The organism is Desulfovibrio sp. SGI.133, from assembly GCF_050313955.1.
Classification (GTDB): Bacteria; Desulfobacterota; Desulfovibrionia; order Desulfovibrionales; family Desulfovibrionaceae; genus Desulfovibrio.
In genome coordinates, this window is the sequence record NZ_JBNPMK010000001.1 from 112,681 (window position 1) to 169,909 (window position 57,229).

Consider the following 57,229-nt stretch of genomic DNA (forward strand, 5'->3'; position numbering starts at 1 on the left):
ACTCGCTGCTGTTCGGCAGTGGTCATGTCCAGCTCATGCTTGAGCTGTTCGACGACCTGATCCAGCATCGTCTTTTGTTCCTGCAGACGGGGAAGATTGCTCTCCAGCATCTGGCAGGCCTTTTCGAGCTTGTCTGCTGTGGAGATCCGCTGATAGAGCTCCCGAAGGAATTCGTCCATCCTGCCCTGCTGTTCCCGCACGAACGTGACGGCATTTTCCGGAGATTCCCGCAGCAGGGAAGGCAACCCGGCCTTCTCTGCCAGCTGGGCAAGATAATTCTGCGCTTCCTGGAGCTTGTCCTGAAGCGACCGGGCATCCTCCATTCCAACGAGCAGACTTTGTTCCAGGCCCGTCAGCCGTTCCCGCAAGGCGGCACACTGCTGATCCGTCACCGTGAAGCGGCGGCGAACATCTTCCACCTGTTGCCAGTTGTCGGAAGCCGGCAGGCCCTGCAGGAGGTAGGGATGTTCCAGAGAGCCGCACAGAGGGCAGGCATGCCCTTCCTCAAGAGAAGCACGATGCTGTTCCAGGCTGGCGATACGCAGGGCCAGCATGCGTTCACGTTCCAGGCTCGCCAGCGAGATCTCCAAGGCATCCCGCAAAGCTTGCTGTTGTTCCAGAAGAGCCTTGCTTTGCTGGTGCTGTTCCTGCCACTGCTGCAACTTCTGCCGCCAGCGCCGCACCTCGGTATGGTACAAGAAAACATCCTTCAGGGATTTTTCAACAGCCTGTAACAGCAGGATCTTTTTCTGGATACCGTTGTATTCCTCCTGCCACTGGAGCAGGGAGCGGCCCTCCAGAAGTTTTTCTTTTTCTTCAAGCAATTGCTGCCGCCGGCTCTCTAGCTGCGTCAGTTCGGCAGCGGCGACTTCCTGACGCCGGAGACGTTCTGCCAGCCGGGTTTTCCCATTCTCCAGCTGCTGGCTGATCTGTTGCAGGGCCATATTCCGTTGCTGCTGCTTCTGCTCAAGATCATGCACCCGCTGGATACCGGCCTCGATGCCGCTCAGCTGCTCTACCAGCCCGGCATCTGCCGCATGGCTCCCCAGCCAGTTTTCCACGGCGGCCTGCTGCCGGAGGAGGGCGTCGAGAGCCTGCCGCCGACTGTCGCGACGGGCCTTCAAGGAGGCAAGGGCCTGCTCCTGCTGGCGCACTTCCAGCAGAACGCGGCGCACTTCCTTTTCCGAGCTTTCCAGCTGGATGTCGAGGGCCCGGACCTGATGCAGCAACGGTGTCTGGCGGGTCTGCTCCGCTTTGGCCTGTTCAAGCTGACGGGCGTACTCCTCCTGCTTGTGCCGGGCTTCCTGCAATTTTTCCTGCAAACGGGGCAGCTCCGTAGCGTGGTTCTGCCGCTGCTCTGTCAGCAGATTTTGCTGGTGACGCAACTGCAGCAAGGCAGAATAGCTGCCTTCCAGTCGGGCAGCCCGCTGGGCCTGTTCCAGCCGAAAAGCCTGAGAACGGAATGCCTGTTCCTGGAGGGACAATTTTTCTTCTTCCGCTTCTACCTGGGCCAGTTGGCTCCGGGCCGTATCGAGGCCTTGCAACCACTGCAAGGCTTGTTGCAGCAGCTGCACCTGGTTCCTGGACTGGCGGCCCTGCTCTTCCAGCTGGGACAGCTTCTGCCGCAGGGCCTGCTCTTCGTCCGCAGGCAGCAGAGGCTTGCCGGCCAGTTCCTTGCGCATGTCCTCCAGCAGGAGCTTTTCTTGCCGGTGCCGTTCATGCACCAACATGGAGATACGGCTGTACTTTTCCGTGCCGGTGATGCTTTCAAGAATGGGCGCCCGGCTGTCGGCCGAAGCATCTAAAAAGGCCGAAAAACCGCCCTGCGCCAGCATCATGGAACGGGTGAAACGGTCGAAGTCCAGGCCGGTGATCTCGGTGACCACTTTGGCCATATCCCTTTTCTGGGCACAGATGATCTGGCCGCTGTCCGCATCCGCGATCTCGTGCCGCGCCGCCTGGAGCCTGCCTTCCGGGGATTTCCGGGCCCGCCGCTGGCTCCAGTGGCAACGGTAACGACGCCCGGAGGCGATCTGGAAGACCACCTCCGCCATGCATTCCCCGGTCTGGCGGGACATGATCTCGTTCTCGTTGTCGCTCAGGGTCTTGAGCCGCGGCGTCCGTCCGTACAGGGCCAGACAGATGGCGTCCAGGATGGTCGTTTTGCCGGCACCCGTGGGGCCGGTGATGGCAAAGATACCGGCGGAGACGAAATCCGGCCTGGTGAGGTCTATCTCCCAGATGCCGGTCAGGGAATTGAGGTTTTGGAAACGTATATTCTGGATACGCATGGCGGCCCCTATTCGGCGTTACTGTCGGTTTCGTGCATGGCGGTGAGAATCTCGCCGTACAGGCGCATGAGCAAGTCGGCCTGGGCGCCTTCTATCTTTCGGGCTGCAAGGCAGCGCGAAAAAACTTCCGTCTCGCTCAGCTCTTCAAGGTTCCTGCCCGTATCGTCCAGGCTGGGCTGGCTGTCCAGCAGACGTGCATTGCGGATCTTCAGGACGCGCAGCCCGCTCCCGGCAACAGCCGTCTCTACCTGTTGGCGTAGGCTGCCCTCAAGATCATCGCCGGTATAGACCACTTCCAGCCAGGCGGAACTGCCACTGTTCCGCAGTACTGCCAGGCGGTCAAGTATCTCGCCCATGGAGCCGCTCACGCGTTCCAGCTTTTGAAATTCCGGCACAGGCAGCAGCTCTACACGGGCCGAGCGCCCGGTAAAATCTACCAGGCAAACGCTTTTGGGCTGCGAGGCTTCACCAAAGCCCATGGGCAGGGGCGAGCCGCTGTAGCGCATATGCTCCATGCCTCCGACCCGTTGCGGCACATGCAGATGGCCCAGAGCCAGATAATCGATGCACGGCGGGAAGATGGACGCCGGGACATGCGCCAGCGAGCCCACATAGAGGTCACGCACGCCATCGCCATCAACAGTCTGGCCTCCGGCAGTGAACAAATGGCCCATACAGAGCAGGGGGACGTCAGGTGCCAGACGGTCCCGCAGCGCCGCCGCCTCTTCCAGAACCTGCGCGTAGTGCCGGCGGATGGCTTCCTGCATCTTGCTTTCCTTGTCGCCGCTGCTCTCCCCTTCTTCCACCAGGCGCATGTCGGCATCGCGCAGGAAAGGAACGGCACAGACGATGAGCGCGACCTTGCCCTGGGCATCGCGCAGGACTTTGATCTCTTCCGCGGGATCTTCGGGCAGGTTGCCTACCACATGGACATCCAGCACCTGCAGGATTTCGCGCGAAGCCCCCAGCATGGAGGGCGAATCATGGTTGCCGGCAGTGATGACCACATGTCGGCAGGAGGAAAGATAGACCTGCCGCAAAAAATCATAATACAGGCGCTGGGCCCTGTTGCTGGGCGTGCCGCTATCGAAGATGTCCCCGGAAACGACCAGGACATCCACTTCTTTTTCCTGCAAAGTACGGGCAAGCCAGTCCAGGAAAGCCGAAAATTCCTCGTAGCGTTTCTGGCCGAAAAGCGAGCGGCCAAGATGCCAGTCCGATGTATGAAGTACGCGCATGAGATGAAGGCCGGTTTGATGCCGGATACGGCAGTGGAGAAAAAATGACCGCCATGCGGCGGGTCTTTTTCAGTTATAAGGCCGAAAAAAAGGCCTGTGAAGGCCCGGTAATGAAGAAAAAACATAAAAGAAACGCCCTGCTTGCGCAGGGCGTCCTTGTTAGTAAGCGCTGATGTATTCGTCCAGGCTGCCGGCGGAACAGTTCCGGCTCACCCAGAAAGCGGATGCCCAGACCATAAGGGCCGTTGCCTGGGTGTCGTCCAGACTTTTGAGCTTGCTTTCCAGGCTGGAGCGGCTGGCGCCATGCCGGGTGTGCAGGTTGTTCAGCTCACAGGCATCACTGACCCGCAACAGCAGATAGGACAAACGTGTGTGGTCAGGCAGCAGGCGCGTATCTTTATGTGCTTCCACGATGGTCTTCAGTTCGCCTGCGGTGAACATCTGCTTGATGTTGGCCATGGCGCGGAAAAACGTATCCACGGCCCAGGGCAGGATGAATTCAGCTCCGGCGCTCTTGGTACGAAAGTAATCCTTGAGCCAGCGTTCCTGCTCGTCGTTGATGCGTGCTGCTACCTGTGGCATGGGGCCCCCGTAGGCGTCTGCGACGCCATTTTCCTGCGTGATTTGTGCAAAGCCTACCGCAGGGCCCGTCAAAATTCAAGATATTTTCTAGAAAATGTCTTGCATTCCGTACAGACGTCCCGGCTGCTGTCCGCACAGCCAGGCAGCGGCCCGCAGGGCCCCCTGGGCGAAGGTCTCACGCGAATGGGCCTGATGGGTCACTTCGATGCGTTCGCCGGGGCCCATGAAGTAGACCGTGTGCACACCGACCACATCGCCGCCGCGAATGGCCTGGATGCCGATCTGCGCCTTGGGGCGCTCACCGATGATGCCGTCACGGGCGGAACAGCGGACATCGTCCAGATTCCAGCCCCGGGCTTCGGCCAGGCATTCGCCCAGACGCAGGGCCGTACCGCTGGGGGAGTCCTTTTTACGGTTATGGTGCAGCTCCACCATCTCGATATCGTACTTTTCACCAAGGGCGCGGGTCAGTTCGGGCAGGACCTTGAGCAGCACGTTGACGCCGATGCTCATATTGGGCGCCCAGAACATGCGGCAGCTTTCGGCCAGCTTCGCCAGTTCCTGCTTTTGTTCATTGGTGAAGCCGGTGGTACCGATCACATGCGCGGCACCGAACTTGGCCACACTGCGGGCCGTGGCCAGACTGACCTCGGGAGCGGTGAAATCGACGACGACAGCTTTGCCGTCCAGACCTTGCAGCAGCTCTTCCACATTCTGGCTCACCGGGCACGACAGCGCGGCCAGACCGGCAGCAAATTCGCTGCGTTCCACCACGCCCGCGAGCGTGAAGGCGGGGTCTTCCTGCACCAGCGTGCAGATGGTCCGGCCCATACGGCCATTGGCACCCATGACGATGATCGGCGTGCTCATTGCTTCACCTGTCCTGTTCTGTTGAAAGTTATGCGTCCATCCTGTCAGCGAGCAGATCCAAGAAGGCTGCTTCATCAAGGACGGTGATCCCCAGGCTTTGGGCTTTTTCCAGTTTGCTGCCCGGATTTTCGCCCACCACAAGGATATCCAGTTTTTTGCTCACACTGCCCAGCACCACGGCGCCGGCCGCCTCAGCCAGCTGTTTGGCCTTGCCCCGCGCCATGGAAAGGGTACCGGTGAAGAGGATGTTCTTCCCCTGCAAGGGACCGCCCACCCCGGCTGCCTCGGCAGGCTCTGCCGCAGCCACGGGCCACAGACCTGCCTCACGCAATCCGGCCAGCATATGCTGGTTGGCCGGGCTTTCAAAAAAGCTGCGGATGGAGCTGGCCACCTCGGGCCCCACATCCGGCAGCTCCAGCAGGCGCTGGGTATCGGCAGCCGCCAGGGCATCCATATCGTGAAAATGCGCCGCCAGCATGCGGGCGGTCTGCTCGCCCACATGGCGGATGCCCAGGGCACTGATGAGGCGGGCCAGCGTGGCATTGTGGCGGGCATCATCAAAAGCGTCTACGATCTTGCGGGCCAGCACGTCGCCCATACGGTCGAAGGGCAGCAGATCCTGCACGGTGAGCCGGAACAGCTGTTCCGGGCTGGTGACATGCCCGCTGCTGACCAGCTGCTCTATCCATTTCTGTCCCACGCCCTGCACATCCAGACCAGCCTTGGACACGAAGTGACAGATGGAGCGCAAGCGCACCGCCGGACAGGAGATATTGCCGCAACGCCAGGCCGCTTCACCGGGTTCACGGTGGGCCGGCTCGCCGCAGACGGGGCAGATATGCGGGAATTCGAACGGCCTTGCCCCCGAGGGGCGTTCCTCCAGCACCGGGCCCACCACTTCGGGGATGACATCGCCTGCCCGCTGCACGATGACCGTATCCCCTACCCGCACGTCCTTGGCCAGAATCTCGTCTTCATTATGCAAAGTGGCGCGGGTGACCATGACTCCGCCCACGGCCACCGGCTCCAGCTGAGCCACAGGGGTCAGGACACCGGTACGCCCCACCTGGATCTCGATACCGGTCAGACGGGTATGCACCTGCATGGCCGGGAATTTGAAAGCGATGGCGAAACGCGGCGCGCGGGCCGTGAAGCCCAGGGCCTCCTGCGCTTCCAGATCGTCCTGCTTGGCCACGGCACCGTCGATCTCCATGGGAAAATCCGCCCTGCCCTGACGCACGCTTTCCACATAGGCTTCCACAGCGGCCGGATCGGCGCAGAGTTTGCCGTCGGGCGGCGTCAAAAAACCGTAGTCACGCAGCCGGGTCGCCAGTTCGTGCTGGAAATGACAGGGGGCCGCCTGTCCCCAGCGGGCCTCGCCCAGGCTGTAGGCCAAAAAGCGCAGGGGCATCTGCTGGGTGTTGGCGACATCCAGCTGGCGTAGGGCACCGGCAGCGGCATTGCGCGGATTGGCCAAGAGCTTTTGGCCCAGGGATTCCCGGCGCTCGTTGATGGCGGCAAAATCCTTTTTGTAGATGACCACCTCGCCGCGCACTTCCAGCCGTTCCGGGAAGGGACCGGCCCCGCGCAGCCGCAGGGGGACCGTACGGATGGTGCGTACGGCCTCGGTGACCACTTCGCCCTCTTCCCCGTCGCCGCGGGTCAGCGCCTGTTGCAGGACGCCATCCTCATAGATGATCTCCAGGGCAAGACCATCCAGCTTGGGGTCACACCAGAAGGCCAGCGGCGCTTCGGGCAAGGCGCGCTGCATGCGGGCCACGAATTCCTGCCATTCCTCAGCGGAAAAGACGTTGTCCAGACCGTACATGCGCTGACGGTGGCGCTGTTTGGGCAAACCGCCCAGCAAACCGCCTCCCACGCGCAGCGTGGGCGAATGGGGACTGCGCCATTGCGGGTGGTCTTCCTCCAGTACCTTCAGCTCCCGAAACAGGGCATCGTACTGGTCGTCGCTGATGACCGGCTTGTCCAGCGTATGATACAGGTAATTGTGGTGCTCCAGGATGGTCGTCAGCCAGGCCATCCGCTCCTGGGGTCTGTCCTTTGGCGGTTCGGGCAGGCTCAAAGGATCCACAGGCGCCGGGGTTGCGGCTGCGGCAGAAGGCGCGACGATTTTCTCCGCAGCCTTTTTCTCGGCCCGCTTTTGGGGGGCGGGCGCGGCAGGGGCACCGAAAAGGGAAAGCTGTTCTGGACTCATGATCACTCCGGCAGGGCGATAAGGCGTTCACGCAGGGCCCGGATGCGGTCCCGCAGGGCGGCGGCACGCTCGAATTCCAGTTCCCGGGCCGCCTCGCGCATCTCTTTTTCCAGACGCTGGACCAGCGCCGCGGTATCTTCGGCAGTCAGGGGCACGGCATCGTCCTGACGGGACGCACGTCCCCTACCCTTGCCCCGGGATGAAGAACTGGTATCCACATACAGGGCATCCAGCGGAGATTCAAGACTTTTTCGGGTACTCCGCGGCGTGATGCCGTGCTCCGTGTTATAGGCCGTCTGCTTGGCCCGGCGCCGTTCGGTCTCGTCCATGGCAGCACGCATGGAGGCCGTGACCGTATCGGCATACAGGATGACATGCCCGTGGACGTTGCGCGCCGCACGGCCAAAGGTCTGGATGAGCGATCCGGTGGAACGCAGGAAGCCTTCCTTGTCGGCATCGAGGATGCACACCAGCGAGACCTCGGGGATGTCCAGACCTTCGCGCAGCAGGTTGATACCCACCAGCACGTCGAACTCCCCTTGCCGCAGGGCCCTGATGATCTGCAAACGCTCCAGGGTGTCGATATCCGAATGCAGATAGCGGGCATTGACGCCCATATTGCAGCAATACTCGGTCAGGTCCTCGGCCATGCGCTTGGTAAGGGTGGTCACCAGCACCCGCTCCCCGCGCCGGATGCGTTCCCGGCATTCTCCCAGCAGGTCTTCCATCTGTCCCTTGGTGGGACGCACCTCCACTTCCGGATCCACCAGCCCCGTGGGCCGGATGATCTGCTCGGAAATGATGCCTTGGGACTGGTCCATCTCGTATTTGCCCGGTGTGGCCGAAACGTAGACCACCTGATGCAGCAGGGAGCGGAACTCGTCGAACTGCAGGGGACGGTTGTCCAGGGCCGAGGGCAGGCGGAAGCCGTAGTCCACAAGGGTCTGCTTGCGCGAGCGGTCGCCCTTGAACATGCCGCCCACCTGCGGCACGGTGATGTGGGACTCGTCCACGAACAGGATAAAATCCTCGGGGAAATAGTTGAGCAGGCAGGAAGGCGGTTCCCCGGCCTTGCGGCCGTCCAGATGGCGGGAATAATTCTCGATGCCGTTGCAGTAGCCCAGCTCTTCGATCATTTCCAGATCAAGCTGGGTCCGCTGCTCCAGACGCTGCGCCTCCACCAGTCGCCCGCTGGCCTTGAAGGCCGTCAGCCGTTCCAGCAGTTCCTGCCGGATGTCGGCCGTGGTCCGCTTAAGGTTGTCCTGGGCGGAAACGAAGTGGCTGGCCGGATAGATGACGGTCTTGCCCACTTCCGCCAGCACGTCCCCGGTCAGCGGATCCACTTCGCGCATGGAGTCGATGTCGTCTCCAAAAAATTCGATGCGCAAGGCCCGCTCGTGATGATAGGCGGGGATGATCTCCAAAACGTCCCCGCGCACACGGAAGGTCCCGCGATGGAAGTCATAGTCGTTACGCTCGTACTGAACTTCCACCAGGCGGGTGATGAGGGCATCCATGGACATATGCTGCCCCACTTCCACGGGAATGATCATACGGGCGTAGAATTCGGGCGAGCCCAGGCCGTAGATGCAGGAGACCGAAGCCACGATGATCACGTCGCGCCGGGTCAGCAGGGCATGGGTCGCGGCATGACGCAATTTGTCGATATTGTCGTTGATGGACGAATCTTTCTCGATGTAGGTGTCCGAGGCGGGCACATAGGCTTCCGGCTGGTAGTAGTCGTAATAACTGACGAAATACTCCACAGCGTTCTGCGGGAAAAATTCGCGGAACTCGTTGTAGAGCTGGGCGGCCAGCGTCTTGTTGGGGGCCAGCACCAGCGCCGGGCGTCCGCAGCGGGCAATGACATTGGCCATGGTGAAGGTCTTGCCGGAGCCGGTCACGCCCAGCAGGATCTGTTCCGGCACACCGGCTTCCAGATTGGCCACCAGGGAATCGATGGCCTCCGGCTGGTCACCTGTAGGGACATAGGCGCTATGGAGCTTGAAAGGAGACTGGTTCATCATCGCTCGTCAGGAAGCCAGCCCAGGGCAGCATCATAGCGGAAAGCCATCCGCCACGGCTGCCACGGCAGCTGGGAGACAGGTTCAGGATCAGGAACGGGCACAGCCTGCCGCAGGAGCGCCAGGAATTCCTTGCGGGGGATGTCCCGCGCGCCCATGGCCAGCATGTGGGGCGTGGCCTGCTGGCAATCCAGCAGGAGGAAATCCCGCTCACGCAGGAACGCCACCAGGCCCGCAAGGGCCGCCCGCGAGGCTTCGGGGCAGCGGTGGAACATGGATTCCCCAAAAAAGGCCCGCCCCAGGGCCACACCGTACAGTCCCCCCAGCAGCTCCCCATCCCGCCAGGCTTCTACGGAATGGGCATAGCCCAGGGCATGCAGGCGCTCATAGGCCGCTATCATCTCGGGCAGTATCCATGTCCCTTCACTGTCGCGGCGGGGCGCCGCGCAGGCCCGGATGACGCGGGAAAAGGCCGTATCCATCCGCAGTTCGAACGGACGGTTGCGCAAGGCCCGGGCACTGCGGCGCGGCAGATGAAAGTCCTCCAGCGGCAGCACGCAGCGGGGATCAGGGCACCACCACAGCAGGGGCATGTCCTCACCGTACCAGGGAAAGATGCCCCGACTGTAGGCTGCCAGCAGACGTGCCGGCAGCAGATCGCCACCGGCACACAATATCCCTTCCGCGGTACAGCATCCCGGCGTGGGGAACTGCGCCGCATACAGGGCTATCTGCTTACGCATCGTTGCGGCCGTCATCCCCCTCCTCCGCTTCCGCGCCCTGTGCAGGGGCCGCGTCAGGGAACTGGAGTACGAGTTCATTGTCCTTGACCCCCAGGCGGACGAGACCGCCGTGGCGCAGACGGCCAAAGAGCAGCTCACCGGCCAGGGCGTCTTCCACCCGGCTGCGCAGCAAACGCCGCAGCGGACGCGCGCCCATGGCGGGGTCATAACCCTTTTCCGCCAGCCAGGCACGGGCACGGGGCGTAGAGGCCAGCGTGACCTGCTGTTCCGCAAGGCTGTTCCCGATCTCGCGCAGGAACTTGTCCACGATGCGCTGCATCATGGCGGGCGTGAGGGCCCGGAACGGGATCATGGCATCGAGACGGTTGCGGAATTCGGGCGTGAACAACCGTTCCACAGCCCCCAGGGCCTTGCGGGCCGCATCTTCGGGCGCGGCCTTGCCGAAGCCTATGCTGGCCTTGGACATCTCGAACGTCCCGGCATTGGAGGTCATGATGAGCACCGTGTGGGAGAAGTCCGTCTTGCGGCCGGAATTGTCCGTCAGGGTGCCGTAGTCCATGACCTGCAGCAGGATGTTGAAGATGTCGGGATGGGCCTTTTCTATCTCGTCCAGCAGGACCACGGAATACGGGGCCTTGCGCACGGCCTCGGTCAGCAGGCCGCCCTGGTCGAATCCCACATAGCCTGGCGGCGAACCGATGAGCCGCGAGACCGTGTGCGGTTCCATGTATTCGCTCATGTCATAGCGCAGGAACTCCACGCCCATGGTCTGGGCCAGCCCGCGGGCCAGCTCCGTCTTGCCTACGCCGGTGGGGCCATAGAAGAGGAAGGCGCCCGTGGGCCGCTGACGCTGCCCCAGGCCCGCACGCGAACGCAGGATGGCGCGCACGGTCTGCTCTACGGCTTCTTCCTGCCCAAAGACGATCTGCTTGAGGTTCTTTTCCAGATTGGCCAGGCGATTCCGCTCCTGCCCCGAGACCGTCCTCACGGGCACGCCGGCCATACGGGCCACGATGCGTTCCACGTCGGACACCGTGACGGCGGCCGTCCGCTTTTCATCCTTGCGGCGCAGGTCCACGGCGGCCCCCACTTCGTCCATCACGTCGATGGCCTTGTCAGGCTGCAGACGGTCACGGACATAACGGTTGGAAAGGTCCACGATGCTGCGCAGCACGGTCTCGCTGTAGCGCACGCGGTGATGGCCCGCGTAATGGGACTGCAAGCCGCTGAGGATGGCAAAGCAGTCCTCGGCATTGGGTTCCCCCACGTCGATGCGCTGGAAGCGCCGCGTCAGGGCCCGGTCTTTTTCCAGATGGTTGCGGAACTCCTCATGGGTGGTGGAGCCGATGCAGCGCAGCTCCCCGCTGGCCAGTACGGGCTTGAGCAGGTTGGAAGCGTCCATGGAACCGCCGGAAGTGGCCCCGGCGCCCACGATGGTGTGGATCTCGTCGATGAAGACCACGGCATCCGGGATGTTCTTGAGCTCTTCCACGATGGCCTTGAGGCGGCTTTCGAATTCGCCGCGATAGCGGGTACCGGCCAGGATCAGGCCCATATCGAGGGCGTAGATCTTGACGTCCTTGAACTTTTTGGGGACCTGCCCCTGGGCGATGCGCAGGGCCAGACCTTCGGCCAGAGCTGTCTTGCCCACACCGGGATCGCCCACGAACAGGGGATTGTTCTTACGGCGGCGGCACAGGACCTCGATGGCCCTGTCCAGTTCTTCCTGACGGCCCACCAGAGGATCGATCTTGCCGTCACGGGCACGGGCGGTGAGCTCGGTGGCGTACTTTTCCAGAACGTTCTCCCCGGCTTCGCCTTCTTCCTTATCCTTGGCGGCATCGGGAGCCACGCCCCGGGATCCGCCCCCTTCCGGCATACCGTGGGAGATGAAGGTCAGCGCGTCCAAGCGGTCCACCCCCTGACGCGTCAGGAAGTAGTGAGCATAACTGTCCTCTTCATCCAGGATGGCCACGAACAGGTCGCCCAGTTCCACCTGGCTCCGTCCCGAAGCGTGGATATGCCCCAGGGCCCGTTCGAGCACCCGCTGCACACCGGCGGTCTGATGGACTTCGTGCTCGCCCTGATCCGGCAGCACCTGCATCTCGTTACGGAAAAAGCCTTCCAGCTGTTCGCGCAACACCGCCACACTGGCCCCGCTGCCTTCCAGTAGCAGGCGGCCGGGGGCTACGGTCGTCAATGAGAACAGGATATGCTCCACCGTCAGCAATTCATGCCTGCGGCGTTGCACTTCCTGGACGGCAACCTTCAAAACTTCCTGAACAGCAGCACTGAGCATATGATCCTCAACGATATTTTTCCATGGTGCAGCGCAAGGGGAAGCCCGCCGCGCGGGCCCGCCGCCTGACGAGCGCCACCTTTGTTTCCGCTATCTCATGCGTGTAGACGCCGCACTGGCCGATGCCCTGCTGATGGACGGCCAGCATGATGGCCGTGGCTTCTTCCGGTGTCTTGTGGAAAATGTCGCACAGGACGCCGACGACGAAATCCATGCTCGTATAATCGTCGTTGTGGAGCAGGACCACATAACGGTCCGGTTCCTTGACCTTTTTCTTGACGATGGTGGCAGTATCCGTTCCCGGCTCGTTCCAGGTTTCATCGGCCATGAGGGCTATCCTCCACGGTAGGCAGGCCCAGATCCCGGCGCCAGCGGGCCAGTTCTTCGGGCGTGAACACAAACGACAGGTCGGGCGGCAGATTATTCCGCTGCCGCCACTCCTGATGAAGATAATGATAACTTTGAGTACTAACGGGGACGTCGTCAAGTCCCAGCAGGGCTTCCAGACGCAGGATTTCTTCCTCGGGCCCCTCCAGCTCCACCACACGGGCAAAGGGGACGATATCCATGTCGATACTGGTATGCTCCAGCGTCCAGGTCTCCCGGATTTTTTCATAGCAGGCACGGACCACATAGCCCAGGCCTTCCAGGATGCCGTGCATCTGCGCGGCGTCGGTAACGGGGGTCTCCCGCTCTTCACGGACCTTGAAGGCCGCATCCGGCGCGGAGACGGGCGGCAACTTGAGCGTCAGTACGTTTTGCGCATGGTCCGGCCATTCCTGCGAGCGCAGGCGCAGCAGGTGATGCCCGGCCCGCAAGGAGCCGTCAGGCAGGTCATAGATGCGGTTCCGCTCCAGATGGACGTCCCCTCCCTGCGCGCCACACTGGCGCAGGCGACGGCGCAAGCTGTCGAAGTCGACCTCGAGATATTTGCGTTCTATTTCAAGAGCCATGGTATGCTCACTGTTTGCGATGAAAGAGTTTCTGCTGCAGGTCGGCGATGGTCGCGATGCCGCCCTTGCCGGGATGGATCACGGGCTCGAAGCCCAGACGGCGCGCCTGGGCCAGACGAAGGTCGTGGGCGGCCACGGGCCGTACCTGACCGTTGAGGTCCACTTCGCCCCACAGGACACATTTTTCCGGCAGCGGCACGTCATAATACGACGACAGCACCGCCGCCACCAGGGCCAGATCAAGCCCGGGCTCCTGCAGCTTCATACCGCCGCCGACCTTGGCATAGATGTCCACCTGCCCAAAATTGAGTTTGAGGCGCTTTTCCAGCACGGCCAGCAGCAAATGCAGACGGTTGGCATCGAAGCCGAGGGCCGCACGCCGGGGGATGCTGAGGAAGGTCCGGGCCACCAGGGCCTGCACTTCCACCGCCAGCGGGCGCTGCCCGTCCACGGCCATGACCACCGCCGTGCCGGACAGGGATGCGTCGCGATCGCCTAGGAAAAAGGTGGAGGGATCATCCACCACTTCCATGCCCCGGCCCCCCATACGGAAGACCAGCAGCTCTTCATTGGGGCCAAAACGGTTCTTGAAAACGCGCAGCAGGCGGAACATCTGCCGGCGGTCGCCCTCAAGAGAGATGACGGTATCCACCATATGCTCCAGCAGGCGGGGACCAGCCAGAACACCGTCCTTGGTCACATGGCCCACCAGCACCAGCGTGACGCCCAGACGGCGGCAGGCTTCCAGCAGGGCCATGCTCACGGCACGCACCTGATTGACATTGCCGGGAAGGCCTTCGGCATCGACACTGCTCATGGTCTGTACCGAGTCCACCACCAGCAAACGGGGCGGAGCCAGCTCCAGAGCGGCGATGACCTCGTCCACACTGGAGGTGGACATGGCCAGCAGGTTGTCATGCAGCATGCCGAGCCGCTGTCCCCGCGCCTTGATCTGCGGCAGGGATTCTTCGCCGCTGGCGTAAAGCACTCTGCCCCCCTGGGCAGCGACCAGCCCCGCCACCTGCAGCAGCAGGGTGGATTTGCCGATGCCCGGCTCGCCGCCGATGAGGATGGCAGCACCCGGCACCAGCCCTTTTCCCAGCACCCTGTCCAGTGAGGCGATGCCGCTGGGATAGGGATGATGCCCGGTCTCGGCTACGTCCTGCAGGGGAACAGGCCGGTTGCCCGCAGGGACGGATACCCTGGTGTTGCTGCGGGACAGGGCCTTGGGCTGTGCCGCGGCCTGAAGGGTGTTCCACTCATGGCAGCCGGGGCATTGACCACGCCATTGCAGGGTCTGCGCGCCACAGGCTGAACAGATAAAGACTTCTCTCGTTTTAGCCATGGCATAAAAATAAAAAAAAAGTGCAGCCCATGCAAGCATGTGCAGCAAAGTTCAGCTCTTGTGCTCGGTGTGTTGCAATATCGCGCCGTCACGGATGCAGTCATGATGCGGAATTGCGTCATGACTGTGCATCACTATTTGTGTTTTTTATCACATGCCCCTCCATAGTTCTTTCCGATGCGCTCTTTCGCGCTATTGCAGAGTTTCTGGGCTTATCCGTCCCACTTTTCGGCATCACCGGTGTATCCCAAGGGCATAAAAAAAGCCCCTTGCGGGGCTTGAGAGCAGTTTTGCCGGGATGTCTAGCGGGGCAGGGGCACTCCCTTCTGCGCATCCACGATGGCGACGTAGAACTCGCTGACATCGTTGGGCGGGCTATCGAACACGACCATGAAGGGAGCGCTGGCACCGGGCAGCAGGGTCACATTGGCCCCCTGCTCTTTCTCGGGGTCGGCCAGACGGCTGGCCATGGCTTCCTTGTCCAGTACGGAGAGCTGCAAGGGGGTCAGCTGGTTGCCGGCGGTCTGACGATTGGAGGCGATGACCTTTTGATCCTGACCGTAAAGCACGGCTTCCACGGTGATCATGCTCACGGGCTGGGGGAATTCATTGACCACCCTGCCCTCGATGACCAGGATCTTGCCCATCTTTTCGTTGTTCACATAATACTGACGCACGTCCTTCATGGTCAGCAGAGCGATGTTCTCAGCGGTGGCTGCCGTTCCCTGGACAGGTGTCAGGGGGCGCTCATGCCAGCAGTACCAGTAGACGGCGGCACCGCCGCAGGCCAGCAGGAGCAGCAGCATCAGCCAGAACAGCCAGCGGCGCCGGGGGCGGGGCTGCTCCACATCGTCCGGAAGAAGATCCGGGATGGGCGCAGGGGCAGGCTCAGGCAATTGCAGGGCAAAGACCGTCTTGCATACGGAGCAGCGCAATTTCGCACCCGGCCGGGCAAGATGTTCCGGCAGGTTGAAACGGCTGGCGCAGTGAGGGCATTGAATTTCCATCATTTGGCTCCAGGTGCGGGCAGGTGCTAGTCCCCGGTGGATTCGAAGACCAGCTCTTCCACATCAGGCAGGGCCCGATATTTTTCAGCATAGTCGAGGCCGTAGCCAACGATGAACCCTTCCTCGAGCTTGAAGCCCGCAAAGTCAACATGAACGTCCACTTCGCGGCGTTCGTTCTTGTCCACCAGCGCGGCCAGACGCAGGCTGCGGGCCCCGCGGGCCTCGAACTGACGCATCAAGAACTGCATGGACAGGCCGCTGTCCACCACGTCCTCGACGATCAGCACATGCTTGCCGGTGATGTCGCAGTCCACGTCCTTGCTGAACACCACATGGCGGGAACTGGACGTCCCCTTGCCGTAGCTGGACAGACGGACGAAATCCAGTTCGAGGTTCTCCGAGCGCATGGCCCGGACGAGGTCGGTGAAGAAGAACACAGCCCCCTTGAGGACGCATACGGCCACCAGGGGTTCATCACCGTAAACGGCATCGATCTCGGCGGCCATGGCACGCACGCGTTCGGCGATCTGGCCGGAGGTATAGACGATCTTGCGTTCCTTGATGGCCTTCATCTTAATCGAGCTCCAGGAACATGGCGGTTTCGTCGCAGTCGGGGTACTTGGCGCAATGCACGCAGTCGGCCCAGATCTTCTGGGGCAGGACGCCCTTGTCCACCTCATGGAAACCGATGCGCTCAAAGAAAGCCGCCTGATACGTCAGGGAGAAGACCTTCTTGAGGTGCAGGATGCGACAGTCATCGACGCAGGCCATTACGATCTTACGGCCCAGGCCCTGCTTGCGCAGATCTTCGCGCACGGCCAGGGAGCAGACTTCGGCCAGATCTTCCCAGACAGGCGCCAGAGCGCAACAGGCGGCCAGGCCGCCCCGGGGGTCGTCGATGACCAGGAAATTACGGACATGGCCGTACAGAAAGATCAGCGCACGGGGCAGCAGCAGGCCCTTGCGCGCATTTTCCATCAGCAGGGCATGGATATCCTTCACATCGTCCATGGTCGCACGGCGTACCGTGTAGGTGTCGCTCATTATTTTTGCTCTCCGAGAGAATCAAAGATTTCCGTCAGTTCTTTTTTCGAGACCATGCCCGACCCCATCAGGGCCAGACGCCCGTTCTTGCCGTAAAAAACATTGTGCGGGATGGTGCGCACGTTGAAGGCGCGGATCACGTCTTCACTGGCCCTGTACACAGGGTAGTCGACCTTCAGCCGCTTGAGGAAGGCCGGGAGCGTGCTCGCGTCCTCATCCACCGAAAGCCCCACGATGACGACCTTGCCCTCGTACTTGGGCGCCAGGCTGACAAGATCCGGGATCTCCTCACGGCAGGGGGGGCACCAGGTGGCGAAGAAGTTGAGCATGACGACCTTGCCCTTGTTCTGGGCCACTATGGAGGTCAGGTCCTTGAGCCCCACGGTCTTGTACTCCTGGGCCTGCGCCAGGCAGGGCAGGAACAGGGTCAGAAGCAGCAGGGGCAAAATAAATCGCTTCATGGGATTATCCTGTGACAAACTGTTTGGCGGCCCGCACTGCGCTGACCGCATCTTCGCAATAGGCATCCGCGCCGATGGCATCGGCAAAGGCCTGGGTCACGGCAGCGCCGCCCACCAGCACCTTGATGGGGAGATTGCCCTCCCGCACCAGACGGATGGTATCTTCCATCCGTACCATGGTCGTGGTCATCAGAGCCGACAGGCCGATGATACGCGCCTTATGTTCCAAAGCGCAAGCGACAATCTGCTCCGCCGGGACATCCTTGCCGGCGTCGATGACGTCGAAGCCGTGGTTGCCCAGCAGCAGGCAGACGATGTTCTTGCCGATATCGTGGATGTCCCCTTCCACAGTGGCCATGACGATCACGGGACGTTCCTCGGGGCCACGACTCTTCTCCAGCAGGGGCTTGAGGTGGGCAAAGGCCTTTTGCATGGTCTCCGCCGCGCGGATGAGCTGCGGCAGGAAGTACTCCCGGCGTTCATAGCGCGTCCCCACTTCGGTGATGGCCGGAATCAGGACGTCCTGCACCAGGGCAAAAGGCTCGGCACCGGCGGCCAGCTCCTTTTCCAGCAGGGGCAGCACGTTTTCCAGATCGCCGAAAAGAACGGCATCCCCCAGGGTCTCGGCAGCGGCCCCCGGGCCCTTGCCGACCCTGACCACACCGCCGCTGGCCTTCCAGCCGGCATAGGAGGCGATGAACGAACCGGCGTTGCTGTCGCTCCCCTGTAGTACGGCCACGGCATCGCAGGCCTCATGCAGACGGGGAGCGGAAGGATTGGCGATGCAGGAGGACAGACCGGCGCCCGCGCACATGGCCATGAAGGTGGCATTGAGCAGGTCGCGGGCTGGCAGGCCGAACGAAACGTTGGAAAGTCCCAGTGTGGTCGCCAGGCCCTGGCTGCGGCACCAGCGGACCATCTCAAGACATTGCAGGGCGCCTTCAGGCTTGGAGGACACCGACAGGGCCAGGATGTCCACCATCACCAGACGGCGGGGGATGCCCAGGGCGTCGGCCTGCTCCAGCAGCTTTTCCACGATGGCGATACGCTCGGAGGCCCGGACGGGCAGCTTCGTCCCCTGCAGGGGAAGCAGGATGAAGGGCGCGCCGAAATCGCGGCAGATCGGCCCCAGCAGCTCCATGCGCCCGGCTTCGCCGCTGATGGAATTGACAAGGAAGGAGCCCGGACAGTAGGGCAAGGCACGGGCGATGGCCTGGGCATTGGAAGAATCCAGCGACAGGGGCACGTCCACCCGGGAGACCAGACGCTGCACCAGATCGGGCAGGAGCACGGTCTCGTCCACCAGAGAGGCACCCACGTTCACATCAAGGATGCGGGCCCCGGCCTGCAGCTGCTCATCGGCCAGGCGGAAGGCTTCATCGAACTGCCCGGCCTGCAGCTGGCGGGTCAGTTCCTTCTTGCCCGTGGGATTGATGCGCTCGCCGATGACGCTGAACGGCTGCCCTTCTCCCAGGCGCAGGAGCTGCGAACGGCTGGTCAGGCAGATGCCCGAAGGGCTGACCACCGGACGCTCGTCGCAGGTCACGCTTTCCAGGGCCTGACGCAGGGCCGCCAGATGCTGGGGCGTGGTGCCGCAGCAGCCGCCCAGCACCCGTGCCCCGCGGGCGGCGAAGGCCGCCGTTTTCTGGGCAAAGGCCTCCGGCCCCAGAGGAAAGACGGTCTCCGAGCCGCGCAGCTCCGGCAGACCGGCATTGGGTTCCGCGACGACGGGGCAGGAACAGACCGACAGCAGCTCTTCCACCACGGGCAGCATCTGATCCGGCCCCAGGCTGCAGTTGGTGCCCAGGGCCGCCACGCCCATGTTCTGCATGGTCTCGGCAAAGATGGTGGGTGAAGAGCCCGTCAGGCTGACGCCCTGCTCGAAAGTCATGGAGACCATGACGGGCAGGTCGCAGACCTGACGCGCAGCCGTCACGGCGGCCCTGGCTTCGGCCAGGTCGAACTGGGTCTCGATGAAGATGAGGTCCGCCCCACCGGCCACGAGGCCGCGGATCTGTTCCGAGAAGGCCTTGATGAGTTCCTCAGGCTCCATATCGCCCAGCGGACGGGCAAAATGACCGCTCGGGCCCACGTTGCCGGCTACGAAGACAGGACGCCCGGCCTGGGCGGCCGCGGCGCGCGCGGTCTCCACCATACGCTTGTTGAACGTAAAAACATCCAGGGAGGCCGGGAGCTTGCAGGGATTGCCGCCGAACGTGCATGAAGTGATGATATCCACTCCTGCATCGAGATAGGCTTTGTGGATACCCTGAAGGATATCCGGTCGCTCCATGCAGAACTCTTCCGGGCTCACCCCGGCCGGCAGGCCGGAAGCCTGCAACATGGTCCCCATGGCGCCATCGAGCAACAACGGGCGCCTTTCCGCAAGGCGCTGAACAAATTTCATTCCTGTACCCAGCCTTTGTAATAAAATGTGGCATCTGCCCGTCAAAGGGCCGGCCGCAAGGCAGCCGCAAGGCTTTTACTACTGAAAATCATTGAAAAGGACAAATCAAAACTATAGCATGGGGCTACACCGACATCAGGGATGTCATCAGCCCCCTGAGGAAAATAATGAAGAAAAACAACAAGAATGTCCCCGATCACCCTTCTTCCGCGCCTGTGGCGGACGTGGAAGTCCTGGATGCCGCAGACGAAGACAGCTCTCTGGACACGCTGGAAGAACTCGATGAGGACAGCCTCGACCAGGGCGAGATACTGGATGTGGGCGACGGCGGCCCCATGCTGCTCACCGAAGGCAGCCATGACGAATCCAGCCTCCCTGCGCCGTCCATGCCCCGCCTGCCGTCCACCGGCGGCCGGGACAGTTTGCAGCTTTACCTGCGCGAGGTGAGCCGCTTCCCCATGCTCAAGCCCGAGGAAGAACACGAGCTGGCCGTTCGGGTACGCGATCACAACGACCCCGACGCCGCCTTCCGGCTGGTCTCGTCGCATCTGCGCCTTGTGGTACGCATCGCCATGGACTTCCAGCGCCGCTGGATGCAGAACGTCCTCGACCTCGTCCAGGAAGGCAATGTGGGCCTCATGCGGGCCGTCAACAAGTTCGACCCCGATAAGGGCATCAAGTTCTCCTACTACGCCTCTTTCTGGATCAAGGCCTACATCCTCAAGTTCATCATGGATAACTGGCGCATGGTCAAGATCGGCACCACCCAGGTGCAGCGCAAGCTGTTCTACAATCTCAATCGTGAACGGCAAAAGCTGATCGCCCAGGGCTTCGATCCCGACGCCGCCATGCTCTCCGAGCGTCTGGGCGTCAGTGAAGAACAGATCACGGAGATGGATCAGCGCCTTGCCGCCAACGACCTTTCCCTCAACGCCCAGGTGGGAGAAGATGCGGGCGGCGCCACCCGTATGGACTTCCTTCCGGCCCTGGGGCCGGGCATCGAGGACAGTCTGGGGGATTCCGAAGTGGCGGAGCTGCTGCGCGAAAAGCTCAAGACCATCCTGCCCAAGCTCAACGAGAAGGAACTCTACATCCTGCAGAACCGGCTGCTGACAGATGACCCCGTCACCTTGCGCGAGATCGGTGAACGATATAACGTGACCCGCGAACGCGTGCGCCAGCTGGAAGCCCGTCTTCTGGAGAAGATCCGCCAGCATCTGGCCCTGGACATCAAGGACTTTTCCGACGCCTGGATTCAATAATCTATGAAAAACAAGATCATCCTCCTGCTCTGCTCTGCCCTGCTGAGCGGTTCGCTGTCCCTTTCCCTGCTGGGATGCGGCGGCTGTGCCTCCACCCAGCCCCGGAGCGGGGCCGCTTCTCCCTCTTTCCAGGGCATCGAGATCCTGCCCGAGGAAAAAGAGCTTTCGCCGGCCGCCAAGGATACCTACGCCTATCTTCTTTATATGCAGGCCCTTGCCGATGAGGATGAAGAACTGCTCCTGCAGGCGGCCCAGCAGATGACCGGCGGCACTCTGCCTGCCAAAGCCTGGCTGGAAGGTGCCCTGTGGCTGGACAGCCGTCGTTCGGAAAAGGTGCTGCCCCTGCTGGAGCTGGGCCTGCAAGTCTGGCCCGACGATCTGCCCCTCAATCTGTTCAGCGCCGAGGCTCTGGCGGCCCACGACAAGACGGAACAGGGCCTGGAGCAGATCCGGGCCTTCGTGGCGCGGCATCCCGACTCCCTGGATGCCCGCATGGAGCTGATCCTGCTGCTGGTCAAGGCCAAAAGATTCGATGAGGCGGAAAAGCACATCGGCAGTATCGCTGCCGGTGAGCGGACGCCCATGGTGGATTATTACCATGCCCGGGCCCTGATCGGGATGCAGCGCCGTGCGGAAGCCATTCCGCTGCTCCAGAAGGCCATCCAGGCCATGCCGGACTTCGTCGAGGCCCTGGTGGAACTGGCCTATGCCTACGAACAGCAAAAGCAGTGGAGCGAGGCCCGCACCATCTACGAAAAGCTGCTCAAGCTCCAGGTCTCCGAGCAGGATGTATGCCTGCGTCTCGTCCACCTTTCGCTGCGTCTCAACCAGCCGGAAAAGGCCCTGAAATATTTACGCAAGGGCCCGGATGCCGCGGCGTTCAAGCTCACCGCCATCAGCATGTTCCTGGAAAGCCGCCATTATTTGCAGGCAGAGCGGCTGCTCAAGGAGATGCTGGACGAACCGGGCGTACCGCCTGACGTTTTCCTGATGCTGGCCGGCATCGCCCGCGACCAGCGCCGTGACACGGAACTGGCCCTGAGCTGGCTGGCCCGGATCCCGGCCGGCAGTCCCACGGCCGTGCAGGCGGAAGGGCTGAAGGCCCAGATCCTGGCCGATGCGGGCAAGGAAAAGGAGGCGCTGGCCTCCGTGCGCAATCTGCAACAGCGCCATGCCCGCAACGAGACCCTGCTGTTGCTGGAAGTCCGTTTGCTGGCCCGCCTCAAGGCCATGGACGAGGCCCTGACCAGGGCCCGCCAGGCCGTGGAGATCGTCCCGGAAAGTTCGGAACTGGCCTTTACCCTCGGCAGCCTTCTGGACAGCCTCGGCAAGCGCGATGAAGCCATGAAGGTCATGCAGGGCATCATCGCCAGCCATCCGGAGCACTATCAGGCCCTGAACTATGTGGGCTACAGCCTGGCCGTACAGGGGAAGGATCTGGAACACGCCTTGGAGCTGCTGCAGCGGGCCGACCGTCTGGCCCCTGACCAGTTCTTCATTGTGGATTCCCTGGCCTGGGCCCTGTTCCGCCTGGGCCGCACGGAAGAGGCCCTGCAGAACATCCGGCGCGCGGTGGCTCTCGTCCCCTCGCCTGAAGCCGAGATACTGGAACATTACGGCGACATCGCCGCCGCCGCGGGCCAAAAAGAGGAAGCCCGCAAGGCCTACGAACAGGCCCTGAAACTCAAACCCGCCAATGCGGAATCCCTGCGCCGGCGTCTGGGGGACCTATGAAAAAGATTCTTTGTCTCATCGTCCTGATGTTCATGGCTTCGGCCTGTGCCCGCCAGCCTTCCACCGTGCCGCCTGCCGACAGCGCCGACCGCTGGCAGGCCTTCGTGGCCCGCAGCGGGGCCGTCAAGGAAGCCCCTTATCTTTTGAACGCCAGTCTGCGTTTCGGTACGGAGGGCGATACCCGGCGTGTCACGGCCCTGCTCTGGGGCAATGACAGCCAAAGCCTGCGCATGGACGTCATGGCCGGTATCGGGGCCGTGGTAGCCAAGATCTGGGAATCCGGCGACGAGTTCCTCGTGTACAGTCCCACGGAAAACCGGGCCTTTTTCCATCAGGGCAGCAACAAGCCCCTGCTGCGCGTCGGCGTACCGGTGCCTTTTGCCTTGGATGAGCTGGCTGCCCTGCTCAACGGCCGTCTCGTGACGGTCTTCGGTGACCGCTACTCCGACAGCCAGGCCCTTGCCAACGGCCATGTCGGTTTTACCCTTTCTTCTGCCGTGGGCGGCCTTCTGGAAATCGACGCCCAAGGCCAGGCTGTGGCCTGGCAGGAAGACGGCAGCCGCGGCTGGAGCATGGCCATCGCGTATGACGAGGCCGGTCTGCCCCGTCGCGTGAGCCTGCGCCACCCTGACGGCCAGACGGCCGTGCTGCTGGTCAAGGAACGCCAGGCCCCGGCTCCTTTCAATAACGAACAGCTGAGTCTGCTTCTGCCGGACAGCACCCCGGTGCTGCCCCTGGAACGCTACACGGCTCCCCAGCAATAACCCTAAGGAGAGATCATGAAATCCATCCACATGGCCTGTGACCACGCCGGTATCGAACTCAAGGAAACCCTGCGCGCCCATCTGGAAAAGATGGGCTATACGGTCACCGACCACGGCACCTACAGCAAGGAAAGCTGCGATTACCCCGTGTTCGCCCACGCCCTGTGCAATGCTGTCGAAGCCGAAGATGTGCCCGGCATCCTGATCTGCGGTACGGGGATCGGCATGTCCATAGCGGCCAACCGTCACAAGGGTATCCGCGCGGCGCTGTGCACCACGGAACTGCATGCCCGCTTCACCCGCCTGCACAACAATGCCAACGTGCTGTGCCTGGGAGCCCGGGTCACGGGCGTGGAGCTGGCGCTTGCCATCGTCGATACCTTCCTGTCCACCGAATTCGAAGGCGGCCGCCATCAGCGCCGCATCGACCTCCTCAACGCCTAGTCTGTGGGACCTGTCATGCAGCTGTACAATACCCTTACCCGTAAAAAGGAAGAATTCGTCCCTGTCCGGCCCGGCAAGGTCAACATGTATGTCTGCGGCATCACTGCCTATGACTACTGCCACATCGGCCATGCCCGTTCCGCCCTGGTCTTCGACGTGCTGGTGCGCCACCTGCGCGCTCTGGGGCTGGATGTGACCTTTGTCCGCAACTTCACCGACGTGGACGACAAGATCATCCGCCGCGCCAATGAAGAAAAACGCGACTGGCGTGAAGTGGGACAGACCTACATCGATGCCTTCCATGAAGACATGGACCGCCTGAACGTGGTGCGTGCCGATCACGAGCCCCGCGCCACCGAATACATCCAGCAGATGCAGGATCTCTGTTCCGAGCTCATCGCCCAGGGTAAGGCCTATGCCGTGCCGTCCGGCGACGTGTACTTCCGCGTGCGTGCCTATCCGCCTTACGGCAAGCTCTCCGGCCGCAGCCTGGACGAATTGCAGGCCGGTGCCCGCGTGGCTCCCGGTGAAGAAAAGCAGGATCCCCTGGACTTTGCCCTGTGGAAGGCGGCCAAGCCCGGCGAGCCCTTCTGGGAAAGCCCCTGGGGCAAGGGCCGTCCCGGCTGGCATATCGAATGCTCGGCCATGAGCAAGAAATATCTGCCCCTGGATATCCACGGCGGCGGCCAGGACCTCATCTTCCCCCATCACGAGAACGAGATCGCTCAGACCGAAGCCGCCTGCAGCTGCCAGCTGGCCCGTTTCTGGGTGCATAACGGCTTCGTGCAGGTCAATGCCGAAAAAATGTCCAAGTCGCTGGGCAACTTCAAGACCATCCGCGACATCCTGGCCAGCTACCTGCCCGAGACCCTGCGCTTCTTCCTGCTGGGCAAGCATTACCGCAGCCCCATCGACTTCACGGCCGACATCATGGACGAGTCCGAAAAGGCCCTGCAGCGCATCTATGAATGCCAGCTGGAGGCCGGAAAGGCTCTGGAACGCGCCAAGTGGAAGAAAGTCGATCTGCCCGCGGACATCCTCAAGGAATGGGACGAACACGGCCAGGGCTTCAATGCCGCTCTGGACGATGATGTGAATACGGCCCAGGCCCTTGGCCACATCTTCTCCCAGGTGCGCCTGGTCAACCGCGTGCTGGAAGACAAGGCACTGCGCGCGGGCGAAGGCGCCCGCCGCCTGTTGGAAGAGTTCTTCGAGCGCCGCAATGACTGGTCGGCCCAGCTGGGTCTGTTCGGCCAGGATCCGGCCACCTTCCTGCTGGCCCTGCGTGACCAGCGGGCGGCCCGTCTGAACATCGACGTGCCGCGCGTGCAGGCCCTGCTGGACGAGCGTGCCGCGGCCCGTGCCGCCAAGGACTTTGCCCGCTCCGACGAACTGCGCGCCGCGCTTGCCGAACTGGGCGTGGCCGTGCGCGACACCGTGGAAGGGCAGGTCTGGGATATAGCTTAGCGAGGTGACGATGCTGCATCGTTTCGGGAAGTTCCGTCGCCCTGTGGCGCTGGTGATGTTGAGTGTCTTCCTGGTCGCCCAGCTGCTTCTGCCGCTGACGGCCCGGGCATTCTTCTTCGGAGGGGTCTCCCTCAAGGACGAGAAGGAGATGGGGCACAAATTCGATGTGGCCATCCGCTCCAGCCTGCCCATGGTCGACGACCCCGAAGTCAGCAAATATGTGGATGGCCTTGTCCGTCGTCTGGTCAAGGCCATCCCGCCCCAACCCTTTACTTTCACGTCCGGCGTCATCCTGCATAACGCCATGAACGCCTTTGCCATCCCCGGCGGTCATGTCTATGTCTTCACCGGACTGATCATGAACTTCGAGGATGAGAGCCAGCTGGCCGGCGTTCTTTCGCACGAGCTGGCCCATGTGACCCAGCGCCATGTGGCCTCGCGTCTGGAGCGGGCCCAGTACCTGTCCGTAGGCAGTCTGCTGCTGGCCATCGCCGGCGTGGCCGTCGGCGGGCCTGCGGGCGGCGCCGTGGCCGTCGGGGCCCTGGGCGCAGGTCAGTCCGCCATGCTCAACTACAGCCGTCTGGATGAGAACGAAGCCGACCAGATCGGCCTGCAGTACCTGACCAAGGCGGGCTATCCGCCTTCCGGCATGGTGGGCGGCTTCAAGATCATGCGCCAGAAAAGCTGGATGGCGGGAGCCAGCGTGCCCGCCTATCTGTCCACCCACCCGGATATCGGCGACCGTATCAACGGCATCCAGGCCCGGCTGAGTTCCTTCCCCGCTTCCATCCGCAACCGGTCCTTCGACAATCGCCGCTTCAAAAGGGTCCAGACCGTCCTTTGGGGACGCTACGGCGACAGTCAGGCGGCCCTGCAGCGTTTTTCCGGCAAGGATGCCCTTTCCTGCATGGGGCGGGGCATGGTCCTTTCGCGCAGGAACAACGTACGCGAAGCTGCTGCCGCCTTCGATCAGGCCCTGCAGCTGGCCCCCAAGGACCCGCTGGTATTGCGTGAAGCCGGGACCTTCCACTACCGCAAAGGCGACATGGCCAGGGCGGAAGGCCTGCTGCGTCAGGCCATGCAGCTGGACAAAAACGATTTCATGGCCAGATTCTTTTATGCGCGCATGCTGGATGAGACCGGTCGCGCCCAGCAGGCCCAGCCGTACTATACGGAAGTCCTGCGGGCCGTGCCGGAAGCCGCCGATGTTCATGAAGCCTATGCCCGTTCGCTGGGCTCCATAGGCAAGACCGGACTGGCCTACATCCACATGGCCTACAGTGCCATTTACTCCAACAACCGCAAGCTGGCAGAGCGCTACTTCAAGCAGGCCAAGGCAAAGACGGAAAAATCCGCCGACAGCGCGGCTTTCCGCAAGCTGGATGCGGTGTACAAAGAACGCAAGGAAATCTGGGAAGACCGATGATAGAAACGCACGCGACGACGATTCTGGCAGTCAAGAAGGACGGACAGGTTGCCATGGCCGGGGACGGCCAGGTCACCCTGGGCCAGTCCATGATCATGAAGCATACCGCCCGCAAGGTACGCCGCCTGTATGACGGCAAGATCGTGGCCGGCTTTGCCGGTGCCACGGCCGATGCCTTCACTCTGTTCGAGCTGTTCGAAGCCAAGCTCAAGGAATTTCGCGGTAATCTGCAGCGTTCCGCTGTGGAGTTGACCAAGGAATGGCGCAAGGACAAATACCTGCGCCGTCTGGAAGCCATGCTCCTGGTCTCTGACGGCGAGCATATCCTGCTGCTCTCCGGTAACGGGGATGTGTTCGAGCCCGACGATGATGTGGCTGCCATCGGCAGCGGCGGCCCCTATGCCCTTTCCGCGGCCCGCGCCCTGCTGCGCCACAGCAGCCTTCCGGCCCGGGAGCTGGCCCTGGAATCCATGAAGATCGCTTCGGAGATCTGCGTCTATACCAATGACCATTTTGTGGTCGAGACCCTGTAGGGGGACAGCGTGGAGATCCGCACCGGCTGCAAGATCAATCTGGGGCTGGAGATAACCGGCGTCCTGCCCAACGGCTACCATACCCTTGATTCCGTGTTCTATCCGCTGGCCCGGCCGTTCGACGTCCTGGAAGTGGAACGCAGGGAAGGGGCAGGCATCCGCGTGTTCTGCGATACCCCCGGCATTGATCTGGAGCATAACACCCTGACCAAGGCCCATGCCGCTTTCGCGGCCCTGCTGCCGGAACAGGTTGCTTGCCCGGGCGTCGATGTCACCCTGCGCAAGGGTATCCCTCACGGCGCAGGTCTGGGGGGCGGCAGTAGTGATGCCGCAGCCCTGCTCCTATGGCTCAACAGCTGCTTGGAGACGCATTTGCCGCTGGAAGAGCTGGAAAAAGCCGCCATCAAGGTCGGTGCGGACGTCCCCTTTTTCCTTCACGGGCAGCCCCGGCGCGTGACCGGTATCGGCGAGGTGCTGACGCCCGCGGCAGTGGATCTGCCCGGCTGGTGGCTGGTGCTGGTCTGTCCGCCCGTGTCGGTCTCCACCCCCTGGGCCTACCGTGCCTATGACGATTTGATGGCGGAAGCGGAAAAAGCTGGTGATAAAGGCTTGACAAATCCGGAGAGCAAGGATAATGAAACGCTTCTCGTGATGGGTAAATATGCCGGGACGGGAACGACGTTCCGCATCACCACAGAAAACGTGCTCCAAATCCGTAACGATCTGGAGCCCGCCGTTGTGCGTGAATACCCGCAATTAGAGACAATCCGCCAACATCTGCTCCATTCCGGGGCCGCTTGTGCACGCATGAGCGGCAGTGGATCAAGCATGTTTGGTCTGTTCTCAGCCCGTCACGCAGCCGAGGCGGCAGCGCAAAGCCTGGAGTCACAGTACGGGAAGGTCTTTGTGCTGCCCATGAATGCTGGGATGTAGCCAAGTGGTAAGGCAACGGGTTTTGGCTCCGTCATTCGAAGGTTCGAGCCCTTCCATCCCAGCCACACCCAAACCATAACTGCTGCCGCTATCGGCAAGGTGAACGGACCATGTTCAGCGATCTCAAGATTGTCACGGGTTCTTCCAATCCCGAGTTGGCCAAAGCCATTTGCGACCACCTCGGCTGTCAGCTTACTCCTACTCTGGCAACCACCTTCAGCGATGGCGAGCTGCGCATTGAAATCGGCGACAACGTGCGCGGCGATGACGTGTTCGTTGTCCAGCCCACCTGTCCCCCGCTGGTCAACCGCAACCTGATGCAGCTCTGCCTCATGCTCGACGCTCTCAAGCGCGCCAGCGCCGGCCGCATCACGGCTGTGATCCCCTACTACGGCTATGCCCGCCAGGACCGCAAGGTGAGCCCCCGCGCCCCCATCAGCGCCAAGATGGTGGCCGACTTCATCAGCGTGGCCGGTGCCGGCCGTGTGGTGACCATCGACATGCATGCCGGTCAGATCCAGGGCTTCTTCAACTGCCCTGTGGATAACCTGTATGCCGCTCCTGTCATGATGGAACCCCTGCGCCAGATCGAAGGCGACATCGTCATCGTCTCCCCCGACGCCGGCGGTGTGGAACGTGCCCGTTCTTACGCCAAGCGCCTGAATGCTCCTCTGGCCATCGTGGACAAGCGTCGCGACAAGCCCAACCAGGCCCAGGCCATGCACGTCATCGGTGACGTGGAAGGCAAGACCGCCATCATCGTTGACGACATCATCGATACTGCCGGTACCCTGTGCGCCGGTGCTGACGTGCTGCTCAAGTACGGCGCCAAAAAGATCATTGCCTGTGCTTCCCACGGTGTGCTGTCCGGCCCCGCCATCGACCGCATCAATGCTACCGAGGCTCTGGACCGCGTCATCGTGACCGATACCATCCCGCTGGGTGAAAAGCTGGCACAGTGTCCCAAGCTGCAGGTGGTGTCTGTGGCTGCCCTGCTGGGCAAGACCATCCACAACATCCACACGGGTTCCTCCGTCAGCGTTCTCTTTGTATAATGCCGGGTTTTCCCGACTCCATAATAAGAAAACTTCCCGCACTTTCATGCGGCACTAGGTAAGGAGTTAAACATGACCATTGAAAAGACGTTGAGCGTGCAAAAGCGTGAAGGTAGCGGCAAAGGCCCTGCGGGCCGTGCGCGCACGCAGGACATGATCCCCGGTGTGTTCTACACCGCCAAGGGTGACAACATCGCCGTGCAGGCTCCTGCTCTGCCTCTGGAAAAGATGTACACCGAAATGGGCCGTACCGCCGTGTTCAACCTGGAAATCGACGACAACGGCACCAAGACCGTGCATCCCGTCATGTTCTGGGAAGTGCAGAAGCACCCCTACAAGAAGGCCTTCACCCATGTGGACTTCTACGGTGTGGATCTGGACAAGGAAGTCAAGGTCGACGTGCCGATCGAATTCGTGGGTGTTGCCCGCGGCGTCAAGCTGGGCGGCGTGATGGAAACCTACCGCGAAAGCGTGCGTCTGTGCAGCAAGCCCCTGGACATGCCCAAGAAGGTGACCATCGACGTGACCGATATGGGCATCAATGACAGCGTGACCGTGGAGACCCTGGCTCTCCCCGAAAACGTGAAGGCCGTGTTCGACAAGAACTTCGCCATCGTGAGCGTGTTCTCCAAGAGCAAGGACGCTGCCGAAGCCGCCGAATAAGGCGCCTTTCACTGCAGTTTTTTTCAGGCCGGTCTCTTTTGAGGCCGGCCTGATTTTTATACGTATGTCCAGCCTCCCTCGCCTGCAGTATCATACCCTGCGCAACGGAAACCGGCAGGTAAGCATCGAGCTGTGGCCCAGACCGGGCGCCTCCTGCCTCGTTTTTTATCCGGGGACCATGTTCTGTCCGGTCCAGTACCGGACGTTCCTGCATTGCCTCTGGAAAAACGGACTTGCCGTCGCGGCCCTGCACCTGACCGGGCATGGCTGCAACCCACACCGGCGTCTGTTCAGCTTTGACGACCTGCTGCAGGACGGCCTGGATGCGGAACGCTGGCTGCACGGTCACGGCATGGGGCCTCTGCTCCTTGCCGGTCACAGTCAGGGAGGAATCCTGGCCATGGCCCACGCCTCCCGCAGTCAGCGGATGCGTGCTTGTTTCGCATTCAGCGGGATCTTCCCGCAAAGCCGCCGGGCCATAGAACTGACCCGATTCGCTCCCTGGGCAGCGCAGCGTGATCATCTGCTGTCCGGGCTGAAGATACTCAGTACCTGCTTGCCCCGGCTGCCGTTGCCCGTATTCAGCTATCTGTCGGTCAAAAAGATCCTTGTCGGCTGCCTGCGTCTTCCCCTTGATCGCCGACAGGCCAGGACAAGCTATCCCCTGGCGTACCTGTACTCCCTGTTCAGCACCTCGGTAGCGTCCACGGTCCACTGCCCGTTCTATCTTTTCAATGCTCTCGACGACGCTCTGTTCACCAGACCTCTGATCGAGGAGACGTTCGCCGCGGTGACGGCCCCGGAAAAATATTGTATCTGGCTGCCTCGGGGTGGCCATCTGGCCATCCTCTCCCCCGTCGTGGCCGCTAGGACAGCTGCCCATGTGGCGGCGCTGGCCAGTGGTCACGGCCTGCCACTCTCTCTTCACCTGTAAGGAAACTATCATGGATTTTGGTGGTGTCGTCGTTGGTTTGGGCAATCCCGGCAACCAGTATGCCGGAACGCGCCATAATTGCGGCTTTGCCTTTGTGGAAAGCCTGCTGGATCATGCCCGCCGGGAAGGCGGCCAGGTGCAGAGCCAGAACGGAGGCAAATTCTCCTGTGAACTGTGGCGGCTGCGCTATGACGGGCTGCCCGGAGACTGGCTGGCCGCCATGCCCCAGACCTTCATGAATCTGAGCGGCCAGTGTGTCCAGCCCCTGCTGGCCTGGCACAAGATCCGCCCCGATCAGCTGGTGGTGGTGCATGATGAACTGGATATCCCCGCCGGGGAGCTGCGCTTCAAAAAAGGTGGCGGCAACGCCGGGCACAACGGGCTCAAGTCCATCACCCAGCTGCTGGGGACGCCGGACTTCTACCGTCTGCGTATCGGTATCGGGCGGCCTCCCCAGAAAGGGGACGTCATCAACTGGGTGCTGGGGCGTCCTTGCAGCGAAGATGCCGACAAGATACAGGCTGCCACAGATAAGGCGCTTGAAGTACTGGAAATTTTTGCAAAAAAAGGACTGGAAGCCGCTGTGCGGGCGACCCGTTCCTGATCATGAGCCGGCCTGTGGCCGGCTTTTTTATGGCCATGAAACCAGCAAAAAATTTTTTTGCTGGACTAATGATTGGTTGTGCGCTATGTTCTTTTAACAGTGGAAAAGATTACCTGAATCTTTTCCACATTTGCTATTTTTCTTCGCGTTTGGCGCGGGCACTTCAACCCTTGGACGGAAATGTTTACATCCGAACAGCTTGTAGTGTACCCAGCTCAAGGAGTGGGCCAGATAGAGCGCATCGACAGCCAGAATATTGGTGGTTCGGCGTGCGATTTCTACATCGTGCGCATCCGGGCCAACAGTATCACCCTCATGGTACCTGTCAAAAATGCCTCTAATGTTGGTCTGCGCACTTTGGTCAGCACCAAGGAAGCAGAACACATCTGGGAAGCGCTGCGCAATAATCCCCAGCAGACCGTCCACACAGGCCAGAACTGGAACCGGCGCTTCCGCGAGTATTCCGAACGCCTCAAGAGTCCTGACCTTTCCATCGTCGCCAACGTCCTACGCGAACTCCTCCTCATCGGCCGTACCAAGGATCTTTCCTTTGGTGAACGGCGTCTCTTGGAACAGGCCATGAGCCTTGTGACCGGTGAACTGGGCGAAGTCCTCAAGACGGAACAGCGGGACTTGCAGTCCGAGCTCATCTCCCTTTATTCCCCGCCTGCCAAGCAGCCTGCGACCACTGCGCATTAACTATTTTTTACTTGCTTCCGGCCACAAGATAGGCTACACGCTTTTCACACGCCTTTTTTCTTCCAATCCCATAACATCTTTTTGCATCGCATTGCCGTTTTTCGGTGATGCGTGCTTCCTACGCCCATGGAAAAAGCACCCCGTAAATACGTCCGTAAAAAAAAGGCTGCACCCGCCTTACTTTCAGATAGCGGCCTGAGCCTGACAGAACTGAAAACCCGCAGCATGCAGGCCCTGATGGAACTGGCTGAGCAGTATGAGATCGAAAATGCCAGCTCCATGCGCAAGCAGGAACTCATCTTCGCTCTCCTGCAGGCCTGTGCCTCCCAAAACGGTGCCATCTACGGGGATGGCGTCCTGGAGATCCTGCCCGACGGCTTCGGCTTCCTGCGCTCTCCCCTGTGCAGCTATATGCCCGGCCCGGACGACATCTATGTTTCTCCCTCCCAGATCCGCCGCTTTTCCCTGCGTAAAGGCGATATCGTTTCCGGCCAGATCCGTCCTCCCAAAGAAGGCGAACGCTACTTTGCCCTGCTCAAAGTGACGGAGATCGGCTTCGAACCGCCGGAAAATGCCAAGAATCTCGTCCTGTTCGACAACCTGACGCCCATTTATCCTGATCACCAGCTGATCATGGAAAACGGCGAGAAAAATCTTTCCAACCGCGTCATCGACATCATGTCGCCCATCGGCTGTGGTCAGCGCGGTCTCATCGTGGCCCCGCCGCGTACCGGCAAGACTGTTCTGCTGCAGTCTTTGGCCAACGCCATCAATGCCAACAATCCCGACGTCTATCTGATCGTCCTGCTCATCGACGAACGCCCCGAAGAAGTCACGGACATGGAACGTACCGTGAAAAAGGCCGAAGTCATCAGCTCCACCTTTGACGAACCGCCGCAGCGCCACGTGCAGGTCTGTGAAATGGTGCTGGAAAAAGCCAAGCGTCTGGTGGAACGCAAGCGGGACGTGGTCATCCTTATGGACTCCATCACCCGTCTGGGCCGCGCCTATAACGCCGTGACCCCCTCGTCTGGCCGCGTGCTTTCCGGTGGTCTGGACGCCAACGCCCTGCAGCGCCCCAAGCGTATCTTTGGTGCCGCGCGCAATATCGAAGAAGGCGGCAGCCTGACCATCATCGCCACGGCTCTGATCGACACCGGCTCCCGCATGGACGAAGTCATCTTCGAAGAATTCAAGGGTACCGGCAACATGGAGATCTATCTGGATCGCCACCTGGCGGAAAAGCGCATCTTCCCGGCCATCGACATCAACCGCACCGGTACCCGCAAGGAAGACCTGCTGCTTTCCGACGATATCCTCAACCGCGTCTGGATCCTGCGCAAGATCCTGGCTCCCATGTCCTCTATCGACAGCATGGAATTCCTGCTGGACAAGATGCGCGGGACCAAGTCCAACAAGGACTTCATGGACGCCATGGGCAAATAGCAACAACGTATCAGCTTTTCAGAAAGGCGCTCTTCGGAGCGCCTTTTTTGTTATTTGCCCGCTGAACGCCATGGAGCGAAACGAAAAGATACGCATTGGGTACTTTTGATTTGTGGCCTGTACATCCGTCCTCCCCTGCTCCATTTCTTTTCCACAAATCATGCAGAAAAGCTCGTGGCGCAGCACGCTTCCCTTGGCGTATTTGCCAGTCCGTGTATACCGGGACATCGCCGTCTTGGCCACGTCATAACCATCTCTATGATCTGCAACAGGGACAGTGCTCCCTGGCCTCCGCGGGAAAGCGGCAAGGACAGGAAGGACTCTGACGAGCGATGACACAAAAAAAGGGCTCCCCGAAGGGAGCCCGGAAGCATCAGAGCAATGGATGGGACCCGTTAGGCCAGCTTCTTCACCGCTTCCAGAACGGCGTCGTAGTCAGGCTCGTTGGTCACTTCGGGCACCAGCTGGCTGTAAGCCAGCGTACCGTCGGGAGCCACCACGAAGATGGCGCGGGCCAACAGACGCAGTTCCTGGATCAGCACGCCGTAGTTCTTGCCGAAATCCACGTCCTTGTAGTCGGACAGGCTTTCCACGGCCTGTACGCCGGCGGCACCGCACCAGCGGGCCTGAGCGAAGGGCAGGTCGCAGCTCAGGGCCAGGATCTGCACTTTGTCGGACAGGGCAGCGGCTTCCTTGTTGAAGCGGCGCACTTCCATATCACACACGGGCGTATCCAGAGAAGGCACGCTCACCAAGACCACGATCTTGCCCGCGTAGTCTTTCAGGCTGCGGGGTTCGAGGCCATTATTGCACACCGTGAATTCAGGGGCCTTCTGGCCAACGACGGGCAGGTTGCCTTCGAGGTGGAGAGGATTACCCATGAAAGTGACAGTATTCATAAAAAGCTCCTTGCGGCTTTTGCGTTCAAGATGCCCTTATGTAGCAGGAGACCCTGTCCTTGTCAAGAATATTTCCTATTTAACGGAATCCCAAACCAAGGCGGCCCATTCGCCGTCGATGATACGGCGCGGTTCGGGCAGTCCCTGGGCCTTGTAGGCCGCGGTCACGCCGTCAGCCTGGATCTCCAAGAGGCCGGAAAGGACGAGGCAACCGCCGGGACGGCAGGCGCGCACGATATCGGCCGCCATCTCGGTCAGCGGACGGGCCAGGATGTTGGCCAGCACCAGGTCGAACTGCTTGCCGGCCACGGCATCGATGCTGCCCTCGGCCACGGTGAAGTTCTCAGGCGCGATGGCGTTGAGGGCACGGTTCTCGACCGCGTTGTCCACGGCCAGCGGATCGATGTCCAGACCTTCGCCCGTAAGGCCGAACTTGCAGCAGCCGATGCCCAGCACCCCGGAACCGGTGCCCAGGTCGAGGAAATGCTGTCCCTGCTGCAGGCGTCCGGCTTCCAGCAGGTCGCTGACCACACGCAGGCACAGGGCCGTGGTGGCGTGATGGCCGGTGCCAAAGGCACTCTTGGGCTCGATGAGGATGGGCGTCCGGCCGGGGAAGTCCTGCGTATCCGCCAGCCACGGCGGCAGGACCACAAAATGGTTACCGCAACACACAGGCGTGAAGAACTGACGCCAGGCCGCCAGCCAGTCGGTCTCCTCCAGCTCGGAAAGAGCGCTTTCCGCAGCCGGGACGGTCTGCCTCAGCAGCTGCTGCAGCCGTTCAAGAAAATCCTTCTGCTCGCAGTGGACCCGGAAGCGCGTCTCGCCGGTGGGCAGGCTCTGCTCTTCCCAGCCAAAGGGCACTTCCAGGGCCAGCAGGCCGGTGGCGCAGTCGTAATCACTTTCCGCAACAACAATTTCGAGGCGATGGATGGTTTTCATGCATTCTGCCTAGCCCGCACACCGGGCCCTGTCAAGCCGGCATGTTGATTTGCGGCGCAAATGCCTGTATGGATTGTCGGCATCGGCCTTTTGCCGTCTGCTTCGTGAGTGCGTCCCCGGGCGGGGCGCCTCCTTTTTTTCAGCTTTTCAGATTTTCCTAGTGATCCCCTGAGAATTCCACAAGCCTTTTCCGGCCAGCCGGGACGTATCCGGCCCAGACGGAAAAATATACGGGAGACGACGATGCTGGACCAGATCCTTGCGGACATCCGCAAGACCTTCGATGTGGACTTTGTTCCCCTGCAGCTGGATGACGGCCAGCTGGAGGTCCTGAACATCAACAATATGCAGAGCCATCTGGACGGACTGCTGGCACGGCACGCCATCCATGACCCGTTGAAAGACCTGCCGCTCTGGGCCAAGGTCTGGCCGGGCTCCTTCGTGCTGGGGCGCTTCCTGCGCAAGCTGGAGCCCGAGGGCAAGACCATGCTGGAGCTGGGCGGCGGTTGCGGCGTGCTCAGTCTGGTGGCCTCCCGTTACGGCTTCCGCCATATCGTGACCAGCGACATCGTCAATGATGCCCTCCAGTTCGCCCGGGCCAACGTGCTGCACAACAAGCTGCAGGATCTGATCGACGTCTGCTATCTGGACGTTTCCCGTCCCGGTAAGGACGAACGCTTTCCCGAAGGCTTCGACCGCATCGTCGCTTCGGAGCTCCTGTATCTCGATGACCTGCACCGGCCGCTGCTGAAGTTTGTGGACCGTCATCTGGCTCCGGGCGGCAAGGCCGTATTCTGTACGGACATGGCCCGCGCCAAACCGCATTTTGCCAAGCTGGCCGCCAAGACCTTCCAGGTGCAGGAAGGCCATATCGGCGTCAAGAGTCAGGATGCCGACGGCAAGGAACAACGCCGCATCTACGTCCTGCATATCCTGGAGCGCAAGCAGTAGCCATGAGCACGACCACACTTCCCGTCATCCGTCTGCAGTCCTGCCCCAAGGGCTATACCCGCGACCTGGACAAGACCATCTCGCCCCAGGAGACCTATGAACGCGTGCAGGCCCGCATGCAGGCCGCCGGTCTGGACATCCTGGCCGAAGTCCGCCGTGTGGACGTGGGCCGTCTGGGCATCCCGGTCTACCTCAGCGTTTGCGGCAGGGACGCCCGCGGCATCATGCCCACCCGCAAACAGATGGGCAAAGGTTCCTCGCCGGAACAGGCCCGTGCCTCCGCACTGATGGAACTGATGGAACGCTTTGCCTTCTTCAGCTTCTGGCAGCGCCTGCCGCATATGGTCAGCGCCACCTGGGCCGAGGCCGAAGAGCGCTTCGGCACGGATCTGCTGCCCATCGAGGAGATCTGCCGCTCCGTGGACGACAACCTTTCCCCGGAACAGGCCCGCGAGGCCATGAGCACCCTGCGCTGGAACTTCTTCCCTGCCACGCATCTGGCTGACGGTCGCACCGTCTGGCTGCCGCTGGACTGGTTCAAACTGCTGGGAGAATTCAACGGCACGTCCGCCGGCAACAGCCCGGAGGAATCGCTTCTGCAGGGCCTTTCCGAACTGGTGGAGCGTCATGTCTGCTGCCGTATCGACCGGGAACGCCTGACCACCCCCACCATCGATCCTCACGAGGTGGATGATCCCACCCTGCGCGACCTGCTGGCCGCTTTTGAACGGGAAGGCATCCATATCGTGCTCAAGGATTTCTCCCTGGGCATGCCGCTGCCCACTGTCGGCGCGGTGGCCTGGGACCCGGCCACCTTCCCGGCCCGCTCCGAGATCGTGTTCACGGCAGGCACCGCCGCCTCTCCGGCCAAGGCCGCCATTCGTGCCGTCACGGAAATCGCCCAGCTGGGCGGTGACTTCTGCACGCAGGCCTGCTACGAGGCCTCCGGCCTTTCCAAATTCGAGCGTCTGGAGGACATCCAGTGGCTGCTGGAAGGCCCCGTCTGCCGCCTTTCCGACCTGCCCAGCGTGGAAGCACCCGATATCCGCGACGAGCTGCTCCGGGCGCTGCATGGTCTGGAGCCGGTACAGGTCTATGCTGTGGAGACCACGCATCCCGATCTGGGCGTCCCGGCCCACTACTGCATCGCTCCGGGGCTCTCCTTCCGCGAGCGTGACCGCAACCAGAGCATCGGCCTGTTCGTGGGCCGCAAGCTGGCTGAAGAAGCGGACGAGGAGACGGCCCTGCATGGGCTGGCCGTGCTGGAGCGCTGCTACCCCAACGCGCATTTTCTGCCCTTTTTCCGGGCCATGCTGGCCCTGCGTGCGGAACGTTTTGGAGAGGCTCGCGACCTTTTCGCCCAGGCCCGCCCCCTGCAGCCCGAAAATGACGCCAAGGGTCTGTCCGCCTTTTATGAAGGCTATGTCTCCACGCTGACCGGTGACTGGGAAAAAGCCCTGCCTCCCCTGCGTGACGCTGTGGCCCTGTGCCCGGACATGAAGGAATACGGCAACCTGCTGGGCGTCTGCCTGTTCAAGCTCAAGCGTTATGAAGAAGCCGCTGCCGCCTTCCGCGCCGTGCTCAAGGTGGACAAGGGCTCGGTGATGGATCTGGCCAATCTGGGGCTGTGCGAGAAATTCCTGGGCCAAAAGGAAGCCGCCATGGAACATCTGGCGGCCGCGCTGGAAGTAGATCCTTCGCTGGACTTTGCCCGCACGCATCTGGAAGAGCTTAAAGCATCGCTTTAAGTATTATCGTATTCCATGACCACGGGGGAGAAAGTCCTGTACAGGGCTTTCTCCCTTTTTCATCCTCTCAGGATGACCTGACGACCGCTGCCGTGTCCTACTCCGTTTCCTGAAAAGACAGAGGGAAAGCGGCTTTACAAGCCCGGCCGGGGCGCGTACACCTCTTCTCCTGATACGATTTTTTACCGAGGTACCCAATGACCCGTTTTCTTCTGCTGCTTTGCGCGGCCTTCCTGCTGGCCGGTTGCGGCGCCAAGGGCGTGACCGTTGTGGACAAGTCCGGCTTCGTGACCATGAGCCAGCGTATGCCCCAGGAAATGAAAGCCCACGGCCTCCTCACCGACGACGGCAGCTATATCTCCCTGCCCGGTGGCGGTGGCGAGAACTATGGCGAGATCCTTTTCCGCCAGCTCTCGCCCGAATTCCTGTTCAATGACAGGGGCCACGTCTATCTGGGCAGCACCTTTGCCGCCACGCGCACGCCGTCCAGCCATGCCACCGTGCGCAAGACCGGCTTCACCATCGTCCATCCCACCCAGACCATCAATCTGGCCATGCTGGGCATCGTGGACTGGAATAACGACGAAAAGGACGAATGGCTCATTGCCTGTGATGTCCGCCCGCACCTGGGCTCCGAAAGCCGCACCTATTATGTGCTGGTGCCGCCGCCGCTGCGCAAGGGCGAGCCCCTGCAGGCCACTGTGGCCGCGGTGTACGAATGTTATGGTCTGGCCTGCAAGCTCACCGTGCGTGACAGCCGCGCCATCCCCCGCGTGGGCGAAGGCGAACTGCCTCCCACGGACGTGCATGATGCCCTGCCCGGCATGGAAGGTGTGACCGAACCGCCCAAGCCCGACAGCACGCCCCGCTCCGGCCTTCAGGAACGGTCGCTGTAGGCAGAGCCGCAAGGATACAAAGTAGAACAAAGGAAGCGGGCCCCTCCCAAAAGGAGAGGCCCGCTTCTTTCATTGAGCGGCTACAATTTTCCATTGATACAGCAATAAAAAAAGGTAGATGCATGGCACAGATGTCTTGATTTCCTGCTGCGTCTCCAAGAGGAGTGTACAGGCTAGCAAAGAGCCCTCCATGGGCGTGGGAAAGACCATCATGTCAGCAATAAATGTTCATATGCCTGAAGTTTGTCAGAGTCGAGTGCAAAGAAGGCATCCCTCACAAACTGCGGAAATTTCTTAGCAGCGCTGCAGTGCCGGGACAGTGTAAATTGTTTGGGCAAAGGAAATATCCCTGCAACATGGACTTTTGCCGTGCTTTCATGGCGTAGCTCATGTGTCCAACTTTTTTAATCCGTAGCCTGTTCCGTTATCTTAAAGCTTCTCATCTGCAATTTTCCGTCCAGATACTGCACTTCGCCCTCGAACGAAGCGCTTTTCATGATGAGTACACCACCATCCACATCCTTCATGATACGCAGAAGTCTGGCATACACTGTCCAGCTGGTATCGGTTATGGGCTCCGCTATGGGCTGATAGACATGACCAGGTCGGCGGTCTTCCGGCATCAGATGGCACAGGTAACCCGTCTTGTCGCTCAGAGCGGTAAAATCAAGAAAATAGCCCTTGCCGTTAAATGTTGTCCCCTTGGGGGCAATGTGCTCCCTCACTTCCTGGACAAAAATGGTTCGGGCAGCTTCTTCCACTTTTTGCTTCGGCACGAAGCCCTCATAATTCTCGGCCATGCCTTGAAAGAATTCAGGATGCCTGGAGCGCTCTACGCCACAGGCCGAGGGTCCCTCGGACAGGATGACGAAGAAAAGCGCATCCCGACATAACGTGTCCTGAGTCTTGGGCCCACTCTCCTTTAGGCCCATGCTCCACAGGACGAGCATATTGTCCCGCAAAAGGAGTCCGTCCATCCGGGACGGGCCGCTGCCTTGTGCAGGAACAGAGAGGGGCCAGAGCATCTGGCACATCAGGATCGTCAACAGCATGATCTTTTTCATGACCCACCTCCTGGGAAAAGACGCTACACGCCAAAGTTGAGAGCAAGGATGCGCCAATGCCTGTCCGTCTTTTTGACCACCATATGAAACGTCTCACATACGCTCACGTCTGGAGCATCGTTTGTCCCCTGCCGGATGTCCCATACTTCGCCTTTCATGACCCACGTGTCCCGTTCGGGATAGACCTTGAAAGGCTGGGCGAAAATATCATGTTCGTTGGGATCGTACATGGGGCAGGGCCAGGAGTTCAGCAAGCGTTGTGAATCGACGTACAGGCAGTTTCCCTTCCGCAGGATGCCGTCGATCTGAGACAGAGGCGACGTCTCAAAGGGCAAGCCCAGCCACTCCCGGGCTACGGTCTCCAGATGATCGAGAGGGATACAGAAGTCGTACCGCTGCGGAACATCGGCAGGGCGAGGCGGAGCTTGCCACTCCGATGCGCTTGATTGGGGTGCATCAGCATCCCTCAGCATGATCTGAAGTGCCGTATGTGCGACAAAAGAGGGGGAAAGCTGTCCATTTTTCACAAGACCGAAGGTCTCATACGGCTTCATTCCGTTAGGCTGCACCGTGCCTATCTTCACATGCAGTTTCCATAACGAGGCAACATTGCTCAGCAAGAGCAATTTGTCCGCACGGGTCATGGAGGTTACATCCCCCGAAGGGAGTGGTCGTGCAGCATTCCCGTCGGCACGAACCGGAACCGACAGGGCCAGACATAGCGAAAAGCACGCTACGGACAACAACAGATGTGTACATATGACTTTCATGGTTCCCTCCGTAGACGTTACATATGCTCCCAGTTAGAATATGTTTACCCTGGAAGGCGGTGGCCATGCATCATCCCTGTGATGAGAAAAGAAGAAAATCCGGGAAATGTAGGCCATCATAAAAATGAGCCGACTTCCGGTCCCCTTCTTCTGCTCCCGGAATCCTGCATAGTGTTTTGGGACGTTTCGCCTTGCGGACTGCCCGCCATCATCCGGGAGAGAATCACCATCCCGTGACAAACAGAAACTCTACGAAGGATTTAAGGGAAATAATGGGGGCAGCGCGTATTTCGTCAAACTCCCCATCTGAAAAAACTCGTCTGCCCCCTGCCGAGACGCCTGACCGCCTCATGCGCTCATGACGGGCACAAGCTTGTGGATGGCGATGAAGCCCAACCTAGGCAAAAGGCGCTCCCCCGTGGGGAGCGCCTTCGTTATTCACGCCAGGAGCATGGGATATTGTATTGCTAAAAGGCCGCACCTTGCCTCCACTGCAAAGGATCGCGGAGACGCACGGAACAGGCCGTGGTGATGCGCTCATGACATTTCGGCCTCATGCTTCAATCCTATTGGCTCAGCTCTCCTGAAAGACCATGTCTCAGAATAAGTCAGTGGCGGCATGAAGGGCTGCATCGCTATCCCGCCGGTGTCAGCGTCTTTTAAGGAACAATCCCTCCGCCGTCGCTCCGTCTCCCACGCGGTACCGGCAGTTCTTGCCATCCACATAGCTGGAAACAAGAAAATCGTTGTACAGCACTAATTCTATGGCACAGTTTGCATCTTCTTCGATGAGGATGCGGTTACCATGCACGTGTGCGACGGCGGTCTCATCGGACAGGGCATCCTCGGGAAAGCAGGCCGTCCTGTAAAAGGGCGCTCCGGTCAGCCCTATGATGCGATACCTGACGGTCCCGTCATTATTGATCCGCAGGTTGACCGTGCCGTCATCGCACTTGTCTCCGACGCTGTAGGCGTATGTCCCGGAAGCATTCGCCGCATCGAATGTCCAATCATAGGGGGCATGTGTCCTTTTGACAGCGCTCATGGTGATGGGGAACTGCTTGCCCCTTTGGGCTTCATAGTTGCCTTCGCCCTTCTCGATCATCCGCGGGCGGCCAGTCCATGTCCCCGACAGGACGCCGTCGGTGAGCGTGCCGGTGATGGTGCCGGAGATATCCCCGTTGGGCAGCATCTCATAAAGACGGAAGGCGCCGTTGGCCTCTTCCCGGCCCAGGACGCGGATGGGCTTTCTGGCCTTGGTGGCCGTATAGACGATCTCCCCGGAGACGATGCCCTCCCGGCTGTCGAACCAGAGGGCCACGGGGATCTTGTTGTTGATGACGCCCTGGCCTTCATAAAAGCTGACCTGCGCGGCAGGGGCCGTGGCCGCATCCGCGCCCTTCTTCGGCGCCAGTTCGGCATCGATCAGGGCGGCGAAGCGCTGCTTCAGGCCCTGGGGAACCTTCTGGCCATTGGCATCCACAGCGGCGATGAAGTCCCCGATCAGACGCCCGGTCAGGGTACCCTGATAGGTCTGGGCAAGGGGACCCAGTCTCTTGCTCTTCTGCCAGTTCCACCGGTCAATGACCCCGTTGGGGCCACGCTCCGGAATTCTCTTGAAGAACATCAGGTCCACGATGCTGTGATAGCGCTTGAGGGCATCGGGCGCATAGGGATTGCCCGCATGGGCGCGCAAGAACTTTTCCAGCTGCGCGGCCCATTCGGCCATGCGCAGATGCGACCAGTACTTGAAGTATTCCTCACCGCCCAGCTCCTCGTCACTCATGGGCTGGGAGACCAGCACATCCACAAGGGCCCTGGCCGCCGGGCTGAAGCGGACATGCTTGTAGAAAGCGGCATGGTCCAGACGCAGGTAGGTCACCCCTTCCTCCATGGTGGGGACGAGGGCCAGCGAGCCGAGGTAGGCCAGGAGCTTCTGGTCCGCGGGCGTCAGCGAGCCCTTCTTCATCAGGGCCTGCAGCCAGCGTTGGAGCACGGGTTCCACGAGCTCCGTGATCTTTTCCTTGACCGGGCTGTTCTGGAGGGAGATCAGGTAATCCACCTTCATGTCCAGCAGATAGCCCATGATCCGCCGTTCATCGTTCTTGTCGATGGCGGACAGCTCGTTGTTGCACTGCAGGACCCAGTGCTGCACGGCCTTCAGGGTGGCGGCCTCATCCACGGCCCCGCCGCAGGCCACGTCGGCCGGGACGGGCGTCTTCAGCAGATCCACAGGGACGGCCTGGGCCACGGCCGCCCATCCCAGGAGCATCAAAACCAAAGCGATGGATTTTGCTAATGAATGCATACGGCCTCCCCGTTGCAATCCAGCCGATTACAATATCTCCCGGCTGATGCTTTTGATCTTCCCAGTGTCAGGTATGGAGAAAACCTGCGAACAATTTTTTCATCCTGTTTTTGGAGGCTTGCAGCCAGTCAAGAGCCAGTATCTTTTACGAGCGGATCCTTGTCCGCCCTTGTTATCCCATAGGCTGTTCAGTGAACTCAAAACTCCTGAGCAGCAGCTTTCCATCCTGGAGTTGCACGGTGACGCGGAACACGGCTTCCCTCCACAGGATTTCCCCGCCGTCCACTTCCTTGAAGCGCTGAAGACGACCGAACATTTCCCAGTTGTTTCCGCTTGTGGGCTCCATCACCTCCAGATTGGCATAGCCGGGCAGCAGATCAACCGGGGATAGGTTGCAGGTATTGCCCGTCTTGTCGCTTAGCACGGAAAAATCGAGAAAATAGCCATTGCCGTCGAAATAGGTTCCTCTGGAGGCAACGTGCTGGGTCACTTCCTGACCGAAAATGGTCCGGGCGGCCTCCTCCACCTTCTGCTTCGGCACGAAGCCCTCGTAGTTTTCGGCAATGCCCTGGAAGTGATCAGGGGCCATATGGCGATCTACGCCGCAGGCCGAGCCTTCAGCCAGGATGAGGAAGAAGAGCGCATCCCGGCACAGGGCCTCCTGGGATTTGGGGGCACTCTTCATCAGGCCCATGCTCCAGAGGACGAGCAGATTGTCCTTCATGACGAGCACTTCCGCCCGGGACGGGGCCTTCCCTTGCGCGGAAGCGGAGAGGGGACAGAGCAGCAGGCAGGCCGATACCACCAACAGCAAGATTTTGTTCATGATCCACCTCGCTGGGGAAACTTACTGCATGTCAAAGCCGAGGACATGGAGGAGCCCGCGGTCGTCCGGCATGCCGTTATTGCCGAAGAGAAGGGGGTGGCAGCCGTCGCAAAAGCCGAGGAAAAGGATGCGCCAGCAACCGTCCGTCCTTTTGAGGTGCATGCCGAAGCTTTCCCGTCTGCTGATGCGGCAGATATCGCCTTCCGCCTGCTCGGGGACACGTACCGTGCCTTCCATGATCCAGTTATCTCCGCCATGCTGGTACAGATTGATGGGCAGGGCGAAAGCCTGCTGCTGATGGCGCAGGGGCCAGGACTGGAACATGGCGTCATAGTCGAGGAACAGGCCCTTTTCGCTCAGCAAGATGTAATCGGCCTTGGGCAGGGCCGCCTTGTCGAAGGGCCAGCCCAGGTACTCCCGCGCCGTGGCCTCCAGGACCGTGAAGGGAAGGTAGACGGTGTAGCGCTGCGGCACTTTGTCGAAGACGCGCATGCTCTTCCGGTCTTCGGGGGTGGCGACCATCTCCGGGAGGAGACGTTGCGTGCCGGCATCCGGGTCCACCAGCTGGAGGACGAGGCGTGCTACAAAAGCGGGAGAGAGCTGTTCGTCTTTCACAAGACCGAAGGTCTCATGCGGTGCCTTGTCTCCGGGCTGCTTTTCGCCGATGCCGACATGCAGTGTCCAGAGCCGGGCCACAGTATCCTGCAGGAGCAGGAGATCGGCGCGGCTCATCTCCGGGGTATCCTCATGGGCACGGGCCGGGGCCGCGATGGTCAGACACAGGGCAAAAAACGCCACGAACAACAGGCGTGTGCGTATGCCTTTCATGGTTCCCTCCTCAGGCGTTGGATAGGCTGCCTGTTGGGAGCGTCATAGCCTGACACGGGATGACCATGCATCATCCTTGCGATGAAAAACGCGCAAAAAGTCGAAAAAACGTGTCATCATGAAGATGAAAAGAGCAGAGCCCCCTGTCCGGGGGCTCTGCTCTTTGGGGATCGGGGTACTCAGCCTTGCTGCCTGCCCGTCATCATCTGGATGTAGACCATCATTTCCTTGTAGGAAGTGACGTTGAGCTTGGCGTAGATATTCCGGTTATGCGTGCGGATGGTATTGATGGACAGATTGAGCTTGTTGGCGATCTCATGTGAGTTGAGGCCGGTGATATAAAGATCGAAGACGATGCGTTCTGTTTTCGTCAGGGTCTCTATCTGATTGACGAACATGCGATATGCGCTCAACTCCACCTGGTCAGCGTCGCGCATTTCATGGGCGTTTTCTCCCATCTGGCAAATGAGTTCCTGCTCTCTGGCCTTCATGAAGGCAATGAGTTCATCCAGCTCCCGGATCTGGGTCGTGCCGCCTGAGCCTCCTTCCTCCCTGGCATTGCGTATGCCCTTCAGGACAGGTGCCGCGTAACAGCGGGAAAAGAATATGGCCAGCAACAGGGCGATGGCCAAAAAGATCATCAGGAAAGACGCCACAAGGATATAACGATGCATCAGCATGCTTCGTTCCCGCTGCTGGGGCAGCAATACCGCGGCAACCCAGGTGGCATCTTCGCCAAAAAGCGGAAGCGGCGCCAGCCGCAACGGCTTTTCCCTGCCCACAAAGACGATCTCGCCATCGCTGTAGCGGTTGTAATCTTTCTCTGCAGTGACCTTGTAGACGGAAGAGTCCTCCGGGATGGCCAGGGCAGGCCCGTCCTGAAAACCCGCTCCGGTGTCCAGGCTCACTCCCCCCTCGTCATCTTGCTGCCGCAAGGCTAGGACCCCTGTCAGACCGGTCAGGGGAGGCGAAAGATGTGCGTGGGCCAGTTTGAAAAGCAGACTGCTGATCTCAAGGCCACAGACCCCGTATATCTCGCCGTTCTTCCCGTACATAGGGATGCAGATCAAAAGCACTTTTTCCCATGTCCCGCGCAGATAATGCGCCTTGGCAAAAAAATAACTGTTTCTCGGGGCCTGTTTTGCCTCCTGGAGCAGTTCATCCCATTTGGAGATATGGGAGATGTCAAACTCCATGTCCCAGTTATTGTGGATGGCAAAGCGATAGCGGCTGGCAATCTGCGGCATCCCGCGCAACCAGGCCACAGGCGCCTTTACCGTATTGAAATTAACAGGAGTGTTGATCTTCAGATAGACACCGCAGCGCGACGTGGCTGCCTTGGGAAGCGAGCTGTTGAGCGTCGCTTCCAGGATGATGAACGCCCCGGTGGAACGGGATTCCCTCAGGCTCTGGATCAGCAGCGGGATGCTTTCATACTCCAGCTTGCCTATGAGTTGGGCATTATCAGTCACGTCGCTAAACACAGCGTTGTTTTGGGCCAGGGTCTTTTCGACAGCATTCACCAGTTCAGGAGCAAGACGCTGGCTGGCAGCGACGATATTTCCCATATGCAGGGAAATATTTCTTTCGTATACAGTAAGATAATCATCCATATCCTCGCCTATCTTCTTTTGGGAAGCCGGCAAGAAATCAAATATGAAAAGCAGTGTCAGCAAAATAATAAGCAAAATAAGAACAAAAGATAAAAAATATACACCAAGACGCACCCGAAGGGGAAGCTTTCCTACTCTAAAAGAAAAGAAAGTAGGTGATACAAATCGCATGACAGCTATTTATTAATGAAAAGGTACGTCTAAATGTTTCTTCATCTGCATCAGTGTTGATTGAACAACTCTGTCAGAGTTGCTGTCAACACTGAACCATGTTCCACGATATGTGGAAAGGACATCACGCAGGGCCATTCCAAACCGCTTTTCCAGTTCGCCATAATGTTCAAAATCAGGAGCGGGAACAAACGTGGACGTTTCATAAAGTGACCGCAGTACCTTGTAAGCTTGCCAATAGCGATCATTAAGAAAATCGGCCTGTTTTGCCTGCATCAATTTCTGGAAGGCCTCCTTGTGAACAGGCATGTATCCTCCCTGTATGGTGAGGGAAAGATTGACTTCCGGACTGGTGATCCATTTGCAGAAAACTGCGGCAGCGTATTCCTTTTTCGGGGTGGAGGCACTTGCGTACAGCGCGGAGCCCCGCTGGATGTCCAGCCGTTTTGCGCCCCCGAAACGTGGATCGGGAAGAATAGTCAACCTGAGCGGGAGGGTCGTATTGTCCCTTAATGTGAGGGTGTCATTGAAGTAAAGGATGGCGGCGGAAGAGCCCACACCGCACACGACCTCCCCCATCATCATGACGGTACTGTTATAGCCGGGATTGAGCCACAGCTGTCCGTTGGCTGCGGCTTTGGCCAAGGGGCGCCATATCTTCAGCAGGACAGGATTGTCCCAGCGGATGCATCCTTTCTCGAAAAAGGGTTCACCCAGCGCCTCTGAGTTGAGCATGGCATAGTGTATCCAGTCGTCATACATGAAGAAAGACTTGCCGCCGGACCATTCATGGTAACGGTCGGCCGCACGGAATATGCCGTCCATTGTAGCGAGATCGGCATGCGTTATGCCCGTTTCCCGGCTAAAGGGCTCAAAAAGGGTGTCATTGACATAGAGAAGATTGGTGGATTTGGCAAAAGGGAACCCGTAAAGCGCATCGCCTATCATGCCTTCTTCAAGAAAGGCCGGAACATAGTTCTTCAGCTCTTCTTCACTGAAATGCTTTTTCCAGTCCAGAAGCCTTGCGCTATCGATCATGGCCACTGTTTTTGGATAGCATGTGAAAAGGTCAGGCAGCTCTTCGCTTCCCGGATCTTTGCGGGCTGACGCCACGAGCTCGTCGTGGATGGTCCAGGTACTGCTGACGGAAGTGACATTGATGATGATGCCCTGCTCCTTCCCCACCGTCTGGTTGAAACGGTCGATCAGCATATTCATGGGGGAACGGGCCTGTGCGCCATACACATGCCACATGGTCAGGGTGACGGGCTTGTCAGGATCAAGCGGGGAATCGGTGCAAGCACAAAGCAGAAGGACGTACACAACGAGCATGCCTCGCAGGAATGTCCTGCAAAGCACTCTTGCAAATGCCGCCGGCTTTGCATCCGGCGTCGTGCCGTGCTCCATATTGTCCTGCCATACGCGCATAACCAGTTCCCCGAAAAAGGCCAGAAAAGTTTATCTTGTTTATTTCATATCCTTTTTTGCAAACAAGCTCAATCTGTCCATGCATCCGGCTTGCGTAGTTTTTTCAAAATAACATCTGTTTTATCAAAGAGATACGTCCTTTTTTCATCATCAGGATGAAATCTTTTTTCCTAGGTGAATGAAGCGGTTTTCATTGTTGGGATGAGATATTTTTTCTTACCAGACGGCTTGGTAGATCAAAAAAAATGCTCCCTGTTCATTACAGGGATGATGCCCTGAACGAAGCCTTCGCCTATCTTCCGTATAAGAAGCGGGGAAGTTTGTGATCCCCCGGAACTGCGCAACCGCTTAGCAAGGAAAAAGCCATGAGCGACGAAAACGATTCTTACACGGAAGTCACAAGCACCAGTTGGTTTTCCCGCCTCGGAGATTCCTTTAAGGGGATCGGAACAGGTTTCCTCCTGATCATCGCAGCCACGGCCCTGCTGTGGTGGAACGAAGGCCGCACCGTGCGCACGGGCGATGCCATCGTCGAGGCCCAGCTGGCGACGGAGCCCATGCCCGCCATCACCAAGGTCGACAGCGCCTTCGAGGGCAAGATGGTGTATGCCACGGGTCGTGCTGTCACGAAGGACGAGCTGACCGACCCGGTGTTCGGCGTCAAGGTGAACGCCATCAAGCTGCGCCGCAAGGTGGAATACTACCAGTGGGTGGAACACCGCAGATCGGAAAAGCGCCAGAAGCTGGGCGGCGGGGAAGAGACCGTCACCACCTACACCTACTCGAGGGAATGGGTGAACCACCCTGTGGATTCCCAGTCCTTCAAGCAGATGGTGGGCCACGAGAACAAGACCCGCATCCAGACTGAAGCCGCGGACTGGCTCGCCCCCAACGTGACCTTCGGCGCTTACCGCTTCCCTGCCTTCCTGACCCGCTCCATCGGCGGTGAGAAGCCTCTGGACATTTCCCTCACCGATACCCAGCGCGCCGAACTGCAGAAGGCTTTCTTTGCTCCCAATGCCAGCCTGGATGCATCCCAGGTGGTGGGCCAGCAGGGTGCCAGCATGATCCACACCCAGACCAACACCATCTATGTGGGCCGTGAGCCCGGTGCCCCGGCCATCGGCGACGTGCGCGTGACCTTCTTCGAGACCCCGGCCGCCGAGGTCTCCATCCTCGCCAAGGTGAACGGCGATACCTTCGTTCCCTTCCGTGCCTCCAACGGCAACACCTTCTCCCGCCTCAGCATGGGCACGCAGGACATGAACAGCATGTTCGATGCCGCCAAGAGCGGCAACGCCACCATGGCCTGGATCCTGCGCGGCCTGGGCCTCGTGCTGTGCGTCACCGGTTTCGGCATGGTCTTCGCCCCCCTCAAGGTCCTCGCCGACGTCATCCCCCTGCTGGGCAGCATCGTGGGCGCCGGTACGGGCCTGGTGGCAGGCCTGCTGGGCACCGCCTGGTCGATGGTCATCATCGCCATCGCCTGGATCCGTTTCCGTCCCGTGCTGGGTGCCTGCCTGCTGGGCGCGGCGCTCGTCCTGGTGATCCTGCTGTTCGTCAAGGGCCGCATGAAGAAGGCCGCCCCCGCCGCCCCGGCCCAGGATCCCTCGGAACCGGCTCCGCGCTCCTGACGGAGTCGTCCCCTCAACCCCAAGGAGCAAGACATGAAGAAGCTCATCCTGGCACTCTTTGTCCTGCACGCCTTCTGTGCGACGGCATGGACAATGGAACTCAAGTGGGACAGGTACTACGTGTATTGCACCGCCAGCGGCAGGCCTGAGGTCGGCAACGGCAACCAGGTCTCCAACTACCTGAGGAGCTTCGGGAACAATCCTTCCGTCGACCTGATCACCTATCCCGGTTTCAAGGACAAGGCCAAGGCCGACGCCTATGCCCGCTCCCTGCGCGGCAGATGCCCGAAGAAGTGATGCCGCCCCCGGTGACGGTCGCTCCCCCCCAAAAAAAAACATTTGGACAACGCATTCCACAAAAAAAAACAGGAGGAAGCCCTATGTCCGTGAAGAACATCCTTTGCACCATGTTGGCCCTGGGCCTGAGTGTCTCGGCGGCCTACGCGGCGCCTTCCGTCAACCGTTCCGGCTCTTCCGTCATCGTGAAAGAATCCCTCACCGATGAAGGCCTCAGCCAGGCCAGGGAGATAGCCGGCAGCATCAAGACGCCGGAGTTCAAGCTCGAGGGCGTCAAGGATGCGGACCTGGCCAAGTTCTGCCAGGCCTTCCCCAATGCCAGCCGCCTCAGCGTCAAGGGTGGCCTCACGAGCATCGCTCCTGTGGCAGGGCTCAAGAACCTGACCTATTTTGAGCTGGAAGCCAACAAGGTGACGGATATGTCGCCTCTGGCCAACCTCACACAGCTGACCAGGATCAGCCTGAAGAGCGAGAAGATGGGCCCCGACCTCAAGTGGATGACGGGCCTGACCGCCCTCAGGGAGATCGAGATCAACGCCGGCAGCGCCCTGACCTCCTTTGAAGGCTTCCCCGCCCTGAAGGGCGATCCCCGCGTGGCCCTCAACGGTGCCTCTCCGGCCGACCTTTCGCCGCTCAAGTCCCTGGGCAGCTCCAAGCTCGAACTGAGATACTGCACCATCCAGGACCTGTCGCCCCTGGCCAGTATGCCCAACCTGCGCGAGCTGAGCCTCTATGGCGCCACGGTGAAGGACTTCAGCCCCCTGGCCAAGTGCGCGAAGCTGAAGCAGCTCAGCTACTATGCCGTCAAGGATGCCGACTTCTCCACCCTGGCCGCGCTGAAGCAGGTCACCGAGCTCGATGGCGGTCTCACCAAGCTGGACAACATCTCCTTTGTGGCCGAACTGCCTGCCCTGCGTGAGTTCGACATGTTCGCCGAATACGTGACCGACTACTCCCCCCTGGGTGCTTCCAAGGTGGAAAAGCTCCAGATCTGGAACATGAAGACTCCCGAATGCGACCTGAGCGGTGTGGCCAAGGCCAAGACCCTGAAGGACCTCCGGCTCTGGGGGGTGAACGGCGCCACCAATTCCGCCGCCCTGGCCAACCTGACGGAACTGCAGAAGTTCACCATCGTTTCGTCCTACAATGAAAAGAAGGGCGATCCCTTCGACATGGCCGCCGCCAAGGGCTGGGGCAAGCTGAAGGAAATGAGCATCAGCGGTACCAAGGTCGTGAACTCGGGCGAGATGGCCGGCTGCACCTCCCTGACCAAGCTGACCCTGATCCGGGTCAACAAGGAAGGCGAACCCTTCAGCCTGGCCGGCGTGGCCAAGATGCCCGGCCTGAAGAGCATTACGATCAATGACAGCCAGATCGCCAACTTCGAGGCCCTGGCCGGCTGCACCGAGCTCACCACCTTTGAGATGAAGAAGGTTACGGGCGTCACCAGCCTGGCTCCCCTCAAGTCCCTGCCCAACCTGAAGCGGGTGGTCGTCTCCAAGGGCGCCTTCCCTGAGGCCGAACTGGGCGGCTTTGCCCAGACCGTGAAGGTCGAACAGCGCTAAACCACAGCAAGGGGCCGCAAGCGACAGGCCTGCGGCCCCTTGCCGGTCCAGTAACCAACAAGGTCTCCAGCCTTCCCCGGGGAGGACACCCATGCCGTATCTGTCCCATCACGTGGCAACAGTCTGCACAGCGCTCCTGTTCCTTGCCCTGTCTCTGGTGCAGGGGGGCTGTTCACCCGCGCGGCATGCCTCCCCGGCGGAAGGCGCTCTTTCCCTGACCATCCTGCATACCAACGACACCCATTCCCACATTGCGGGCATCAACAAGTACGGTAATGCCTGCTTCGATGACACGGATTGCCGCGGCGGGCTGGCCCGCATCGCCACCGCCATCCGCACGGCCAAGTCCCGGAGCGACAACATCATCGCCCTGGATGCGGGCGACCAGTTCCAGGGGACCCTTTTCTACAGCGTGAACAAGTGGCCCATGCTGGCCGAGCTGGATCAGCACATGCCCTACGACGCCATGACCCTGGGCAACCACGAATTCGACGAAGGCTGTCTGGAGCTGACGCGCTTTCTGGCGGCCCTCTCCTTTCCCGTGCTGGCAGCCAACCTGAAGCCTGCAAAGGGCTGCCCCATGCTCAAGGGCAACTATGCTCCCTACACCCTGCTCACGGTACGCGGGCAGAAGGTGGCCGTGGTGGGCATAGCCAACAACGAGGTGGTGAGCCTGGCCGCCGCCTGCCCCCGCACATTTTTCGAGGATACGGCTGCCTGCCTGCAAAGGACGGTCAAGGATCTGGAAGCGCAGGGCGTGAAGCACATCATCGCCCTCACCCATATCGGCCTGTCCGAAGACAGAAAGCTGGCCCGCAGCGTGGACGGCGTGGACATCATCGTGGGCGGCCACAGCCACAGCTATCTGGGCCCTGATTCCGAAGAAGGCCCTTACCCCATTATCGAGCGTTCCCCCTCGGGGCAGCCTGTACTGGTGGTCACTGCCAAGCGTGCCGCGCAGTATCTGGGCGAACTCAATGTCATTTTTGACGCACAGGGCGTTCCTCTCCGCTGGAACGGTGGCGCACGGGAGCTTGCTGCCCCGGAACCGCGCGATGCAGAAACAAGCGCTCTGGTGCAGAAGTATGCCACCAGCCTGGACGAATTCCGCAACCACAAGGTGGGCAGCCACCATCTTTCCCTGCCTGACGGCATAGACGCCTGCCGGGAGGACGACTGTCTGGGGGGCAGCCTCATCGCTGACGCCATGCTGGAATACGCCCGCCCCTTTGGCGGCCAGGTGGCCCTGTGCAATGGCGGCAGCGTGCGTGCTGCCCTGCCCGCGGGCGATATTTCCCGGGGCGACCTGCTCAGCGTCATCCCCTTCGGCAATACGCTGGTGATGCGCGAGATCACGGGAGAACGACTGCTGGCAGCTCTTGAACACGGCGTTTCCGAAGAAGGCGGCCAGGGCCCGCGCCTGCTGCACACCGCGGGCCTGCGCTATGTGGTCGACGCCGCGCGTCCGGCGGGTTCCCGCATCGTCAGGGCGGAGATCCTGGACGAAAAGGACACGGCCACGCCTCTCGATCTCAAGGCCCGCTACGTGATCGTCACCATCGAGTACCTGGCGCGCGGCGGGGACGCGTATGCGATGCTCAAGGACAGCAAGGTGATCCCTTCGCCCGAACCCATCGATATCACGGTGGTGGAAGACTACCTGAAGAAGCACTCGCCCCTGCCCCAGCCCAAGGCTGAGCGCATCATCCGCCAGTAGGCGTGCCTAGGAAACAGCGGGCAGCGGATCTGGCCGCACCGGTAACGCAACGATCCCGACAGGCTCTCCAAAGGAGGATCTTCATGAACAGCGCACAGAGCATGCCCCCCAACCTGCCCATGCTGGGTTTCCCGGAGTCCGTTGTCCGCTGCATCAGGAAGTACGCCACTTTCCGCGGACGCGCCACGCGGGCGGAATACTGGTGGTTCTCCCTGTTCAATACCCTCCTCGGCATGGTGGTCTACGCCGCTGTCCAGCACCTTATGGGCACGGAGGCAGCGGACGGGGCAGCAAGCATCGTCCAGCTCGTGCTCTTCCTGCCCATGCTTGCCGTGGGTGTGCGGCGTCTGCACGACATCGACTTCCGCGGCTGGTGGATGCTGCTGGGCCTGACCGTCGTGGGCATCATCCCCCTGATCATCTTTTTCTGCCTGCCCGGCAAGGCCGCGCCCAACCGCTTCGGCGCCCGTGAATACGGGGCACAGGCGGGAATGACGCCGGAGCAGCAGGCAGCACAGCAGCCTGGACCCGTCGCGCAGACAGCGCCGGTACCCCAGACGGGACCGGCAATGCAGACCGCACCGGTGACGGAGGCCGCACCTGAACAGCAAGTGACAGCGGCAGCGCGGACCGCGCCGGTGACACAGCCTGAAGAGGCTTTTCCGCCAGCGACGGAAAAGCCGGCGGAGAAGGGCCATACGCGCCTTGTGGGCATGCTCCTGTGCCTGTTCTGTCTGGCGGGCCTGAGCCTTGCCACACCGTCGGCCGGGATCGCAGCCGACGCGGGCCAGTCTGCTTCCGTGGCCTCGAACCCGGCCGCGCCCGGCGCCTCTTCCGCATCCTCCTCCCCCTCCTCCGGGCAGGGCATGGAACAGGGCATCCAGGAAGCCTTCGGCGGTCTCATCTCCGTCATGGGGGAGGCCATCGGCGGCATGACCAGGGGCATGCAGGAAGGCGCTCGCGACCTGCAGGCCCAGCTCGACGGTTCGGACGGCACACGTGTCATCAGCAGCGGTAAGGATCTGGCGGCCCTGACCGAAACGCGCGTGCTCAAGGCCGAACAACTGGAAGACCGTTCCTGGCGCATCACGCTGGCCGTCAGGAACCCGCAGGAATTCCCGGTTCGTCTGGCCGGGCTCACAGACAAGCGGCAGGTCCTTCTGCTGGATCAGGAAGATTTCGTCCACGAACCGGGCAGCGTCGGGGAGCGCCTCGTGACCGTACCGGAGCGGGCCGCGCAAAAGCTGACATTCTTTTTCCCTGAACTGGATGGTTCCACGCCCAAAAACATACGGCTGTACGGCATGGATTTTGCCGTGCCTCACCCCATCGAGGTCCGTACTATATCCCAATAAACAACCGGCAGACCACATGGGAGGCTCCCTTATGTCAGTCCGTCTGTTCCCTTACTGTTTTGTTCTGCTTCTGGCAGCATTCGCTCTGGGCGTGCCCGGCACCGCAGTGGCAACCACTGAATTCCTAGTCCTCAATGACTATGCGCAGGCCTGGGCAGACAAACAGGAATGGGTATATGAAGGTATGCAGGAAAGCGATGAGCCTGTTCCTCACAGGGAAGGCGATGCATGGAATCAAGAGGACAGCTCAGGTCTCACGGTTCTTGATTATGCCCTGTTAGGTGCTTCCGCACAGGAACTTGGTGCTGTTCAGTCTATGGTCCAGCTTGGTGCGCGCCCAGGCACCGGAAAAGCGGAAGCGTATCTCGGCCCGCCTCTGAATCTGGCCAGACTGGCTGTTCGCAAGGCTCCTTTGGAGGAATGGCGCAGCACCATAAACTTTGGCGGAACGAACGAAATACTACCGAACGGTTTCACCCCCCTGCTGTGGGCGGCCGTGTTCCAGCCGGACGCATCGGTACTGCACGCGCTGATAAAAGGCGGAGCAGATCCGAAGAAGGGACTGCCCGAAGAGGCCGGGGGGCATAACGTCCTGCACCTCGTGGCCGAACAGGGCGAGGATCCCCAGGCTGTCCACCTCCTTGTGGATACGGGCCTGGACGTCAATGCCCTGACCAATCCCCAGATGATGGGCGAGACCGCCCTCATGCTGGCTGTGCGCAGGAGCCCGAGCCCGGAAGTCATCAAGGCCCTGCTGGAACGGGGCGCTGATACGGAAGTCCGGGACACCCAGGGGCAGCGCGCCTGGGAAGGACTGCGGCCCGAGCGTGAAGCCTGGCTGAAGAAGTCCGGTTTCGGCTGGCTATGGGACAACAGCGCGCGGCAACAGCGGACGAAGTAAACGAATGCGCCCGGACGACAGGCATGCCTGCCGCAGCGCCATGCATGCCGACGAACGCAAGCAACTCCTCGCTCCGCCCGCGGATGTCATGCGGAGCAAGCAATACCGACATGGAGAATAGGAGGCAACCATGCTGAGAACGAGCCTGATCCCTGTCCTTGTGGCGCTCATGATCGCGGTGGGCACCATGGGCCTGGCCCATGCCCGGACCGAAAGCCCCATAGATGCACCCATAACCGTGAAGGAACTCACGGACTCACCGGAAAAGCTGGCCGCCGCCGGCTATGAGATGGTCATGGCCTCCGGCGAGGATCATGCGGCCAGGGTGCTGGTCACAGCCCAAAAGCCTCTGAAGAACTTCCGCATCGTCGCCATCACGTTGGCGGACAACGATGACCCCAATGATTCGACCATACGGTTCAAGGTGCTGGCGACGCTGCATGCCCGTGACATGTTCACGCCGGACACGCCCATCTGCGCCGTCATTCCCATGATGGGCAGCATCCCCAATATCGGTTTCTTCTATGCGGCCGAAGATGGTACGAATCGGCTCTTTTCCCTGAACCAGAGCGGTAGAGACGGTTCCCTGTACCTGACCGCCGAGGAAATCGCCAACAAGTAAATGGAGCGTGCATCATGATCATCACCGGCAGCATCATCACAGCCATCGTCGTCCTCCTGGTCATAAGCCTCATCCTCTTCTACAACGGCATGGTGAGAGGAAGGAACATGGTGGAGGAGGCATGGAGCGGCATCAGTGTCCAGCTCAAGCGCCGTCATGACCTGGTCCCCGTGCTGGTCAATTCCGTCAAGGGATACATGACCCACGAACAGGAGACGCTCACCAGGATCGCCGAGCTGCGCGCCAGCGCTGTTTCCGCCTCTTCTTCCGGATCGGTGCAGGCCATCGCCCATGCGGAAAACCAGCTGATGGGAGCCTTGCGTTCCCTGTTCGCGGTATCGGAGAACTATCCCGACCTGCGCGCCAATGAAAATTTCATGCAGCTCCAGGAGCAGCTTTCCCTGCTGGAGGACGAGATCCAGCTGTCCCGCCGTTACTACAACGGCACGGCCCGCGACCAGAACAATCGTGTGCTGCAGTTTCCCGGCAATCTGGTGGCTCATGCCTTTGGTTTCAACAAGATAGATTATTTTGAACTGGCCGACCCTGCGGAAGCGGCTGTGCCGGAAGTGAAGTTTTAAGCCATGTGCCGCGTCATCCTGCTTCTTCTGCTGTGGGCTGGCCTGTACTGTCCGTCAGCCGCTGCCTTCGGGGCGGAAGGTCAGCCCCCTGCCGCTTCGTCCCCGGCGATGCCTTCCTGCTTTGTCTTCATCCAGGTGGCGCCTGACGGAGTGCTTACCATCACCGAACGGCTGAAAGGTTTTGGGCCTATCGTGGAGCGCCCTCTGAGCAGTGGCGCAAGGATCTACGGCAGTCTGGCCCCCTTCGTACAGGAATCGGACATGGAGCTGGTGTCGGTCAAAGCCGACGGCAAGCCCGTTACTCCCAGCGTGTACGTGAATGAGCAGGACAATAACCGCTACGTGCGTCTTGCGGCCCGGGACACAAGCTTGCCAGTACACGAATATACTCTGACGTATAAGGCCAGGGAAAGGATTCTCTTCCTCTCGGACGTGGACAGGCTGGACTGGGATATATGGGGCAAAAGATTTGACAAGGGGCCTGTCAGGCTTTCCTGCGCCATCAGCCTGCCCAAGGGAGCCACTGTCAGCAAGCAGTGGTCCCGCCTGGGGAATGAGACCGTGGGGCACAAGCCCGTCACCCAGTGGATCAACAAGGACGGGGTGGCCTTCTTCCGTGGCGAAGCGCCCATAGTGGACAGAGAGCACTTTGTCGTTTCCGTGGAATGGAACA

Annotated in this window: 51 protein-coding genes and 1 tRNA gene (2 of these 52 running past the window's edge); 27 read left to right on the forward strand and 25 right to left on the reverse strand. The window is 60.7% G+C overall.

Annotated elements, in window-relative coordinates; all coding sequences use genetic code 11:
• From ACQRBR_RS00540 to ACQRBR_RS00615, 16 genes are all read right to left on the reverse strand, one after another.
• Positions 1-2,291: the 5' portion of an AAA family ATPase gene (locus ACQRBR_RS00540; protein ID WP_427812002.1), read on the reverse strand. The gene continues 1,402 nt to the left of window position 1, outside the view; only the first 2,291 of its 3,693 coding nucleotides appear in the window; the start codon lies at positions 2,289-2,291; its stop codon lies beyond the left edge, outside the window.
• 8 nt (positions 2,292-2,299) lie between these two features.
• Positions 2,300-3,529, reverse strand: a complete 1,230-nt coding sequence (locus tag ACQRBR_RS00545; RefSeq protein WP_427812003.1) for an exonuclease SbcCD subunit D C-terminal domain-containing protein — start codon at positions 3,527-3,529, stop codon at positions 2,300-2,302.
• Between the two features lie 159 nt (positions 3,530-3,688).
• Complete coding sequence (locus tag ACQRBR_RS00550) at positions 3,689-4,111, reverse strand: hypothetical protein (RefSeq protein ID WP_204625891.1); 423 nt, start codon at positions 4,109-4,111, stop codon at positions 3,689-3,691.
• Between the two features lie 87 nt (positions 4,112-4,198).
• A complete protein-coding gene (gene dapB / locus ACQRBR_RS00555) occupies positions 4,199-4,981 on the reverse strand; it encodes a 4-hydroxy-tetrahydrodipicolinate reductase (protein WP_303880044.1) in 783 nt (260 codons plus the stop codon).
• A gap of 28 nt (positions 4,982-5,009) precedes the next feature.
• On the reverse strand, positions 5,010-7,196 hold the full coding sequence (gene ligA / locus ACQRBR_RS00560) for an NAD-dependent DNA ligase LigA (protein WP_427812004.1): 2,187 nt from the start codon (positions 7,194-7,196) through the stop codon (positions 5,010-5,012).
• Positions 7,197-7,198: 2 nt separating this feature from the next.
• Entirely contained in the window at positions 7,199-9,220 is a 2,022-nt protein-coding gene (gene uvrB, locus ACQRBR_RS00565; protein WP_204625894.1) for an excinuclease ABC subunit UvrB, read from the reverse strand.
• Positions 9,220-9,963: a leucyl/phenylalanyl-tRNA--protein transferase gene (gene aat, locus ACQRBR_RS00570; RefSeq protein ID WP_427812252.1), complete on the reverse strand. Its 744-nt coding sequence runs from the start codon at positions 9,961-9,963 to the stop codon at positions 9,220-9,222. The genes uvrB and aat overlap by 1 nt, the downstream gene beginning before the upstream one ends.
• Positions 9,956-12,262, reverse strand: a complete 2,307-nt coding sequence (gene clpA, locus ACQRBR_RS00575) for an ATP-dependent Clp protease ATP-binding subunit ClpA (RefSeq protein WP_321032298.1) — start codon at positions 12,260-12,262, stop codon at positions 9,956-9,958. The genes aat and clpA overlap by 8 nt, the downstream gene beginning before the upstream one ends.
• A 7-nt stretch (positions 12,263-12,269) precedes the next feature.
• Positions 12,270-12,590 (reverse strand): ATP-dependent Clp protease adapter ClpS, encoded by a 321-nt coding sequence (gene clpS, locus ACQRBR_RS00580; RefSeq protein ID WP_168935730.1) that lies wholly within the window; start codon positions 12,588-12,590, stop codon positions 12,270-12,272.
• Positions 12,580-13,215, reverse strand: coding sequence for a class IV adenylate cyclase (locus ACQRBR_RS00585; RefSeq protein WP_168935729.1), 636 nt, complete (start codon positions 13,213-13,215; stop codon positions 12,580-12,582). Before ACQRBR_RS00585 ends, clpS begins: the two co-directional genes overlap by 11 nt.
• Positions 13,216-13,222: 7 nt before the next feature.
• A complete protein-coding gene (gene radA, locus ACQRBR_RS00590) occupies positions 13,223-14,560 on the reverse strand; it encodes a DNA repair protein RadA (protein WP_297159824.1) in 1,338 nt (445 codons plus the stop codon).
• A gap of 302 nt (positions 14,561-14,862) precedes the next feature.
• Positions 14,863-15,570, reverse strand: coding sequence for a DUF3426 domain-containing protein (locus ACQRBR_RS00595; RefSeq protein WP_289616018.1), 708 nt, complete (start codon positions 15,568-15,570; stop codon positions 14,863-14,865).
• Between the two features lie 23 nt (positions 15,571-15,593).
• Positions 15,594-16,139, reverse strand: coding sequence for a hypoxanthine phosphoribosyltransferase (hpt, locus tag ACQRBR_RS00600; protein WP_303879998.1), 546 nt, complete (start codon positions 16,137-16,139; stop codon positions 15,594-15,596).
• Position 16,140: 1 nt separating this feature from the next.
• Entirely contained in the window at positions 16,141-16,611 is a 471-nt protein-coding gene (locus ACQRBR_RS00605) for an N-acetyltransferase (RefSeq protein ID WP_289616020.1), read from the reverse strand.
• On the reverse strand, positions 16,611-17,072 hold the full coding sequence (locus ACQRBR_RS00610) for a TlpA family protein disulfide reductase (RefSeq protein WP_168935725.1): 462 nt from the start codon (positions 17,070-17,072) through the stop codon (positions 16,611-16,613). The genes ACQRBR_RS00605 and ACQRBR_RS00610 overlap by 1 nt, the downstream gene beginning before the upstream one ends.
• 4 nt (positions 17,073-17,076) lie before the next feature.
• Entirely contained in the window at positions 17,077-19,479 is a 2,403-nt protein-coding gene (locus tag ACQRBR_RS00615; protein ID WP_427812005.1) for a homocysteine S-methyltransferase family protein, read from the reverse strand.
• A gap of 167 nt (positions 19,480-19,646) precedes the next feature.
• Between ACQRBR_RS00615 and ACQRBR_RS00620 the strand changes: the two genes are divergently transcribed.
• The 15 genes from ACQRBR_RS00620 to rho all read left to right on the forward strand — a co-directional run bounded on the left by ACQRBR_RS00620 (position 19,647) and on the right by rho (position 33,443).
• The gene (locus ACQRBR_RS00620) at positions 19,647-20,741 is read left to right on the forward strand and encodes a sigma-70 family RNA polymerase sigma factor (protein ID WP_427812006.1); all 1,095 of its coding nucleotides are present in this window, start codon (positions 19,647-19,649) and stop codon (positions 20,739-20,741) included.
• A 3-nt stretch (positions 20,742-20,744) separates the two neighbouring features.
• Complete coding sequence (locus ACQRBR_RS00625) at positions 20,745-22,475, forward strand: tetratricopeptide repeat protein (RefSeq protein WP_427812007.1); 1,731 nt, start codon at positions 20,745-20,747, stop codon at positions 22,473-22,475.
• Positions 22,472-23,239, forward strand: coding sequence for a hypothetical protein (locus tag ACQRBR_RS00630; protein WP_427812008.1), 768 nt, complete (start codon positions 22,472-22,474; stop codon positions 23,237-23,239). Before ACQRBR_RS00625 ends, ACQRBR_RS00630 begins: the two co-directional genes overlap by 4 nt.
• Before the next feature lie 15 nt (positions 23,240-23,254).
• Positions 23,255-23,683, forward strand: a complete 429-nt coding sequence (gene rpiB / locus ACQRBR_RS00635) for a ribose 5-phosphate isomerase B (protein ID WP_006005754.1) — start codon at positions 23,255-23,257, stop codon at positions 23,681-23,683.
• Positions 23,684-23,698: 15 nt separating this feature from the next.
• Positions 23,699-25,150, forward strand: a complete 1,452-nt coding sequence (gene cysS / locus ACQRBR_RS00640) for a cysteine--tRNA ligase (protein WP_427812009.1) — start codon at positions 23,699-23,701, stop codon at positions 25,148-25,150.
• A gap of 10 nt (positions 25,151-25,160) precedes the next feature.
• Complete coding sequence (locus tag ACQRBR_RS00645; protein WP_302261562.1) at positions 25,161-26,576, forward strand: M48 family metallopeptidase; 1,416 nt, start codon at positions 25,161-25,163, stop codon at positions 26,574-26,576.
• On the forward strand, positions 26,576-27,109 hold the full coding sequence (gene hslV, locus ACQRBR_RS00650) for an ATP-dependent protease subunit HslV (protein WP_072337505.1): 534 nt from the start codon (positions 26,576-26,578) through the stop codon (positions 27,107-27,109). The genes ACQRBR_RS00645 and hslV overlap by 1 nt, the downstream gene beginning before the upstream one ends.
• Before the next feature lie 9 nt (positions 27,110-27,118).
• Complete coding sequence (ispE, locus tag ACQRBR_RS00655) at positions 27,119-28,042, forward strand: 4-(cytidine 5'-diphospho)-2-C-methyl-D-erythritol kinase (RefSeq protein ID WP_427812010.1); 924 nt, start codon at positions 27,119-27,121, stop codon at positions 28,040-28,042.
• Positions 28,033-28,107, forward strand: a tRNA-Gln gene (locus tag ACQRBR_RS00660). Before ispE ends, ACQRBR_RS00660 begins: the two co-directional genes overlap by 10 nt.
• 45 nt (positions 28,108-28,152) lie before the next feature.
• Positions 28,153-29,097: a ribose-phosphate diphosphokinase gene (locus ACQRBR_RS00665; protein ID WP_168935717.1), complete on the forward strand. Its 945-nt coding sequence runs from the start codon at positions 28,153-28,155 to the stop codon at positions 29,095-29,097.
• A gap of 72 nt (positions 29,098-29,169) precedes the next feature.
• A complete protein-coding gene (locus tag ACQRBR_RS00670) occupies positions 29,170-29,760 on the forward strand; it encodes a 50S ribosomal protein L25/general stress protein Ctc (protein ID WP_278337922.1) in 591 nt (196 codons plus the stop codon).
• A gap of 178 nt (positions 29,761-29,938) precedes the next feature.
• A complete protein-coding gene (locus ACQRBR_RS00675) occupies positions 29,939-30,694 on the forward strand; it encodes an alpha/beta fold hydrolase (protein WP_427812011.1) in 756 nt (251 codons plus the stop codon).
• 10 nt (positions 30,695-30,704) lie between these two features.
• Positions 30,705-31,298 carry an aminoacyl-tRNA hydrolase gene (gene pth / locus ACQRBR_RS00680; protein ID WP_427812012.1) on the forward strand — a complete coding sequence of 198 codons (594 nt, stop codon included), beginning with the start codon at positions 30,705-30,707 and terminating at the stop codon, positions 31,296-31,298.
• Between the two features lie 180 nt (positions 31,299-31,478).
• A complete protein-coding gene (locus ACQRBR_RS00685; protein ID WP_006005737.1) occupies positions 31,479-31,997 on the forward strand; it encodes a CarD family transcriptional regulator in 519 nt (172 codons plus the stop codon).
• Between the two features lie 195 nt (positions 31,998-32,192).
• Positions 32,193-33,443, forward strand: a complete 1,251-nt coding sequence (rho, locus tag ACQRBR_RS00690) for a transcription termination factor Rho (RefSeq protein ID WP_040369422.1) — start codon at positions 32,193-32,195, stop codon at positions 33,441-33,443.
• Between the two features lie 395 nt (positions 33,444-33,838).
• Here rho and tpx read toward each other — a convergent pair whose 3' ends face one another.
• Positions 33,839-34,342 carry a thiol peroxidase gene (gene tpx, locus ACQRBR_RS00695; protein ID WP_204674086.1) on the reverse strand — a complete coding sequence of 168 codons (504 nt, stop codon included), beginning with the start codon at positions 34,340-34,342 and terminating at the stop codon, positions 33,839-33,841.
• Positions 34,343-34,417: 75 nt separating this feature from the next.
• Positions 34,418-35,281: a 50S ribosomal protein L11 methyltransferase gene (locus ACQRBR_RS00700; RefSeq protein WP_427812013.1), complete on the reverse strand. Its 864-nt coding sequence runs from the start codon at positions 35,279-35,281 to the stop codon at positions 34,418-34,420.
• A gap of 243 nt (positions 35,282-35,524) precedes the next feature.
• On the opposite strand from ACQRBR_RS00700, the gene ACQRBR_RS00705 reads away from it, so the two are divergent.
• The 3 genes from ACQRBR_RS00705 (at position 35,525) to ACQRBR_RS00715 (ending at position 38,876) form a co-directional block, all read left to right on the forward strand.
• The gene (locus ACQRBR_RS00705; protein WP_204625907.1) at positions 35,525-36,232 is read left to right on the forward strand and encodes a class I SAM-dependent methyltransferase; all 708 of its coding nucleotides are present in this window, start codon (positions 35,525-35,527) and stop codon (positions 36,230-36,232) included.
• 2 nt (positions 36,233-36,234) lie between these two features.
• Complete coding sequence (locus ACQRBR_RS00710; RefSeq protein ID WP_427812014.1) at positions 36,235-37,980, forward strand: YcaO-like family protein; 1,746 nt, start codon at positions 36,235-36,237, stop codon at positions 37,978-37,980.
• Positions 37,981-38,177: 197 nt separating this feature from the next.
• Positions 38,178-38,876 carry a hypothetical protein gene (locus tag ACQRBR_RS00715; RefSeq protein WP_287438564.1) on the forward strand — a complete coding sequence of 233 codons (699 nt, stop codon included), beginning with the start codon at positions 38,178-38,180 and terminating at the stop codon, positions 38,874-38,876.
• 404 nt (positions 38,877-39,280) lie between these two features.
• On the opposite strand, the gene ACQRBR_RS00720 is transcribed toward ACQRBR_RS00715, so the two are convergent.
• The 7 genes from ACQRBR_RS00720 to ACQRBR_RS00750 form a co-directional block, all read right to left on the reverse strand.
• Positions 39,281-39,940: a hypothetical protein gene (locus ACQRBR_RS00720; RefSeq protein WP_427812015.1), complete on the reverse strand. Its 660-nt coding sequence runs from the start codon at positions 39,938-39,940 to the stop codon at positions 39,281-39,283.
• Between the two features lie 23 nt (positions 39,941-39,963).
• Complete coding sequence (locus ACQRBR_RS00725) at positions 39,964-40,584, reverse strand: hypothetical protein (protein ID WP_427812016.1); 621 nt, start codon at positions 40,582-40,584, stop codon at positions 39,964-39,966.
• Positions 40,585-41,359: 775 nt separating this feature from the next.
• Positions 41,360-43,018, reverse strand: coding sequence for a hypothetical protein (locus ACQRBR_RS00730; RefSeq protein WP_427812017.1), 1,659 nt, complete (start codon positions 43,016-43,018; stop codon positions 41,360-41,362).
• Positions 43,019-43,190: 172 nt separating this feature from the next.
• Positions 43,191-43,844: a hypothetical protein gene (locus ACQRBR_RS00735; RefSeq protein WP_427812018.1), complete on the reverse strand. Its 654-nt coding sequence runs from the start codon at positions 43,842-43,844 to the stop codon at positions 43,191-43,193.
• Positions 43,845-43,865: 21 nt separating this feature from the next.
• Positions 43,866-44,672, reverse strand: coding sequence for a hypothetical protein (locus ACQRBR_RS00740; RefSeq protein WP_427812019.1), 807 nt, complete (start codon positions 44,670-44,672; stop codon positions 43,866-43,868).
• Positions 44,673-44,851: 179 nt separating this feature from the next.
• Complete coding sequence (locus ACQRBR_RS00745; protein WP_427812020.1) at positions 44,852-46,285, reverse strand: LuxR C-terminal-related transcriptional regulator; 1,434 nt, start codon at positions 46,283-46,285, stop codon at positions 44,852-44,854.
• Between the two features lie 183 nt (positions 46,286-46,468).
• Entirely contained in the window at positions 46,469-47,884 is a 1,416-nt protein-coding gene (locus ACQRBR_RS00750; RefSeq protein WP_427812021.1) for an ABC transporter substrate-binding protein, read from the reverse strand.
• Positions 47,885-48,249: 365 nt separating this feature from the next.
• On the opposite strand from ACQRBR_RS00750, the gene ACQRBR_RS00755 reads away from it, so the two are divergent.
• The 9 genes from ACQRBR_RS00755 to ACQRBR_RS00795 all read left to right on the forward strand — a co-directional run.
• Positions 48,250-49,518 (forward strand): TMEM43 family protein, encoded by a 1,269-nt coding sequence (locus tag ACQRBR_RS00755; protein WP_278901282.1) that lies wholly within the window; start codon positions 48,250-48,252, stop codon positions 49,516-49,518.
• A gap of 33 nt (positions 49,519-49,551) precedes the next feature.
• The gene (locus ACQRBR_RS00760) at positions 49,552-49,815 is read left to right on the forward strand and encodes a hypothetical protein (protein ID WP_278901284.1); all 264 of its coding nucleotides are present in this window, start codon (positions 49,552-49,554) and stop codon (positions 49,813-49,815) included.
• A gap of 83 nt (positions 49,816-49,898) precedes the next feature.
• Complete coding sequence (locus ACQRBR_RS00765) at positions 49,899-51,380, forward strand: hypothetical protein (RefSeq protein WP_427812022.1); 1,482 nt, start codon at positions 49,899-49,901, stop codon at positions 51,378-51,380.
• Positions 51,381-51,471: 91 nt separating this feature from the next.
• A complete protein-coding gene (locus ACQRBR_RS00770) occupies positions 51,472-53,097 on the forward strand; it encodes a bifunctional metallophosphatase/5'-nucleotidase (protein ID WP_278901287.1) in 1,626 nt (541 codons plus the stop codon).
• A gap of 83 nt (positions 53,098-53,180) precedes the next feature.
• Positions 53,181-54,452 (forward strand): DUF805 domain-containing protein, encoded by a 1,272-nt coding sequence (locus ACQRBR_RS00775; protein WP_427812023.1) that lies wholly within the window; start codon positions 53,181-53,183, stop codon positions 54,450-54,452.
• A 31-nt stretch (positions 54,453-54,483) separates the two neighbouring features.
• Positions 54,484-55,353: an ankyrin repeat domain-containing protein gene (locus ACQRBR_RS00780; RefSeq protein ID WP_427812024.1), complete on the forward strand. Its 870-nt coding sequence runs from the start codon at positions 54,484-54,486 to the stop codon at positions 55,351-55,353.
• A gap of 130 nt (positions 55,354-55,483) precedes the next feature.
• Positions 55,484-55,975, forward strand: coding sequence for a hypothetical protein (locus tag ACQRBR_RS00785; RefSeq protein ID WP_427812025.1), 492 nt, complete (start codon positions 55,484-55,486; stop codon positions 55,973-55,975).
• A 14-nt stretch (positions 55,976-55,989) separates the two neighbouring features.
• Positions 55,990-56,556, forward strand: a complete 567-nt coding sequence (locus tag ACQRBR_RS00790) for a LemA family protein (protein ID WP_427812026.1) — start codon at positions 55,990-55,992, stop codon at positions 56,554-56,556.
• A 3-nt stretch (positions 56,557-56,559) separates the two neighbouring features.
• Positions 56,560-57,229, forward strand: partial view of a DUF2207 family protein gene (locus tag ACQRBR_RS00795; protein WP_427812027.1) — the 5' portion only. 1,421 nt of this gene lie beyond the right edge of the window; only the first 670 of its 2,091 coding nucleotides appear in the window; it begins with the start codon at positions 56,560-56,562; its stop codon lies off the right edge, out of view.

Excerpts from the sequence above, each read along its gene's own strand:
- tpx (WP_204674086.1), bottom strand. The coding sequence starts at position 34,342 with ATGAATACTGTCACTTTCATGGGTAATCCTCTCCACCTCGAAGGCAAC.
- pth (WP_427812012.1), top strand. The coding sequence starts at position 30,705 with ATGGATTTTGGTGGTGTCGTCGTTGGTTTGGGCAATCCCGGCAACCAG.
- ACQRBR_RS00615 (WP_427812005.1), bottom strand. The coding sequence starts at position 19,479 with ATGAAATTTGTTCAGCGCCTTGCGGAAAGGCGCCCGTTGTTGCTCGAT.
- ACQRBR_RS00675 (WP_427812011.1), top strand. The coding sequence starts at position 29,939 with ATGTTCTGTCCGGTCCAGTACCGGACGTTCCTGCATTGCCTCTGGAAA.
- ACQRBR_RS00620 (WP_427812006.1), top strand. The coding sequence starts at position 19,647 with ATGAAGAAAAACAACAAGAATGTCCCCGATCACCCTTCTTCCGCGCCT.
- dapB (WP_303880044.1), bottom strand. The coding sequence starts at position 4,981 with ATGAGCACGCCGATCATCGTCATGGGTGCCAATGGCCGTATGGGCCGG.
- aat (WP_427812252.1), bottom strand. The coding sequence starts at position 9,963 with ATGCGTAAGCAGATAGCCCTGTATGCGGCGCAGTTCCCCACGCCGGGA.
- ACQRBR_RS00710 (WP_427812014.1), top strand. The coding sequence starts at position 36,235 with ATGAGCACGACCACACTTCCCGTCATCCGTCTGCAGTCCTGCCCCAAG.
- ACQRBR_RS00775 (WP_427812023.1), top strand. The coding sequence starts at position 53,181 with ATGAACAGCGCACAGAGCATGCCCCCCAACCTGCCCATGCTGGGTTTC.
- ACQRBR_RS00685 (WP_006005737.1), top strand. The coding sequence starts at position 31,479 with ATGTTTACATCCGAACAGCTTGTAGTGTACCCAGCTCAAGGAGTGGGC.
- ACQRBR_RS00550 (WP_204625891.1), bottom strand. The coding sequence starts at position 4,111 with ATGCCACAGGTAGCAGCACGCATCAACGACGAGCAGGAACGCTGGCTC.
- ACQRBR_RS00720 (WP_427812015.1), bottom strand. The coding sequence starts at position 39,940 with ATGAAAAAGATCATGCTGTTGACGATCCTGATGTGCCAGATGCTCTGG.
- ligA (WP_427812004.1), bottom strand. The coding sequence starts at position 7,196 with ATGAGTCCAGAACAGCTTTCCCTTTTCGGTGCCCCTGCCGCGCCCGCC.
- ACQRBR_RS00610 (WP_168935725.1), bottom strand. The coding sequence starts at position 17,072 with ATGAAGCGATTTATTTTGCCCCTGCTGCTTCTGACCCTGTTCCTGCCC.
- ACQRBR_RS00700 (WP_427812013.1), bottom strand. The coding sequence starts at position 35,281 with ATGAAAACCATCCATCGCCTCGAAATTGTTGTTGCGGAAAGTGATTAC.
- ACQRBR_RS00760 (WP_278901284.1), top strand. The coding sequence starts at position 49,552 with ATGAAGAAGCTCATCCTGGCACTCTTTGTCCTGCACGCCTTCTGTGCG.
- ACQRBR_RS00765 (WP_427812022.1), top strand. The coding sequence starts at position 49,899 with ATGTCCGTGAAGAACATCCTTTGCACCATGTTGGCCCTGGGCCTGAGT.
- rpiB (WP_006005754.1), top strand. The coding sequence starts at position 23,255 with ATGAAATCCATCCACATGGCCTGTGACCACGCCGGTATCGAACTCAAG.
- ACQRBR_RS00665 (WP_168935717.1), top strand. The coding sequence starts at position 28,153 with ATGTTCAGCGATCTCAAGATTGTCACGGGTTCTTCCAATCCCGAGTTG.
- ACQRBR_RS00670 (WP_278337922.1), top strand. The coding sequence starts at position 29,170 with ATGACCATTGAAAAGACGTTGAGCGTGCAAAAGCGTGAAGGTAGCGGC.
- ACQRBR_RS00735 (WP_427812018.1), bottom strand. The coding sequence starts at position 43,844 with ATGAACAAAATCTTGCTGTTGGTGGTATCGGCCTGCCTGCTGCTCTGT.
- ACQRBR_RS00715 (WP_287438564.1), top strand. The coding sequence starts at position 38,178 with ATGACCCGTTTTCTTCTGCTGCTTTGCGCGGCCTTCCTGCTGGCCGGT.
- ACQRBR_RS00730 (WP_427812017.1), bottom strand. The coding sequence starts at position 43,018 with ATGCATTCATTAGCAAAATCCATCGCTTTGGTTTTGATGCTCCTGGGA.
- ACQRBR_RS00725 (WP_427812016.1), bottom strand. The coding sequence starts at position 40,584 with ATGACCCGTGCGGACAAATTGCTCTTGCTGAGCAATGTTGCCTCGTTA.
- ACQRBR_RS00625 (WP_427812007.1), top strand. The coding sequence starts at position 20,745 with ATGAAAAACAAGATCATCCTCCTGCTCTGCTCTGCCCTGCTGAGCGGT.
- ACQRBR_RS00705 (WP_204625907.1), top strand. The coding sequence starts at position 35,525 with ATGCTGGACCAGATCCTTGCGGACATCCGCAAGACCTTCGATGTGGAC.
- ACQRBR_RS00740 (WP_427812019.1), bottom strand. The coding sequence starts at position 44,672 with ATGAAAGGCATACGCACACGCCTGTTGTTCGTGGCGTTTTTTGCCCTG.
- cysS (WP_427812009.1), top strand. The coding sequence starts at position 23,699 with ATGCAGCTGTACAATACCCTTACCCGTAAAAAGGAAGAATTCGTCCCT.
- ACQRBR_RS00595 (WP_289616018.1), bottom strand. The coding sequence starts at position 15,570 with ATGATGGAAATTCAATGCCCTCACTGCGCCAGCCGTTTCAACCTGCCG.
- ACQRBR_RS00630 (WP_427812008.1), top strand. The coding sequence starts at position 22,472 with ATGAAAAAGATTCTTTGTCTCATCGTCCTGATGTTCATGGCTTCGGCC.
- ACQRBR_RS00545 (WP_427812003.1), bottom strand. The coding sequence starts at position 3,529 with ATGCGCGTACTTCATACATCGGACTGGCATCTTGGCCGCTCGCTTTTC.
- ACQRBR_RS00780 (WP_427812024.1), top strand. The coding sequence starts at position 54,484 with ATGTCAGTCCGTCTGTTCCCTTACTGTTTTGTTCTGCTTCTGGCAGCA.
- ACQRBR_RS00645 (WP_302261562.1), top strand. The coding sequence starts at position 25,161 with ATGCTGCATCGTTTCGGGAAGTTCCGTCGCCCTGTGGCGCTGGTGATG.
- hpt (WP_303879998.1), bottom strand. The coding sequence starts at position 16,139 with ATGAAGGCCATCAAGGAACGCAAGATCGTCTATACCTCCGGCCAGATC.
- ACQRBR_RS00605 (WP_289616020.1), bottom strand. The coding sequence starts at position 16,611 with ATGAGCGACACCTACACGGTACGCCGTGCGACCATGGACGATGTGAAG.
- ACQRBR_RS00745 (WP_427812020.1), bottom strand. The coding sequence starts at position 46,285 with ATGGATGATTATCTTACTGTATACGAAAGAAATATTTCCCTGCATATG.
- ACQRBR_RS00770 (WP_278901287.1), top strand. The coding sequence starts at position 51,472 with ATGCCGTATCTGTCCCATCACGTGGCAACAGTCTGCACAGCGCTCCTG.
- ACQRBR_RS00585 (WP_168935729.1), bottom strand. The coding sequence starts at position 13,215 with ATGGCTCTTGAAATAGAACGCAAATATCTCGAGGTCGACTTCGACAGC.
- clpS (WP_168935730.1), bottom strand. The coding sequence starts at position 12,590 with ATGGCCGATGAAACCTGGAACGAGCCGGGAACGGATACTGCCACCATC.
- ACQRBR_RS00750 (WP_427812021.1), bottom strand. The coding sequence starts at position 47,884 with ATGCGCGTATGGCAGGACAATATGGAGCACGGCACGACGCCGGATGCA.
- ACQRBR_RS00790 (WP_427812026.1), top strand. The coding sequence starts at position 55,990 with ATGATCATCACCGGCAGCATCATCACAGCCATCGTCGTCCTCCTGGTC.
- ACQRBR_RS00755 (WP_278901282.1), top strand. The coding sequence starts at position 48,250 with ATGAGCGACGAAAACGATTCTTACACGGAAGTCACAAGCACCAGTTGG.
- clpA (WP_321032298.1), bottom strand. The coding sequence starts at position 12,262 with ATGCTCAGTGCTGCTGTTCAGGAAGTTTTGAAGGTTGCCGTCCAGGAA.
- ACQRBR_RS00785 (WP_427812025.1), top strand. The coding sequence starts at position 55,484 with ATGCTGAGAACGAGCCTGATCCCTGTCCTTGTGGCGCTCATGATCGCG.
- radA (WP_297159824.1), bottom strand. The coding sequence starts at position 14,560 with ATGGCTAAAACGAGAGAAGTCTTTATCTGTTCAGCCTGTGGCGCGCAG.
- uvrB (WP_204625894.1), bottom strand. The coding sequence starts at position 9,220 with ATGAACCAGTCTCCTTTCAAGCTCCATAGCGCCTATGTCCCTACAGGT.